This is a genomic window from Rhodococcus parequi, from assembly GCF_046042785.1.
GTDB classification, from domain to species: Bacteria; Actinomycetota; Actinomycetes; order Mycobacteriales; family Mycobacteriaceae; genus Prescottella; species Prescottella parequi.
Genome location: NZ_JBDLNV010000003.1, coordinates 335,612 through 393,282 on the forward strand (window position 1 = coordinate 335,612; position 57,671 = coordinate 393,282).

Sequence of the window (57,671 nt, forward strand, 5' to 3'; positions counted from 1 at the left end):
CGTAGCCTGAGCTTGGTTGCAGTCACTTGGCTCTGGCTGAGGAGGGCAGCATGGATGCCGTCACGCACGTCCCGGCGCCGTACAACGAGCCGGTCAACTCCTACGCGCCGGGCAGTCCCGAGCGCGAACGTTTGACCAGGGCACTGGCCGAGCATTCCTCCGCGGTGCTCGAGATCCCGCACGTCATCGGTGGCGAACACCGCCACGGCCGCGGGGAACCGATGGAAGTGGTTCAACCGCATCGGCATTCCGCCGTCCTCGGTACCTACACGAACGCGACGTACGACGACGCGTCGGCGGCGATCGAGGCCGCGACGGCGGCGGCACCCGGATGGCGGGAGCTGCCGTTCGACGAGCGCGCGGCGGTGCTGCTGCGGGCCGCCGATCTGCTGTCCGGGCCGTGGCGCGAGAAGCTGGCGGCGGCGACGATGCTGGGGCAGTCCAAGTCCGTCCAACAGGCCGAGATCGACGCGCCGTGCGAACTGGTCGACTTCTGGCGGTTCAACGTCCACTTCGCGCGCGGCGTCCTCGCCGAGCAGCCGACATCGTCGCCCGGGGTCTGGAATCGGCTCGAGTACCGCCCACTCGAGGGGTTCGTCTACGCGATCACGCCGTTCAACTTCACCGCGATCGCCGGGAACCTGCCGACGGCCCCCGCGCTGATGGGTAACACGGTGATCTGGAAGCCGTCGCCCACCCAGACGCTCGCCGCCTACTGGACGCTGCGCGTGCTCGAAGAGGCCGGCCTGCCTCCCGGGGTGATCAATCTGCTCACCGGAGACGGTCTCGCCGTTTCCGATGTGGCACTGCGGGATCCGCGGCTGGCCGGGATCCACTTCACCGGCTCGACGGCGACGTTCCAGCATCTGTGGCGTGAGGTCGGCGCGAACATCGCGGACTATCGGGGCTACCCGCGTCTGGTGGGCGAGACCGGCGGCAAGGACTTCGTCGTCGCGCACCCGTCCGCCGATCCTGCGGTGCTGTCGACCGCGCTGATCCGCGGCGCCTTCGAGTATCAGGGCCAGAAGTGTTCCGCGGCCTCGCGGGCCTACGTTCCGCGTTCGTTGTGGGAGGGAATGAAGGATCAGTTCCTCGCCGAGGTCGACGCCCTCTCGTACGGCGACGTCAGCGACCTGGAGAACTTCGGTGGCGCGCTCATCGACCGGCGGGCCTACGACAAGAGTGTCGCGGCGATCGAGCGGGCGCGCGGCGCCGCCGACGTGCAGATCGCGGTGGGCGGCAAGTACGACGACAGCGTCGGGTACTTCGTCCGGCCCACCGTGCTGCTGGTCGACGACCCTCGGGACGAGGCACTCGTGACGGAGTACTTCGGCCCGATCCTCTCGGTCCACGTGTACGACGACTCAGCCCCGGACGCGTTCGCCGACGTGCTCACCGCGGTGGACACGGCGGCGGCGTACGCGTTGACCGGCGCGGTGGTGGCCACCGACCGTGCCGCGATCGAACAGGCCTCCGCCGCACTGCGTTACACGGCGGGGAACTTCTACGTCAACGACAAACCGACCGGCGCGGTGGTGGGGCAGCAGCCGTTCGGTGGCGCGCGGGCGTCCGGCACCAACGACAAGGCGGGCTCACCGCTCAACCTGCTGCGCTGGGTGTCGGCCCGCACGATCAAGGAGACGTTCGTTCCGCCGACCGACCACCGCTACCCGCACATGGGGCCGGAGCACGATCGATGACGCCGGGTGTCCTGTCGAATCCGCTGCGGCCGGCGATCCTCGCCGCGGCACGCTCGTCGCGGGTGAAGAGCGCGGTGACGCGGGCGCCGGTCACCAAGTCGATCGTGCGTCGCTTCGTCGCGGGGGAGTCGCTGGCCGATGCCATGGCCGCGGCGTCGACCCTGCTGGTCGCCGGCCGGTCGGTCAGCATCGACCATCTCGGCGAGGACACGCTCGATGTCGAAGGGGCGCGGGACACCGTCGTCGCGTATCTCGAACTGCTCGCCGAGCTCGCGCGTCTGCCGCAGGCGGGGGCGAAGGGATTCCGCCCTCTCGAGGTGTCGATGAAACTGTCCGCGCTGGGGCAGGGCCTGCCGGGCGACGGCGACAAGATCGCACTCGATCACGCGCGGACGATCTGCGCGGCCGCGCACGAGCACGGGGTGTGGGTGACGGTCGACGCCGAGGACCACACCCGGACCGATTCGACACTGTCGATCGTGCGGGAGTTGCGCGCGGACTTTCCGTGGCTCGGCACGGTGCTGCAGGCATACCTGCGCCGCACGGAGGGCGACTGCCGGGACCTCGCGGGCGCGGGATCGCGGATCCGGCTGTGCAAGGGTGCGTACCGCGAACCGGAGTCGGCGGCCTACCGGTCCCGGTCCGATGTCGACGCGTCGTACCTGCGGTGCCTGCGCATCCTGATGGACGGCGACGGCTACCCCATGGTGGCCACCCACGATCCCGCGATGATCGATGCGGTGGACGGAATGCTTGCCCGCACCCACCGCGGAGCAGACGGGTTCGAGCATCAGATGCTGTTCGGTATCCGCGATCTCGAGCAGGCACGCCTGGTCGACGCGGGCCGCCGGGTACGGGTCTACGTGCCGTACGGGGTGCAATGGTACGGATACTTCATGCGGCGGTTGGCCGAGCGGCCGTCGAACCTCGGGTTCTTCTTGCGCTCGACGCTCTCTCGCGGCTGACGCGCGATGTGAGACAGTGAGCGTCGTGCTGCTCAGTTCGCTCAATCCCCTCGCCGTCGCGCGCGGCGACGACATGCCCGACGCCGTCCGGATCGGCGACACCACGCTCTCGCGCACCGACATCCTCGGCGCGGCCGGGGCGCTGGCCAAACGCATCGCCGGTGCCCGGGTGGTCGCGGTGTCGGCCGAGCCCACCCCGGCGACCGTGATCGCCGTCGTCGGCTGCCTGCTCGCGGGCGTCACGGTGGTGCCGGTGCCGCCGGACTCGGGACCGGCCGAACTCGAGCACATCCTGTCCGACTCCGGCGCGCAGGCGTGGCTCGGCCGGGCGCCGGAGGGATCCGCACTGCCGGTGGTGCCGGTGCGCGTGCACGCGCGGGACTGGCACGGCCACCCCGAACCGCACCCGTCGTCGACCGCGTTCGTGCTCTACACGTCCGGCACGACGGGCCCACCGAAGGGCGTGCTGCTGAGCCGCCGGGCGATCGCCGCCGGCATCGACGCGCTCGCCGAGGCGTGGGGGTGGACGTCGAAGGACGTTGTGGTGCAGGGCCTTCCGCTCTTCCATGTGCACGGCCTGATCCTCGGTGTGCTCGGCCCGCTGCGGGTGGGGAGCCGACTGATCCACACCGTCGAGCCGACGCCGCACGCGTACGCGGAGGCGGCCCGGGCCGGTGGCTCGCTGTTTTTCGGGGTGCCGACCGTGTGGTCGCGGATCGCCGACGACGCGGACTCGGCGCGAGCGCTGAGGGACGCCCGGCTGCTGGTGTCGGGCAGCGCCCCGCTCCCGGTCCCGGTGTTCGATCGGCTGCGCGAACTCACCGGGCTCACTCCGATCGAGCGCTACGGCATGAGCGAGACCATGCTGACCGTCAGCACTCGCGTCGACGGCGAGCGCCGTCCCGGCTGGGTGGGCCTCCCGGTCCGCGGTGTCGAGACCCGGCTGCGCGACGAGCACGGGGGAGAGGTACCGCACGACGGCGAGAGTATCGGCGGTCTGCAGGTCCGCGGGGCGACGCTGTTCGACGGCTACCTCAACCGGCCCGAGGCGACTGCCGAGTCGTGGACCGAGGACGGCTGGTTCAAGACCGGTGACGTCGCGGTGATCGACGCGGGCGGTTTCCACCGCATCGTCGGCCGCGAGTCCACCGACCTCATCAAGTCCGGTGGCTACCGCATCGGCGCCGGCGAGGTCGAGACCGCGCTGCTCGGGCACGCGGGCGTGAAGGAGGCCGCGGTCGTCGGTCTCCCCGACGCCGACCTCGGCCAGCGCGTCGTCGCGTTCGTCGTCGGCGACGGACTCGACGAGCAGGCGCTGATCGACCACGTGGCGTCGCAGTTGTCGGTCCACAAGCGGCCCCGCGAGGTCCGGCTCGTCGACTCGCTGCCGCGCAACGCGATGGGCAAGGTGCAGAAGAAGCTGCTCGCCTGACGCGGGACGGCCTCCTGCCCCGCTACAGCAGATACGTCGCGGTCGACTCGCCGAGGAAGTCCCCGGCGTGGGTGACCGGCGCGCCGAGCATGCCCGCGGCGGAGTCGATGAGGAAGTAGCCGAGTCCGGTCCAGTCCGCGGTGACGGACCCGGCCTGGACGCGCGATTCGTACTCCGCGCACGCATCGAGTATCACGTGTCCGAGTATCCGAGCGCGCCCGGCGAACACCCCGTCGGGAACCGCCGAGAAGTGTTGTCGGGTCCGGTGGATCAGTTGGTCGGTGAGCGGATCGGCCCGCACGTTCTCGGCGACCGACGCGGCCACGGACGGCACCGTGCGCAACTGCTGCAGAAACCGTGCCCGCCAGCTCGGTGCGGGACGCGCTGCCAGGAGATCGGTGAACGGCAGGATCATGCAGGCCAGTAGGTCGGTGATCGGGGCATCCTCGCCCAGTTCCGCGACGAGTTCGGCTCGTCGCGCCCGTGCGAACGCGGTGTGGCGATCGAGCAGTGCCCGCACCAGCTCCTCGCGCCCACCGAAGTGGTAGCTCACCGCCGAATGGTTGGAGTTGCCGGCGTGTTCGGCGATACGTCGGTTCGAGACGGCGTCGATGCCGTCGGTGGCGAACAGTTCCTCGGCCGCATCCAACAGCGCGTTTCGCACCCGGTCGCTGTGCTGTCCCAATGTGTTTCCCCTCGTGCCGGTCGTTCCGCGCTGCGCCGTGACCGTGGGTCGTGTCGCGGGCTTCGGCGTGCTGGTGGGACGAACGTCACCGCACCGACCAATTGTGCAATTTAAGTCAGGCGGCGTAATTTTGGGGTGTCGGTTCGGATCGACGCCTTCACCCACCCCCACCAGCGACCACCGGGAGCACGACTGTGACATCCACACCTACCGCTACCGGCGAGGGCCCTTCGGCGCACGACCCCGACTCCGAGGTCGAGGTCGATCCGGCCCGCGCCAGGAAGGAGCGGATCGGCCGCTACGTCGCGATGATCCTGCTGCCGTTCCTCATGGTCGGCATGATGATCACGGGCTACCTGGCGACGATGCACGCGCCCACCCCGCACGACATGCCCGTCGCCGTGGCGGGTCCGGCACCGCAGGCCGAGCGGTTCGCCGACGCGCTCGCCGCCGAGAATCCGTCCGCCGTCGACGTCCGGGTGGTCGCGACCGACGCCGACGCCCGGCAGTCGGTCCTGGACCGCGAGGTTGCGGGCGCGGTGGTGCTGTCGGAACAGGCGCAGGGCACCGCGACCGTGTACACCGCCACCGCGGCCGGTGCATCGCAGGTCGGCACGGTCACCGGACTCCTGGCACCCGAGGTGCTCGCGCAGGGTCTGACTCTGGAGGCCGAGGATCTCGCGCCGCTCCCGGCGAACGACTCCGCCGGACTCACCGCGATGTTCATGACGACGGCGCTGATGCTGGCCGGCTACATGCCGTTGAGCGTCATGCTGTCGAACTCGCCGGAACTGCTGCGCTTCCGCCGATTCGTGCCGCTCCTGGCCGGCTGGTCCGCGTTGATCGCCGGACTGGTGTGGCTCGTCGCCGGACCGATCCTCGGCGCTCTCGACGGGAACACCGCGGCGATCCTCGGAGTCAGCTGGCTCGCGGTGTTCGCGGTCGGCTCGGTGCAGTTGTTCCTCACCAGGATCCTCGGTCCGATGGCGGTCCTGGCGGGCATGCTGTTCCTGATGGTGCTCGGCGTTCCGGCATCCAACATGGGCATGTCGGTCTTCACCATGCCCTCGTTCTACGCGACGCTGCACACGTTCCTGCCCACGCCCGCGACCGGTGAAGCCTTGCGCTCGGTGCTCTACTTCGGTGGCAACGGAGTCGGCACCCACCTGGCGGTGCTCGGCGTCGGCGCGGTGCTGGCGCTGGCCGCCACCCTCGGGGTCGACGCGCTCAAACGCCGGCGCAACCCCGACGCCGGGACGCCCCAGGTGACGATGCCGTCGCTGACTGCGGGTCCGCGACCGACGAGCAACAAGGTCCGTTACGCCACGCTGGCGATCTTCCCGCTCGGCATGGTGGCCATGATGATCACGTTCATGCTCGGGGCGATGTATCAGCCTGCGCCGCAGGACATGCCGGTGGCCGTCGTCGCCGCGGACACCGAACAGGCCGAGCAGGCCGTGGGCGGTCTCGACCGGAACATGCCGGGTCTGTTCGACCTGCGTGCATCCGATTCGGTCGACGCGGCACGCCACCAGGTCGAGGATCGCACCGTGGTGGCGGCGTACGTGCTGCCGTCGGCGGACAACCCGTCCGCCACACTGATCACCAACCAGGCCGCGGGCGTCAGCCAGCACCAGGTGGTCACCCAGGTGTTCGGTCAGGTGGCCGCGGGCCAGCAGGTCCCGCTGTCCGGTGAGACCGTCACCTCGCTCGACACCGGTGACACGATGGGCACGGTCAGCCTGTACGTCGCGATGGGCTGGATCATGGCCGGCTTCATGATCGTCGTCGTCGCCTCCAACGCCGCGCCGATGGTGATGGGCCTGCGGACGCTGCTGCCGATCCTCGCCGGGTGGGCGGTGTTCATGTCCGTCGTGGTCTGGCTGATCGCGGGCCCGATCGTCGGAGCCGTCGACGGACACTTCCTGCCGCTGGTCGGCACCGGCATCGTGGCGATCATCGCGACGGCGCTGTTCGCCACCGTCTTCGTCCGGCTACTGGGTCTGCTGGCCGTGCTGCCCGTGGTCGCGATCCTGATGTTCCTCGGGGTCCCGGCCTCGGGCGGCGCGCTGTCGATCTACATGGAACCGGCGCTCTTCCGGTTCCTGCACGACATCCTGCCGATGCCGGCGGCCGTCGAGTCGGTGCGATCGATCCTGTACTTCGCCGGCGACACGGTCGGGTCACATGTGGTGACCTTCGTGATCTGGGGTGTGGTGTCGCTCCTGTGTGTCGTGATCATCGACAGGCTCCGGCCGTCGCCGCGGACGGACGCCGTCCACGAGGCGCCGCGGAGTGCGGCCGACGCGACGCTCTGACCACGTCGGGCGGGCGCACCGGTCGGGGAGACCCGGCGCGGGCGCCCGCCTCGTCCTCTGCTCCGTCAGTCGGACGTGTAGCGGTAGAAGCCCTCGCCGGACGCGACACCGAGCTTGCCCTTGTCGATGTAGTTCTCCTTGAGCCACACGGCCAGCTTCTGCGCGGCCTCGTCACCGTGCGCCATGATGTTGTACGGCGTGGTGAGGCCGATGATGTCGAAGATCTGGAAGGGGCCCATCGGCGCGCCGGTGGCGATCTTCCAGGTCTTGTCCACGTCCGCGGGTTCGGCGTAGCCGCCCGCGGCGAGGGCCGCGGCCGCGTTGAGGAACGGCACGAGCAACGAGTTCAGCACGTAACCGGACTTCTCCTTGTGCAGTTCGATCGGGACCATGCCGATCTCGGTCGCGAACTCGACGACCGTGCGGAACACCGCAGGGTCCGTCTCCTCGGTGCCCATGACCTCGGCGGTGTTGAACCGCCACACCCGGTTCGCGAAGTGCAGCGCGAGAAATCGGTCGGGACGGCCGGTGGCCTCGGCGAGGTCGCTCGGCAGCAAGGTCGACGAATTGGTTGCGAAGATCGTCTGCTCGGGGGCGACGGCGCCGATACGGCGGTACGTGTCCTGCTTGAGCGACAGGATCTCCGGGATCGCCTCGATCACCAGATCTGCGTCGGCCACCGCAGCGTCGAGGTCGGACGTCAGGGTGAGGCGGTCCAGAGTGGCGGCGGCGCTGCCGTCGTCGGCGCCGGGGACGTCCTGTCGATACGTTTCGACCAGGCCCGCGAAGCGGCCGCGCGCGGCGTCGAGTGCCTTGTCGTCGATGTCGTACGAAGTGACGTCGAATCCCTTGAACGCCGTCTGGAAGGCGATCTGGGAACCCAGAACTCCCGCGCCCAGTACGGTGACCTTCCGAATGTCCGTCATGAAACCTCCAGGCTCTCGTGCGGCCGAATCGGGCGCCGGCCGGTTCCCTTCGACCCTATCCCCGCCGAGTGGGGGCGGGCGTACCGTCGGGGTATGAGCGCTGTCACGAGCACCCGAATCGTCCTCGCCTCACGACCGCGCGGAGAGCCGACTGCGGACAACTTTCGTACGGAGACAGTCGAATTGCCCGAACTGTCCGATGGTCAGGTGCTGCTGCGCACGATCTACCTGTCGCTCGACCCGTACATGCGGGGCCGGATGAGCGCCGCCGAATCGTATGCCGACCCGGTGGAGGTGGGTGACGTCATGGTCGGTGGGACGGTCTCGCAGGTGACGGAGTCGCGCAACCCCCGCATTGCCGCCGGCTCCTACGTCGTCGGGTACACCGGATGGCAGACCCACGCCGTGGCCGACGGCGACGCGGTGCGCGTCCTCGATCCGTCCCGGGCGCCGTTGTCCACGGCAGTCGGCGTACTCGGGATGCCCGGCTTCACCGCCTATTCCGGTCTGCTGAGGATCGGCCGCCCGCAGGCGGGCGAGACCGTCGCGGTGGCGGCGGCGTCCGGTCCGGTCGGGTCCGCCGTCGGGCAGATCGCGAGGATCCACGGTGCCCGTGCCGTCGGCATCGCGGGCGGGCCCGACAAGTGTGCCTACGTGCGCGACGAACTCGGGTTCGACGCCGCGATCGACCATCGCGCACCGGATTTCGCGGACCAGTTGCGGGCTGCCGCCCCCGACGGCATCGACGTGTACTTCGAGAACGTGGGCGGACCCGTCACCGCGGCCGTGTTGCCCCTGCTCAACCCATACGCACGGATCCCGGTGTGCGGGTTGGTGTCCCAGTACAACGCGGCGACGACACCGGAGGGGCCGGACCGGCTGCCGGCGTTCATGGGACTCGTACTCACCAAGAGCTTGACCGTGCGCGGCTTCATCCAGTCCGAGTTCGTCGCGGACATGTATGCAGACTTCGAACGCGACGCCTCCCGGTGGATCGCCGAGGGCCGGCTGAAGTACCGGGAGGACGTCGTGCACGGACTGGACAACGCGCCGTCCGCGTTCCTGGGAATGCTGCACGGCAAGAACTTCGGCAAACTCGTGGTCCGCGTGGGTCCGGAGGAATGAGCGTCAGGACGTGACGCCCACGGGCTTGTCGCCCACGATCGAGATGCGGTCCATGACCCTGCGTGCCGGGAAGTAGTCACTCGACGCGTAGTGCTGGCAGGTGCGGTTGTCCCAGAAGGCGATGGTGTCGGGCTGCCACTGTAGTCGCACCTGGAATTCGGGACGCTGGACGTGCCGGTAGAGCGCGCGCAGGATCTCGTTCGACTCCTCCTCGGAGACACCGAGAATGCGCTGCGTGAAGACGGAGTTCACGAACAGCACGCGGCGTCCGGTCTCCGGGATCACCCGCACCACCGGATGCGTCACCGCGGGGAATGCGGGGCGGAGCATCTCGACGGTCTCGGCCGGCATGCCGCGGCCGAACGAGTTGATCCAGTCGTGCTCGGCCTCGAGGGGGTCGATGCGCGCCCGGAGGTCCTCCGGAAGAAGATCGTAGGCCGCACCGGTGTCGGTCCACAGCGTGTCGCCGCCCACTGCAGGGACCTCGACGCCGCGCAGAATCGCTGCGAAGGAGGGGAATTCGTGCCAGGTGACGTCGTTGTGCCACATGTTCTCGACACCGGCCGCCATGGCGTCCTTCGCGAGGGTCGCGACGTCCGCGTCGCTCTGCCCGGGCTGGGTGTACTTGAAGAACGGGTGCTGCTCGAGCTCGCCCCACCGGGCGGCGAACGCACGGTGATCGGCACGGTCGATGTCCTGGTCGCGGAAGAACAGGACCTTCCACTCCAGCAGTGCCCGACGCAGTTCCGCGAGCACGTCCTCGGGCAGGTCGCCGGTCAGCCGGATCCCGGAGATCTCGGCTCCGATGGTCGGGGTCTTGGGGGTGAGCGAGAAGAGTTCGTACGGGCGGTCGTCGGCGGACTCGGTGGTCCGTCGCGCGACGAGGGGGCCCACGGCGTAGAGCGGGTCCGTCGGACGCGGCTCGATGAAGGTCCGGAAGATGTCGGGGTTGGCGGACGTGGTCATAGCGAAACTCCTTGGGGATCGGTCTGTTCCGTCGGGTCGGGAGTGCTGCGTGGAACGGATGCGGGGGCCTCGAGTACGGCGACGCACGTGTCGACCAGGTCCGCGACGATCGCGGCGGTCTGTTGCCGCGTGCGGTCGCGGCCCTCGTGCGCTGCAAGGGTGGTCATGGCGAGCGTCGCCACCTTGTCGGCGCGCCATTTCGCGACGTCGCCCGGGATCGGGCAGAGACCGACCAGCATGCGATGCACGCGCCGGTAGGTCTCGGCCCGCAGATGCTTCTGGATCGTGTCCGCGAGCGCGGGATCGAACAGCCCTTGGACGAGGAAGCGCGCGTATCTGCTGCCGGGTCGGCCGAGCGTTTCGGCCGCCAGTGGACGGACCAGTGCCTCGACGGCCTGCCGAACCGTCGGCGGGGCGCCGAGACGCTCGATCTCGTCCAGTAGTTCCTGCCGCCGAGCGTTGACCGGCGCCATCCGGAGTTCGACGAGCGCCTCGATGAGCCCCTCGCGGGACCCGAAGTGGTACTTGGCCGCCGACTTGTTGGACTGGTTGGCCGCGATCTGCACGTCCTTGAGCGTGAGCGCGGGCATTCCCCGTTCGGCGATGATCTGCTCTGCTGCTTCGATCATCGCCACTCGGGACGTGTTCTGAGTCACACGAAGGACTTTAAGGCCGCAGCCTTAAAGATGTCAATGGGCAGGGGGAATCGCGTCTGGAACGATGGCGCCATGGTCTCAACGGTCGGCCGGCAACAGCTACGAGTCGATCCGTTTCTACGTGAACTGCGGCGTCTATTCGGCGGAGTTCGATCGCGTCATCGGGCGGGTTCCCCAGGAACGTCCGAAGGAGGTCGACTGCCAGTACCGGCGCAGGATCGAACACATCGCGCCCGGGATCGGACCGCACGTCACGGTGACGGCGGACACCGAGGTCCCCGCCGTCGCGGAGCGGATGCGGGTCGGAAGAGCGCTGGCCCCGCCTCGAGGCGCAGTTCCCGAAGGCGGAGGCCGACTGCGAGATCTCCGTGCCCTAGCGGGTGTCGCGGAAGGCCGGGTCGCGCTTCTCCTTGCGGGCGAGGGTCGCCTCTTCGAAATTGTCGGTCATCAGTCGAATCATCAACTGGCCGAGGCCTTCCTGGTTCATGTGCTGCGCCATCGACGACGCGTCCAGGCTCGACCACAGGGTGCGCTTGGTGAGTTCGACGCCCGGGCGCGAGAACATCGCGATCCGTTGCGCCATGTCGAACGCCTCGTCGAGGAGGTCGTCACCGGCGACGATCCTGGAGACGAGGCCGATCCGTGCGGCCTCGTCGGCGTCGACGCCCCGGCCGGTCAGCATGATCTCGAACGCCCGCGACGATCCGATCGCCCGCGGCAGCAGGTAGCTCAGGCCGAGTTCACTGGCGGTCAGGCCGTTGTTGATGCCGGCCGCGCGAAAGTAGGCCTCGGGGGCGGCGAGGCGGATGTCGGCGGCCAGCGACAGGCACAGTCCACCACCGATGGCGGCGCCGTTGACCGCTGCGATCACCGGCTGGTGCATCCGTCGCAGTGTCAGGACGACGTCGTCGAGCAGTTCCATGGAGCGCAGCGCGATCGACGGGCGGGTGAGCCCCTCGATGTGCGGGATCGGGCCAGCCGAACGCTGGTCGGCCCCCGAGCAGAAGCCCCGGCCCGCGCCGGTGATCACCACGGCCCGCACCGAGGTGTCGTTGCTGATGGCCTCGAGCGCTTCGCGGAACGGAATCATGACGTCGAACGCCATCGCGTTCATCCGTTCCGGCCGGTTGAGGGTCACCAGCGCGACGTTCTCGCGCGGCCGTTCGACGAGGACGAAGCTCACGGGAACTCCTACGTGCAGAGGGGCGATGTGCGCCGACCCTACGCGCCGGGGGTTCCGTGGGTGCCCGTTTCCCGTGTGGGCCCGCGTGTCCGGCGCCCGGCCGCGTCGAAAGTGAGTTCTACAGGGTGGATTCGACCGCGGCCTTGCGCGCCCGGCGCCGCGAGGTGAACAGCGCGAGGGAGAGGATCGCGAGGAAGAGCACCGCGGTCGAGATCAGCTGCTGCCGCGCGTCCTCGTCGAACGCCATCAGCACCACGAACCCCGCCAGCAGTGCCAGCGTGAGGTAGCTCAGGTAGGGGAACAGCCACATCCGGACCGACAGCTTGCCCTCGCGCTCGAGGCGCGGGCGCAACCGCAGGTGCGCGATCACGATGAACACCCAGATCACCAGCAGGGCCGCGCCGACGGCGTTGAGCAGGATGCCGAGCAGATCGTCGGGCAGCAACCAGTTCAGCAGCACGCTGACGAACCCGAAGAACACCGACAGCAGAACCGCGTTGGTCGGCACCCCCGTCCGGGACAGCTTCGCGAGGGGCTTGGGGCCGTCGTTGCGCCGGGCCAGCGAGAAGGCCATGCGGGACGTGCCGTAGACGTTGGCGTTGAACGCGGACAGCAGCGCGATGACGACGACCAGTTCCATCAGCCCGGAGACGTACGGAATGTTCGCCCTCTCCAACACCGCGACGAACGGGCCGTCCTGCAGTTCGGGATCGTTCCACGGCAGGACCAGGACCATGATGCCGATGGCGCCGATGTAGAAGACGCTGATCCGCCACATGACGGTGCGGACGGCGGTGGCGATCGAGCGCTCGGGATCCTCGGACTCGGCCGCGGCGATGGTGACGATCTCGATGCCGCCGAACGCGAACGCCACGACCAGCAGGCCCGCGGCGATACCGCTGAACCCGTTGGGCATGAAGCCGCCCTCGCCGAGCAGGTTCGTGAATCCCACGGGGTCGGTGTCCGGGAGGAGGCCGAAGACGAGTAGGACGCCCACCGCGAGGAATCCGATGATCGCGGCGACCTTGAGTGCCGCGAACCAGAACTCGAACTCGCCGAAGTTGCTGACCTTCGCGAGATTGACGACGGCGAAGAAGGTGACGAACACCAGCGCGATCACCCATTGGGGTACGCCGGGCAGCCAGTCGTTGACGATCGCGGAGGCGCCCGTGATCTCGGCGCCCAACACCATGATCAGCATGAACCAGTACAGCCAGCCCATGACGAAGCCGGCCCATTCGCCGATACCGATGCGCGCGTAGTGGGAGAAGGATCCGCTCGCGGGCAGGGCGGCGCCCATCTCGCCGAGCATGCGCATGACGCACACCACGACGAATCCGGCGATCACGTAGGAGATGAGGACCGCGGGGCCTGCCTTCGCGATCCCGACGCCGGTGCCGAGGAACAGACCGGCGCCGATGGCCGACCCCAGGCCCATCATCGTCAGATGACGGACCTTGAGGCCGTGGCCCAGTCGAACGGGAGTATCGGTGGAGCTCACAGAACCTGAAATCAGTCGTTGGCGTGCAGGGCAGCGTTCAGTTCGACACCGGTGCCCTTCCACGGCACCACCTCGACGGCACCGGAGACGGAGTTGCGGCGGAACAGGATGTTCGACTGGCCACTGAGATCGGCCGCCTTGACGACCGTGCCGTCCGGGCCGGTGACCTTGGTGCCGGCGGTGATGTACAGACCGGCCTCGACGACGCAGTCGTCGCCCAGCGAGATGCCCAGGCCGGCGTTGGCGCCGAGCAGGCAGCGCTCGCCGACGGAGATGACCTGCTTGCCGCCGCCGGACAGCGTGCCCATGATCGACGCGCCGCCTCCGACGTCGGAGCCGTCACCGACGACGACACCCGCCGAGATGCGGCCCTCGACCATCGAGGAGCCGAGCGTGCCGGCGTTGAAGTTGACGAAGCCCTCGTGCATGACGGTGGTGCCGCTCGCCAGGTGCGCGCCGAGGCGGGCACGGTCGGCGTCGGCGATGCGCACGCCCGACGGGACGACGTAGTCGACCATGCGGGGGAACTTGTCGACACCGAACACCGTCACGGCGCCGCGGATCCGCAGGCGCGAGCGGACCAGCTCGAAGCCGTCCACCGCGCACGGACCGAAGTTGGTCCACACGACGTTCGCGAGCAGACCGAACTGGCCGTCGAGGTTGACGCCGTGCGGCTGCACCAGGCGGTGCGACAGCAGGTGCAGGCGCAGGTAGACGTCGTGCGCGTCGACCGGCGGCGCGGACAGATCGGTGATCGTGGTGCGCACCACGACCTGCTTGACCTCGCGGGCCTCGTCGTGGCCGGCGAGCAACGCGAGGTCCGACGGAATGTCGGTGCCCTCGAGCGCGACGGTTCCGTTCTCCTGGTACTCGCCCAGTTCGGGGGCCGGGTACCAGGTGTCGAGAACCGTGCCCGACTCGGTCACGTTGGCGACGCCTACTGCAGATGCTCCCTGTGCACTCACGGGTGCACAGGTTACGCGAGTCACGGCGAAGCTTCCTGTCCGGTGAGTCCGATTGTGATCCTGTGCGCGTTCCGACCGGTCGGGGGGGCGCGAAGGCGGTAGCGCCTAACCTGGAGGCGTGAGTCTCCTCGATCTGCATGCCGACCCCATCGACCTCACCGCGGCGCTCGTGGACATCCCCAGTGTGTCGCACGACGAGCGCGCGATCGCCGACGCCGTCGAGCAGGCGTTGCGGGAGCAGACCACGGGGTTCGAGGTGATCCGCAACGGCGACGCCGTTCTCGCGCGCACCGATCGTGGCCTGCCCAGCCGGGTGATGCTCGCCGGGCATCTGGACACCGTCCCGATCGCCGACAACGTCCCGAGCCGGCGCACGGTCGACGAGCGCGGTGACCTGCTGCACGGCTGCGGCACCGTCGACATGAAGTCGGGTAACGCGGTGTTCCTGCACCTCGCGGCGACTGTCTCCGATCCGGCCCACGACCTGACGCTGGTGTTCTACGACTGCGAGGAGATCGCGGCCCGCTACAACGGCCTCGGCCGGATCGAGCGGGAACTGCCGGAGTGGCTGCGGGCCGACGTCGCGATCCTCGGCGAGCCCACCGGCGGCCTCATCGAGGCCGGTTGCCAGGGCACCCTCCGGGTCCGGCTCACCACGTCCGGCGTCCGGGCGCACTCGGCTCGATCGTGGCTCGGCGACAACGCGATTCACAAGTTCGCCCCCGTGCTCGAGCGGCTGTCGTCGTACGAGGCCCGATCCGTGGACATCGACGGCTGCGTCTACCGCGAGGGCCTGTCGGCCGTGCGGATCGCGGGTGGGGTGGCCGGCAACGTCGTGCCCGACGCAGCGGAGATGGACGTCAACTTCCGATTCGCGCCGGACCGGAGCGTCGAGCAGGCGGTAGCGCACGTGCGGGAGGTGTTCGATCCGGCGGCGCTGGGCGGTCTGGAACTGGGGTTCGAGGTCACCGACAGCTCGCCCGGCGCGCTCCCGGGACTGGCGAACCCCGCCGCGGCCGCACTGATCGCCGCTGCCGGCGGGCAGTTCCGGGCCAAGTACGGCTGGACCGACGTCTCGCGGTTCTCGGCGCTGGGCATCCCGGCGGTCAACTACGGCCCGGGCGACCCGAACCTGGCGCACAAGCGCGACGAGCACGTGCCGGTGCAGCAGATCACCGAAGTGGCCCGAGTGCTGCGTGGATACCTGAGCGCGTGAGCGCCTAGCCTGGCCGCATGGCACCTGACAGGAAGACCGGTTCCGCCCGGCAGAACAGTTCGTCGGTGAAGCACCGCGGTCCGGTCATGTTGCGCCGTGATCGCAAGACCGGGGTGACGACCGCCGACCGCAGGCTGCTCGATCAGCGCGGCCCCGCCGACTGGGTGCACACCGACCCGTGGCGGGTGCTGCGCATCCAGAGCGAGTTCATCGAGGGTTTCGGGGCGCTCGCGGAGGTGCCCCGTGCGGTCACGATGTTCGGCTCCGCCCGCACGCCCGACGAGTCGCCCGAGTACGCGATGGCGCACGACCTCGCTGCCGCACTGGTGGAGGCCGGCTTCGCGGTGATCACCGGCGGCGGCCCCGGCGTCATGGAGGCGGCCAACCGTGGTGCCAGCGAGAGCGGGGGCTACTCGATCGGACTCGGCATCGAGCTGCCGTTCGAGCAGCGACTGAACGACTGGGTCGACCTCGGTATCAACTTCCGGTACTTCTTCGCGCGCAAGACGATGTTCGTCAAGTATTCGCAGGCGTTCATCTGCCTGCCCGGCGGGTTCGGAACGCTCGACGAGCTGTTCGAGGCGCTCACCCTCGTCCAGACGCGCAAGATCACGCGGTTCCCGATCGTCCTGGTCGGCACGGAGTTCTGGTCCGGGCTGATGGACTGGCTGCGCGGCGTCCTCGAGAAGTCGGGCAAGATCTCGCCCGGCGACATCGATCTCATCCACGTCACCGACAGCATCGACGAGGTGGTCCGCATCGTCGTCGAGTCGCAGCAGGGCGTGGACGAGGCGGCACTTCTGGGAGACGAGGACGAATGGTGAACGAAGAGAAGGCTGCCGGGAAGTTCGCCGTGTGTGTGTACTGCGCGTCGGGACCCGTGGACGAGCAGTTCCTGCAGTTGGCGTCGCAGGTGGGCACGGCGATCGGTCGCCGCGGTTGGCAGCTGGTGTCCGGCGGCGGCAACGTCTCGATGATGGGTGCGGTCGCCACGGCGGCACGCGAGGCCGGGGCGTGGACCGTCGGCGTCATTCCGAAGGCGCTCGTGCACAAGGAGGTTGCCGACGTCGACGCCGACGAGCTGATCGTCACCGACACGATGCGCGAGCGCAAGAAGATCATGGAGGACCGGGCGGACGCGTTCGTCACGCTGCCCGGTGGCATCGGCACGCTCGAGGAACTGTTCGAGACGTGGACCGCCGGTTACCTGGGGATGCACGAGAAGCCGGTGGTGATGCTCGATCCCGTCGACCACTTCGGGGGTCTGCTGCACTGGCTCGACGGACTGAAGGCGCAGGGGTTCGTGGCGCAGCGCGCGCTGGACGGGCTGATCGTCACCGGTGACGTCGAGGCGGCTCTGGACGCGTGCGTGGGGTGAAAGCGGTTCCCCTCGAGGGGTTCCGGGGACGGGTCACAAAGGTTACTGTGGAGTAAGAAACGACCCGTCCCCTCCCGACAAGGATGCCGATGAGTTCAGACGCCGCTGCTTCGACGATCGGTCTCGTGCAGTTGGCGCTGCAACTGCCGCGCATGGCGACGGAGATCCCGAGCCTGGCCCGCGGAGCGCTCGGACTCGCCCGGAAGCCGGACGCGCGCGAGTCCATCGGCCGCGTCTTCCAGGAGTTGGCGCGGCGGCAGCCGGACCGGCCGTTCATCCGGTTCGAGGGCGCTTCGATCAGCTACCGGGACGCGAACGAGCAGGTGAACCGCTACGCGGACGTGCTCGCCCAGCAGGGCGTCCGGCGCGGCGACGTGGTCGGGATCCTCATGAAGAACCGGCCGGAGACGCTGCTGGTCACTCTGGCGACGGTCAAGCTCGGCGCGGTCGCCGGCATGCTCAACCACAATCAGCGCGGCGACGTGCTCGCGCACAGCCTGTCGCTGCTCGGCAGCCGCGTGCTGGTCGTGGGGGAGGAGTGCGACGAGGCGATCGAATCGCTGTCGGTCGCGCCGCACGCGGAGACGGTGCTGTCCGGGGCCGAGCTGGACGTGCTCGCCGCGACGGCGAGCACGTCGAATCCCGCTGTGTGCGAGCGTATCCAAGCCAAGGAGCGGGCGTTCTACATCTTCACGTCGGGCACGACCGGCATGCCGAAGGCGAGCCTGATGAGCCACTTCCGCTGGCTCAAGAGCATGTCGGGGCTCGGGGCGATGGGGGTCCGGCTGCGCCGCAACGACACCCTGTACTGTGCGCTGCCGCTCTATCACAACAACGCGTTGACGGTGTCGCTGTCGTCGGTGCTGTCGTCCGGGGCCGCGTTCGCGATCGCCCGCACCTTCTCCGCGTCGCGGTTCTGGGAGGATGCGAAGCGCAACGGTGCGACAGCCTTCGTCTACATCGGTGAGGTGTGCCGGTACCTGCTCAATCAGCCCGAGCGACCGTCCGACCGCGACAACGGGATTCGGCTCATGGTCGGCAACGGGCTGCGACCGGAGATCTGGACCGAGTTCACCGAGCGCTTCGGGATCGACCGCGTCGCCGAGTTCTACGGGGCCAGTGAGTGCAACATCGCGTTCGTCAATGCGCTCGGTGTCGAGCGCACCGCCGGCGTGTGTCCGCTGCCGTACGCGGTGGTGGAATACGACCAGGACACCGGGCGGGCCCGACGCGGGGCGGACGGGCGGCTGCGGCGGGTGGGTGTCGGCGGCGTCGGACTGCTGCTGTCCAAGGTCACCGACCGGGCGCCGTTCGACGGCTACACCGATCCCGAGGCCAGCGAAAACAAGCTCGTCCGAAACGGTTTCAAGGACGGCGATTGCTGGTTCGACACCGGTGACCTCGTCCGGGACCAGGGCTTCATGCACGTCGCGTTCGTCGACCGGCTGGGCGACACCTTCCGGTGGAAGGGCGAGAACGTCGCGACCACCGAGGTCGAGGGCGCGATGTCGGCGCACCCGGCGATCGAGCAATCGGTGGTCTACGGGGTCGCGGTACCCGGCACGGACGGCAAGGCGGGGATGGCGGCGGTGACGGTCCGGGACGGCCACGAGTTCGACGGCGCTCGGCTGGCCGCGGATCTGTTCGACCGACTGCCGTCGTACGCGGTGCCGCTGTTCGTGCGGATCGTCGACACGCTCGAGACCACGTCGACGTTCAAGAGCCGCAAGGTGGAACTACGGGAGGAGGCGTACTCGTCCGGACTCGATCGGCTGTACGTGCTCGCCGGTCGCGCGGACGGATATCGGCCCGCCTACGAGGGTTACGCGCGCGAGGTGGCCGACGGGACTGCTCCCGGGGCGTAGTGAGACGTCGGTCATGCGAATATGGGGGGCATGGCACCCCGCCCCGCCTCCGACGACACTTCGGCCGTTCCGCCCGTTTCGGCACCCGGTCGCGTCCTGCCCACCCTGTGTGGCAGGCCGGTGGCGACCGACCGTGCGCTCGTGATGGCGATCGTCAATCGCACTCCCGACTCCTTCTACGACCGGGGCGCGACCTTCTCCGACGAGGCCGCGATGGCCGCCGTCGATCGTGCGGTCGCCGAGGGTGCCGATCTCGTGGACATCGGTGGGGTGAAGGCGGGCCCGGGCACGCTCGTGGATGCCGCCGAGGAGACCCGCCGGGTGGTTCCGTTCGTCGAGGCGATCCGGGCGCGCTACCCGGATGTCGTCATCAGCGTCGACACGTGGCGCAGCGAGGTCGCTCGGCTCGCGTGCGCCGAGGGCGCCGACCTGATCAACGACACCTGGGCGGGCGCCGATCCGGGCCTCGTGGAGGTTGCGGCGGAGCTCGGTGCCGGAATCGTGTGCTCGCACACCGGAGGCGCGGTGCCGCGCACCCGACCGCACCGGGTCCGCTACACCGACGTGGTCGCCGACGTCGTCGACGAGGTGGTGCGGGCCGCCGAACGCGCGACCGCCCTGGGCGTGAAGCCCGACTCGATCCTCGTCGACCCGACCCACGATTTCGGGAAGAACACCTTCCACGGGCTCGAATTGTTGCGCCGTGTGGAAGATCTCGTTAACACCGGATGGCCTGTCCTGATGGCCCTGAGCAACAAGGATTTCGTCGGGGAGACTCTAGGTGTGGAACTGACGGACAGGTTGGAGGGAACTCTGGCGGCGACCGCACTCGCGGCCGCCGGGGGCGCCCGCGTCTTCCGCGTCCACGAGGTTGCCTCGACCCGTCGGGTGGTCGACATGGTCGCCGCGATCATGGGTACACGGCAGCCTGTCCGGACCGTACGGGGGTTGGCATGAGTATCACCGAGGCGTCACGCACCTGGACGGACGCGAACAGCTGGGATCATCCCGACTGGAGCATCGCCGAGCTCGAGCGCGCGAAGGCCGGACGCACCGTCTCCGTCGTGCTGCCCGCGCTCAACGAGGAGAAGACCGTCGCCGGCGTCGTCGACACCATCCACCCGCTGCTCGGGGGACTGGTCGACGAACTGATCGTGCTCGACTCCGGGTCGAGCGATGCCACCGCCGAGCGGGCGGCTGCGGCCGGGGCCACCGTGATCAGCCGCGAGGCTGCGGTGCCGGGGCTGGCGCCGGTCGCCGGGAAGGGTGAGGTGCTGTGGCGGTCGATCGCCGCGAGCACGGGCGACCTGATCGCGTTCGTCGACTCCGACCTCGTCGAACCGGACCCCGCCTTCGTGCCCAAGCTGCTGGGTCCGCTGCTCACCGTCGACGGCATCCACCTGGTCAAGGGCTACTACCGGCGGCCATTGCGGGTCAGCGGCACCGAGGACGCCAACGGCGGCGGACGCGTCACCGAACTCGTGGCGCGTCCCATGCTGGCGGCGCTACGGCCCGAACTGACCTGCGTCCTGCAACCTCTCGGCGGCGAGTACGCCGGCACCCGGGAGTTGCTGTCGTCGGTGCCGTTCGCCCCCGGCTACGGCGTCGAGATCGGGTTGCTGCTCGACACCTACGACCGCCTCGGTCTGGGAGCGATCGGCCAGGTCAACCTCGGGGTGCGCAAGCACCGCAACCGGCCGCTGTCCGAACTCGGGGTGATGAGCCGGCAGATCATCGGCACGATGTTGCGGCGCTGCGGCGTCGACGACACGGGCGCCGGACTGACCCAGTTCCTGGTGGACGGCGACTCCTTCGTGCCCGCGCACACCGATGTCTCGCTCGCGGACCGTCCGCCGATGAACACCGTCCGACCCTGACCGCCGGCGCCTGACGCCCGGTGTCGGAGGTTCGTGACAGGATCGGGGCATGCTGACGGTCCTGATCTACCTGTTGGTCATGGTGCTCGTCGGTGGCCTGCTGTTCCTCGGCGCGAGCGCCGTGTTCGGTCGTTCCGAGGAATTGCCGCCGCTGCCGCCGGGAACCACCGCGACGGTGCTGCCCGCCGCGGACGTCACCGGGGCGGATGTGAAGGCGTTGCGGTTCCAGCAGACGCTGCGTGGTTACAAGGCCGGCGAGGTCGACTGGGCCCTCGACCGTCTCGGCAAGGAGATCGACTCGCTGCGAGCGCAATTGGCGATTCGTGATGCCGGCACCGACGGCACCGGGGCCTCCGCGGATCCGGAGGCGTCGCGATGACGGTCGACGACCGGACGCGCTGCCCGTGGGCGGTCGATTCCGACGGCTCGCGGCTGTACACCGACTACCACGACCTCGAATGGGGGCAGCCGCTGCACGGCCGCGACGAACTGTTCGAGCGCCTGTGCCTCGAGGCGTTCCAGTCGGGGCTGTCGTGGATCACGATCCTGCGCAAGCGAGAAGCGTTCCGGAAGGCCTTCGACGGGTTCGCCACCGAGGCGGTGGCCGCCTACACGGACGCCGACATCGAACGTTTGCTGGGGGACGCCGGCATCGTCCGCAATCGAGCGAAGATCGAGGCCGTCATCGGGAACGCCCGCGCCGTCCTCGACCTGTCCGGGACCGACCTCGACACGCTGCTCTGGTCTTTCGCGCCGCCGCGGCGCGCCAGGCGCTTGGACCGAGTCGGCGACGTTCCGGCGGTCACACCCGAGTCCACGGCGATGGCCAGGGAACTGAAACGTCGTGGCTTCCGTTTCGTGGGTCCTACCACGGCATATGCGCTCATGCAGGCCACCGGGATGGTCGACGATCACCTCGCGTCCTGCTGGGTCGAACCGGGTCTCTGACGGCGCCGGGTTCGAGCGGTTTTGCGCCTCAGCTACCCGGCAACCCGCTCGATAGGGAAGAATGGACCAGGAGCCTCGCCAAGTGCTGGCGAGGCAAACGGGTAACCCGAGGCGCTAGCGGAGTCCGGCGCAGATTTGGAGGGAGCAGAGGATGGCGGCCATGAAGCCCCGGACCGGGGACGGTCCCCTCGAGGCAACCAAAGAGGGACGAGGAATCGTCATGAGGGTTCCACTCGAGGGCGGTGGACGTCTGGTCGTCGAACTCACCCCGGAAGAGGCTGCTGCGCTCGGGGAAGAACTCAAGGGCGTCACCAGCTGATCGGAGTATCCCTCCGCGGTGTCTCGGCCGGGTCGGCTCACGAATGTCAGTGAGACCACCCGGCCGATGCCTGTGTGCTGCTCGCCGCGGGTCCACCCGAACGACGACTTCTGCGGAAAGGGCACGGCGGTACCGGTGCTGGCGGATGTGAGTGCACTACTCGCGTGCCCTCAATGTGGCGACGGGCTCGATCTCGTCGATCGAACGCTCCTCTGCCCCCGGGGGCACAGCTTCGACGTCGCCCGCCAGGGCTACGTCACATTGCTGACCGGCGCGGCCACCAAGTTCACCGGCGACAGTCCCGAGATGATCGCGGACCGCTGCGAATTCCTCGACGCCGGTCACTTCGACGCTCTCATGGCGGCCGTGGCCGACGCGGTCGTGCAGTCCACGCCCGACGACGTCGATCCCCGGATTCTCGAAGTAGGGGCGGGAACCGGCCACTATCTGGCCCGCGTCCTCGACGCGGCCCCCTCCGCCCAGGGCATCGGACTGGACGTCTCCAAGCCGGCCGCCCGCCGGCTCGCGCGCTCGCACCCGCGGGCCGCCGCCGTCGTCGCCGACGTGTGGCGGCAACTGCCCGTCCGTGACGGCGTGCTCACCCATGTGCTCTCGATCTTCGCGCCGCGCAACGCCGCCGAGATCGACCGGGTCCTCGCCGACGACGGAACCCTCGTCGTTCTGACCCCGACCGACCGGCACCTGCACGAGCTGGTCGACCTGCTCGGCATGGTGCGTGTCGACGACCGCAAGGTCGAGCGACTCGGGGAGACGATGGCGGGCCGGTTCGACCGTGTCCACCGCGCGCCCGTCGAGATCACCATGTCGCTGTCGCATCGCGACGTCGACCACCTCGTGGGGATGGGGCCCTCCGCGCGGCACCTGCCGCCCGACCGCCGAGCCGAGGCGATCGGCGCACTGCCCGAACCGTTCCCGGTGACGGCGTCGGTCGTGGTGTCCACCTATCGGCGGGCCAGTACGTCCCGGTAGACGTCCAGCGTCTGCTGTGCCACCCGGGCCCACGAGAACTCCGCGGTCGCGCGTGCGCGCCCCGCGCGGCCCATCTCCGCCGCGACGGTGGCGTCGGCGGCCACGGCGTTGACGGCGTCGGCCAGGGCGTGCTCGAAGGCGTCCGTCTCGTACGAGTTGTAGTGGACCAGGCGGCCGGTGACGCCGTCCTGCACCACCTCGGGAATGCCGCCGACGTCCGACGCGACCACCGCGGTCGCGCACGCCATGGCCTCGAGATTCACGATTCCCAGCGGTTCGTACACCGAGGGACAGACGAAAACCGTAGCTGCGGAAAGTATTTCGCGAACCTGGGTGGTGGGCAGCATGTCCCGAATCCAGAACACGCCGTCCCGGGCCGCGGCGAGACGGGCGACCTCCCGCTCCGTTTCCTCCGCGAGTTCCGCCGTGTCGGGCGCGCCCGCGCACAGCACCAGCTGGATGGAAGGATCGAATCGGTGTGCCGCCGCCACGAGGTGCGCGAGCCCCTTCTGCCGAGTGATGCGCCCGACGAAGACCGCGATCGGCCGATCGTGGGAGATACCGTGCGCGGCGAGGATCGAGGGCGTACCCGGATCGGCCGGTCCCGGATACCACACGCTCGTGTCGATCCCGTTGTGCACCACGTGCACTCGGGCGGGATCGATCGCCGGGTAGGTGTCGAGGACGTCGGCGCGCATTCCCGCGCTGACCGCGATGACCGCGTCGGCGTGCTCCATCGCGTTGCGCTCGGACCACGACGAGATGCGGTACCCGCCGCCCAGCTGCTCGGCCTTCCACGGCCGCCGCGGCTCGAGCGAGTGCGCGGTGACGATGTGCGGGATGTCGTACAGGGCTCCGGCCAGGTGCCCGGCGAGGCCGGTGTACCACGTGTGCGAGTGCGCGACGTCGGCGTCGCCCGCGGCGTTCGCCATCCGCAGCTCCGCCGACAGGGTGCGCAGGGCCGGATTGGCGGCGGACAGGTCGGCGTCCGGGACGTGGACGACGGCGCCTGCGCGAGGCGCACCCATGCAGTGGACGTCCACGTCGCACAGCGCGCGCAGGTGCGAGACCAGTTCGGTCACGTGGACACCGGCGCCGCCGTAGATCTCCGGGGGGTATTCCTTCGTCATCATCGCGACCCGCACCGGCTAAACGTAACCGCCGAAACCCGTTTCCGGCCAGCGGCGCCGGGCGTGTTCCCTGCAACGCTGGCGGCGGTCGGGGGGCGCCCGATAGGTTGACTGGTGTGAGGAGTCAGCCCCATGTGCTCGGGATCGTGCTCGCCGGTGGCGAGGGTAAACGCCTGTACCCGCTCACGGCTGACCGCGCCAAGCCCGCCGTCCCGTTCGGCGGCGCGTACCGGCTCATCGATTTCGTGCTGAGCAACCTCGTCAATGCCGGTTATCTGCGCATCTGCGTGCTCACCCAGTACAAGTCACACTCGCTGGACCGGCACATCTCGCAGACCTGGCGATTGTCCGGGTTCGCCGGCGAGTACATCACGCCGGTGCCGGCGCAGCAGCGACTCGGGCCACGCTGGTACACCGGCAGTGCCGACGCCATCTTCCAGTCGCTCAACCTCGTGTACGACGAGGACCCCGAGTACATCGTGGTGTTCGGCGCCGACCACGTGTACCGGATGGACCCCGAGCAGATGGTCCAGCACCACATCGACTCCGGCGCCGGCGTCACCGTGGCCGGCATCCGGGTGCCGCGCAGCGAGGCGTACGCGTTCGGATGCATCGACAGCGACGAGTCCGGCCGGATCACCCAGTTCCTGGAGAAGCCCGCGCATCCGCCCGGTACCCCGGACGATCCCAACGTCACGTTCGCGTCGATGGGTAACTACGTGTTCACCACGAAGGTTCTGGTCGACGCCATCCGGGCCGACTCCGAGAACTCCGACTCCGACCACGACATGGGCGGCGACATCATTCCCGCGCTCGTCGACGCGGGCCTGGCGTCGGTGTACGACTTCAAGAACAACGTGGTGCCGGGCGCGACGGACCGCGACCGCGGGTACTGGCGCGACGTCGGAACCATCGACGCGTTCTACGACGCGCACATGGACCTCGTGTCGGTGCACCCCGTGTTCAACCTCTACAACCGGCGCTGGCCCATCCGCGGCGGAGCCGAGAACCTCGCGCCGGCCAAGTTCGTCAAGGGCGGGCTCGCGCAGGAGTCCGTCGTCGGCGCGGGTTCGATCCTGTCCGCGGCGACGGTCCGCAACTCGGTGCTCAGCTCCAACGTGATGGTCGAGGACGGCGCCACCGTCGAGGGCAGCGTCCTGATGCCGGGCGTCCGCGTGGGCAAGGGTGCGGTGGTGCGCCGCGCCATCCTCGACAAGAACGTCGTGGTGGGGGAGGGCGAGATCATCGGGGTCGATCTCGAGCGCGACCGTCAGCGCTTCGCGGTCAGCAACGGCGGCGTCGTGACGATCGGCAAGGGCGTCTGGATCTAGCCGTCAGAGGCGCGCGGCGCACAGCAGGCCGTCGCCGATGGGAAACAGCACACGGGTGAGGCGCTCGTCGTCCGCGATCGCGCGTGCGGCCTCGCGGACCGCGACCGTCGCCGCGTCGCGCTGGCCGGGGTCGGCGACCCGGCCCCCGAGCAGCGCATTGTGCAGCACGATCACCCCGCCGGGACGCAGCAGGCGCACGCCCTCGCGGACGAAGTGCGGGTGATCCGCGGGCGCGTTGTCCACGAAGACGAGGTCGTATGCCGAATCGGCGAGCCGCGGCAGGACGTCGAGCGCGCGGCCGTTGATCAGTCGGGTGCGAGACGGCGCGACGCCCGCGACGCGGAAGGTCTGCTTGGCGGCGCGCTGGTGCTCGGGTTCGCTGTCGATCGTGGTCAGGACGCCGTCCTCGCGCATGCCCCGCAGCAGCCACAGCCCGCTCACACCCGCACCGGTCCCCACCTCGACAACCGTCTTGGCATCGAGCATCTTCGTGAAGAGCGCGAGGGCCGCACCGACGGGCGGGGGCACGGGCGCAGCGCCGAGTTCCACGGCGCGATCGCGCGCGGTGGCGAGCATCTCGTCCTCGAGGATCGTGTCCTCGGTGTGAGTGAGAATTCGTTCGGCGTTGGTGAGCACGCAATAGAGGCTAGCCGGGCACTCCCGGCGCGGTGTCGAGGCTCGCGCGTGCCCCGGCTCGGCAGAATTCTCAGGCCCCACTCAGCTTGCTCATATTCGGCACATATCCAGGTGCGAGAGGGTGATCCCATCGCCGGACGACTAGACCGCACGGCGTGAAGATCATGCGACAGCGGATCGGCGGGAACAATTCCTCGTTCTCGGGAGTTGAACCGGCAGAATCCCGTGTCTCGTGATCAGCGGTCCTGAGTAGGAGGATCCACCCATCCACATGATCAATGCCGAACGCACCATCACCGACACCGCCGACCGTACGCTCGCGGCGGGCACAGATTCAGGTGTGTCCGCGCTCGGCATCGAATCAGGACTGACCGAACCCACCGGCACGGCCGCTTTCGACGCGACCGGTGACAAGTCGGCGATGCCGTCGTGGGACGAACTCGTCCGCGAACACGGCGACCGGGTCTATCGCCTGGCGTACCGCCTGTCGGGAAACGCGCAGGACGCCGAGGATCTGACGCAGGACACCTTCATCCGCGTGTTCCGGTCGCTGCAGAACTACCAGCCCGGCACGTTCGAGGGTTGGCTGCACCGCATCACGACCAATCTGTTCCTGGACATGGTCCGGCGCCGCAACCGCATCCGTATGGAAGCCCTGCCCGAGGACTACGACCGCGTTCCTTCCGACTCGCCCAATCCGGAGCAGATCTACCACGACGCCCGACTGGCGCCCGACCTGCAGTCCGCGCTCGACTCACTCGCCCCGGAGTTCCGCGCCGCCGTGGTCCTCTGTGACATCGAAGGTCTGTCGTACGAGGAGATCGGTGCGACACTGGGCGTCAAGCTGGGTACTGTTCGCAGCAGGATCCATCGTGGACGACAGGCTCTGCGTGAGCACCTCGCCGCGAATGGAAAGGTTGATGCCGACCAGATCGGTGTCCGGTAGGCAATGCAGGAGGGTTTGATGACGCAGGCGCGCAGACCTCGTCAGTTCGGCTCTACCGAGCACCTTGCGAGTGAGGCGATCGCGTCGTACGTGGACGGCGAATTGCGCATGAACGCCTATCTGCGGGCCTCCCAGCACCTGGCGATGTGCCCGGAGTGCGCCGCCGAGGTCGAGGCGCAGCAGCAGGCACGCATCGCGTTGCGTCGCGCCGCCGAGGTGTCGATGCCGAGTTCGCTGCTCGGCCTCCTCAGTCAGATTCCGCGGTGCCACCCGGCCGAGCCCGATCCCTCGCCCCGCCAGGACTCCGTGCCCGGCATCATCTCCTTCGAGCGCGACAGCGACATCGCGCGGCGCTGGCCGTTCCGCCGTCGTCGCTGACGTGCCGCGACCCGCGCGGTCGCCCGAATCGGCGATACTGGCATCCGTGATCGACGCACACGAGGGGATACACGCGCGTGACCGCTGACTCGAGGACGCCCGGAGCGGCGGACGCCGGATCGGATCCCGAGCGGCCACGGCTGGCCCCGCGTCCGGTGTACCGCCCCGATGTGGACCCCGCCGCGGCCCACGCGTTCGGGCGCCCGGCCGACGTCTCCGGTTCGTTCGTGCGCGCATCCGATCCCCGTTCCGCCGGGCCGTCCGACATCCGGGTGGCTCGGCCCGATCCCGTGTTGGCCGAGGCGTTCGGACGCCCCGACGGTGAGGCGGAGTCGATCCAGCGTGCCCCCGAGTCCCCGGTCGAGGTCGCCGCAGACGACGTTCCGGCCGATCCGTGGCGCGATCCCGATGCCCCCGTCCGACTGGGCGCACCCGCCGAGGCGGCGTCCGGTCCGGCCCGCACGCCCGACGCCCCGAAGCTGGGTGTCCGGGACGTCCTGCTCGGCGATCACGTGGAGGGAAAGGCGCTCGCGGCGCTGGCGGCCCTCGCACTCGCGATCGGGCTGGTCGGCGGACTCGTCGGAATCGCGGCGACGTCGGATCGTGACAGCCTCACCAGCCGGAGCGTCACTCTGGCCCAGTCCGGCGACGACGGCGACGAGCCCGTGGGGCAGATCGCCGCAGTCGCCGATGCCGTCCTGCCGTCGGTCGTGTCCATCCAGGTCGCGCAGGGCGATCAGTCCGGTACCGGATCGGGAGTGGTCGTCGACGGTGCCGGCTACATCGTCACCAACAATCACGTGATCTCGATGGCCGCGACGGCCCCCGAGGGCGCGACGATCCGGGTGACCTTCTCCGACGGAACCAAGGTGCCGGCCCAGATCGTCGGCCGCGACACCAAGACCGACCTCGCGGTGCTCAAGACCGACGCGAACAACCTCACCGTCGCCGATCTCGGCAAGTCCTCGGACGTGCAGGTCGGCCAGGACGTCGTGGCCGTCGGGTCGCCGCTGGGCCTGAACAAGACCGTGACCCGGGGCATCGTGAGCGCGCTCAATCGGCCCGTCCGGCTCAACGGCGCCGGCACCGACACCGATGCCGTGATCGACGCCGTGCAGACCGATGCCGCGATCAACCCCGGCAATTCGGGTGGCCCGCTCATCGACATGGATGGACGGGTCATCGGGATCAACTCGGCGATCCGCTCGGAGAGCGGTGGATCGGTGGGCCTCGGTTTCGCGATCCCGATCGACGACGTCACGGCCGTCGCGCAGGAACTGATCCGCAACGGCGTCGTCCACCACCCGGAGATCGGCGTCAACGCCCGGACCGTCATCAACGACGCGACCAGCGGTGCCGAGGTCGCGAACGTGCAGGCAGACAGCCCGGCACAGAAGGCCGGCATCGTGGAGGGCGACGTGATCGTCAAGGTCGGCGACCGGTCCGTGTCCGGCGCCGACGAACTGATCGTCGCGGTGCACGACCAGGAAGTCGGGAAGCCCGTCACGGTGCAGTTGTTCCGGTCCGGTCGGCTCGTGGACGTCGAGGTGACCCCGACCTCGGACTGACGTCGGGTGTCGCGGATGTGAAATTTGCGTATCGCACGAGCGTTTCCACGTGCGGACACGTACTCTGAACCCGTGTTTGGCAACATCGGCTGGGGCGAGTTCATGGTGCTCCTCATCGCAGCGCTCGTCATCCTCGGTCCCGAGCGGCTGCCCGGTGCCGTCAGCTGGGTCACCAAGTCGCTCCGCCAGGTCCGGGACTACGCCAGCGGCGCCAGCCAGCAGCTGAAGGACGAGCTGGGCCCGGAGTTCGACGACCTCCGCAAGCCGCTCGCCGACCTCAACGAACTGCGCGGCATGACCCCGCGCGCCGTCATCACCAAGCACCTTTTGGACGGCGACGACTCGGTGCTCAAGGGAACCTTCGACGGCAAGCCGTTCGACAAGGGGCTCGGCGGCTCGAACGGTTCGGGTGCCGCGCCGACCGCCCCCGAATCGAAGCCGCTCGCAGCGGGTGAGCGACCGCCGGTCGATCCCGACGCCACCTGATCTCCACCCCGAGACGACCGAAGGGCCGGAAAGCATCCAGCGATGCTCTCCGGCCCTTCGGCTACGTCGGGTCCGAGGCCCGTCTCAGAGGTGCCGGACGGTGTCGATCCCGAGCGACATGCCGGCCAGGCCGCGCGAACGGACCGACAGCTTGTCGGCGATGTCGCGCAGCGCGGTGCCCGCGGGGGAATCGGGAGCGCCGAGGACGATCGGGAGGCCGGCGTCGCCGCCCTCACGAACCGCCTGCTCGAGCGGGATCTGACCCAGCAGCGGCACCGTGGCGCCGACGGCCTTCGTGAGCCGGTCGGCCACGGCCTGGCCGCCGCCCGAGCCGAACACCTCCATGCGGGTGCCGTCCGGCAGTTCCATCCACGACATGTTCTCGACGACGCCCGCGATGCGCTGACGCGTCTGCAGGGCGATCGCGCCGGCCCGCTCGGCCACCTCGGCGGCCGCCTGCTGCGGGGTCGTGACGACGAGGATCTCGGCGCCCGGAATGAGCTGGGCGACCGAGATCGCGACGTCGCCGGTGCCGGGCGGAAGGTCCAGCAGCAGCACGTCGAGATCGCCCCAGAACACGTCGGCGAGGAACTGCTGCAGTGCCCGGTGCAGCATCGGTCCGCGCCACACGACGGGGGTGTTGCCCTGTGTGAACTGGGCGATGGAGATCAGTTTCACGTCGTGTGACTGCGGCGGCATGATCATCCGCTCCACCTGCGTGGGCTTGGCGTCGGTGCCGAGCATGCGGGGGACCGAGTGACCGTAGATGTCGGCGTCGAGCACACCGACCGAGAGGCCCTTCGCGGCCATCGCGGCCGCGAGGTTGACCGTGACGCTCGATTTGCCGACGCCGCCCTTGCCCGACGCGACCGCGTACACCCGGGTGAGGTTGCCGGGCTGCGCGAACGGGATCACGGGTTCGGCGGAGTCGCCCCGCAGCGAGCGGCGCAGTTCGGTGCGCTGCTCGTCGTTCATGACGTCGAGTTCGACGCGGACCGCCCCGGCGCCCTCGACGTCGGCGATGGCCTTGGTGACCCGCTCGGTGATCTCGGTGCGCAGGGGGCATCCCGCCGTGGTCAGGTAGATACCGACGTCGACGCTGCCGTCGTCGCCGATGTCGATGCTCTTGACCATGCCGAGTTCCGTGATGGGTTTACGGATTTCGGGGTCCTGCACCTTCGACAATGCGGTGCGGACGGCGGTCTCGGTCAGGGCTGCCATGCCCCCATGTTAGGCGGCACCGACTACGCGGCGGGCCCCGGCGTCGGTGCAGGCGCCGGTGGTGGGCAGAAGATGAGGCAGGGCAGCTGCGGCAGACCCGGGACGGTCGGCAGCGGCGGGGGAGCGGGAACCGTCGCCGCGGCCTGGTCGGCGGGCGGTGCGGCAGGGGTCGTCGTGGGCTCGGTCGGCGACGGCGACGGCGTCGGCGTCGGCGCGGCCTCGGCCACCGCCTCCGTGTCCGGGGTCCGCTCGGGCGGTGCCGGGGCGACCGGAACCGCGGGGGCCGGCGTGCCACCGGTCCGGTAGGCGGCCGACCACGACAGGACGTTCGCCATGTAGGTCGAGGAGTTGTTGTAGCGGAGTACGGCGCGCGTGAGCTGGGCCGGATCGTCGAGGTTCAGCCCGCCCGCACACAGGTACCGCGCGGCCGACAGCGTCGCGTCGAAGACGTTGTTGGGGTCGGCGATGCCGTCCCCGTTGCCGTCGGACGCGTAGCGCACCCAGGTACTCGGGATGAACTGCATCGGACCCACCGCGCGATCGTGCACCGGGTCGCCGTCGAGCGCACCGCGGTCGGTGTCGGTGATGATCTCGTTGCCGGCCAGGTGGCCGTTGAGTGTGGGGCCGAGGATCGGCGTCACGGTGGTGCCCGCGGCATCGGTCTGGCCGCCGCCGGCATGTCCCGACTCGATCTTGCCGATGCCGGCGAGAAGGTTCCACTGCAGGCCACACCCCGGCTGCGCGCCCGCCATCGCCAGTTCCGCGGAGCGGTAGGCGTTGAGGACGATCTCCGGGATGCCGAGCGGCCCGACGACCACCGGAACCGGCACCGACCTCGGCGCCGCACCCGGTGCCGGCGCCGTCGCGTCCGGGAGAACCGGGGCCGCTGCGGGCCTGGCGGTGCGCAGCTGGCGCTCGGGACGGGGCGCGGCGGGCACGAGTCCGACGGTCGGGACCATCGCGGCCTGCGCCGCCGGCGCCTCGGTCGTCGTCACGAGCGGATACGTCGCCGCGGTGGACGCGGACTCGGGCGACGAGGTGTCGAAGACGCCTCCGAACGATGCCGCTGCGGTCACGACTCCGGCGAGGACGAGGGACGACGTACCGAGGATTCCACGCACACGCACTCTTCAGACCCCTCCTTGCGGGAAACCCGCATCCACTCGCATTGCACGACCGAGCGTCGCCGTCCGGTAGATCTCGATCGATGTGACACACGTTACATATCGGTGACCGGTCGTGTCGGAGAACGGAGCCGAGCGTTCGGAACGTCCGGCGAGGGAGGTTCGGGTCGCTACTTGCGCGAGCGCGGCTTGGAGACCGGCGGAGTCGACTCGTCGTCGACCCGACCCGAGTCCCGCTCGCCGAGCTCCGTCAGCATCTGCCGGATGTCGTCGAGTTCGCGCCGCAGGTAGTCGCGGGTCGCAACCTCGCCGACCGCGAGGCGCAGCGCCGCGAGCTCGCGGGCCAGGAACTCGGTGTCGGCTTTCGTCTGTGCGGCGCGCGCCCGGTCCTCCTCGAGGGACACCCGGTCGCGGTTCTCCTGCCGGTTCTGTGCCAGCAGGATCAGCGGCGCGGCGTACGCGGCCTGCGTCGAGAACGCCAGATTCAGCAGGATGAACGGGTAGGGGTCCCACTGCAGACTCACCGCGAAGATGTTGAGCGCGACCCACACGATCACGATCACCGTCTGGATCAGCAGGTAACGGCCGGTACCGAGGAAGCGGGCGATGTTCTCGCTCACCCGGCCCACGGCCTCGACGTCGATGTGGAATCGCAGTCCCCGCGTCCCGCGCGGGGTCTCGAGCCGCTGTCGTCCGCTCGGTTCACTCATGGTCGTGGTCCTCCTCGCGCCAGTCGGTCGGGAGGAGGTGGTCGAGGACGTCGTCGACGGTCACGGCACCGAGCAGGTGGTGCTCGTCGTCGACGACGGGCGCGCACACCAGGTTGTAGGTCGCGAAGTACCGGGTGACGGTCGCGAGCGAGTCCTCGGGGTCGAGTCGCGGCAGGTCGTCGTCGAGGACACCGCCGACCAGGTTGGCGGGTGGCTCCCGGAGTAACCGTTGCAGATGGACGCAGCCGAGGTAGCGGCCGGTGGGTGTCGCGGTGGGCGGGCGCACCACGAACACCATGCTCGCGAGGGCCGGCGTGAGATCGGCGTTGCGGGCGCGGGCGAGGGCCTCGGCGACCGTCGTCGACGGCGTCAGCACCACCGGCTCGGGGGTCATGAGTCCGCCCGCGGTGTCGGGGGAGTGCTCGAGCAGTCGCCGGACCGGTTCGGAGTCCTCGGGATCCATCAACTGCAGCAGCGACTCGGCGTCGGTCTCGGGCAGCTCGCCCAGCAGGTCGGCCGCGTCGTCGGGGTCCATCGCCTCGAGCACGTCGGCCGCGCGTTCGACCTCGAGGTGCAGCAGCAGGTCGGTCTGGTCGTCGGCGGGCAACTCCTGCACGACGTCCGCGAGGCGTTCGTCGTCGAGCGCGAGGGCCACCTCGTGCCGGCGCTTCTCGGGCAGCTCGCGCATCGCGTGCGCGACGTCGGCGGCGCGCATGCCGTCGAACTGCATCAGCAACTGCGAGACACCCTGTCCGGGCATCGACAGTGCGGTCGGGGTCAGCCCGTGTACGTGTTGCCAGTCGACGACATGGATCGCCGAGCGTCGGCCCAGCCGGCCGCGCTGCGCACGCACCGCGACGCGGGACACCACCCAGTCTCGGGTGCGGGTCAGTTCGATACCCAGGTCGACGATGACGGCCTCGGAGCCGATCGCGTCGGTGACCTCCGGATCGTCGATGCGGACCCGGGAATCGAGCACCTGGGCGAGCGCGAGGATTTCGGTGGGGCGCTGGTCGAAACGGCGCAGACTGACGTTGCCGGTCTTGAGGGTCACCGACGCCGGCTCGATCGCGGTGACGCGCAGCATGGGCACGAAAATGCGTTTGCGCGTGAACATCTCGATGACCAGGCCCAGCACCCGCGGCGGCTGTCTGCCTATTCGGATGGTGAGCACCACGTCGCGCACACGACCGATCGACTCACCGTCGGGTCCGAGAACGACCAGGCCGGCGAGCCTGGCTGCGAAGACCTTGCTCACAGCTGCCATGATGAAAAGGCTAAATCCTCATGGGGATATCCACTGAATTCGGAGGCCGCCGGTCATGACTTCTCGCTTCGGACCGCGTCGGTCGGTTCTCGCAGTTCCGGGCTCGAGTCGCAAGATGATCGACAAGGCGAAGGGGCTTGCTGCGGACGCGATCTTCCTCGATCTGGAGGACGCGGTGGCACCGATCGCGAAGGCCGAGGCGCGGGGCCGGATCGTGGATGCGCTGTGCGAGGACGGGTGGGGCGACCAGCTCAAGGTGGTGCGGGTCAACGACTGGACCACCGAGTGGACGCACGCCGACGTCGCGACCGTCGTCGGCGGTGCGGGAGCCAACCTCGACGCGGTGCTGCTGCCGAAGGTGCCCGATGCCAGTCACGTTCAGGCGCTCGACCTCCTGCTCACCCAGATCGAGAAGGCCAACGGCCTCGAGGTGGGACGGATCGGGATCGAGCCGCAGATCGAGAACGCGATCGGCCTCACGAACATCGACGCGATCGCGGCCGCGAGCCCGCGCGTGCAGACGCTCGTGTTCGGGCCCGCGGACTTCATGGCCAGCATCAACATGCGCACCTTGGTCGTCGGCGAACAGCCCGACGGCTACGACCGCGGCGACGCCTACCACCACATCCTGATGACCATCCTGATGGCGGCCCGCGCGCACGACCTGCAGGCGATCGACGGCCCCTACCTCGCGATCCGCGACGTCGAGGCGTTCCGGCGGTCGGCCCAGCGCACCGCCGCGCTCGGTTTCGACGGCAAGTGGGTACTGCACCCCTCCCAGATCGACGCGGCCAACGAGGTGTTCAGCCCGCGCCAGGCGGACTTCGACCGGGCCGAACTGATCCTCGACGCGTACGAGTTCCACACCTCGGCGGCGGGGGGCGGCCGCGGTGCGGTGATGCTCGACGACGAGATGATCGACGAGGCGAGTCGCAAGATGGCCTTGGTCATCTCGGCGAAGGGGCGTGCCGCGGGAATGATGCGGACGTCGTCGTTCACGCCGCCCGCGGAGTAGCCCGAGCCGGGGGCACCGCGTCGGCCGGGCGGGCACAATTGATATCAAGGACCGGCCACCGCTAGAAACCGGACATATCGCACGCCGCCGAGCAGGAGACGAAGACGATGACGAATCCACTCTCACAGCCGAACCGACAGGGGCGCGGATTGCCGACGCCACCGACCGGCTGGCCCATCGGTTCGTACCCCACCTACGCCGAGGCGCAGCGGGCGGTGGACTACCTCTCGGATCAACAGTTCTCGGTCGAGGACGTCACCATCGTCGGTGTCGACCTCATGCAGGTCGAGCGCGTACTCGGGCGCCTCACCTGGGCGAAAGTCATTGGTGGCGGTATTATTTCGGGTGCCTGGTTGGGCGTCTTCTTCGGTCTCCTGCTCGGGATCTTCACCGGCGGCTTCCTCGGGCCGCTGCTCGTCGGCATCCTCGGCGGCATCGTCTTCGGCCTGATCTCGACCACCATTCCGTACGCGGCCGCCCGTGGCACCCGTGACTTCTCGTCGACGATGCAGTTGGTGGCCGGACGCTACGACGTGCTGTGCGACCCCAAGACTGCCGAGTCGGCCCGCGACATGCTGGCCAAGCTCGCACTCTGATCCGACGCGGTGACGGCGGCCCACGCGTCCGTGGTGCGACGGCCTCCGCCGCCGGCGAAGACCAGCACGGTCGACACGATCGCGCACACCACGCCGAACCCGAACGCGATCAGATAGGCGTCGACCCGGGCGAAGCCGGTGTCCGCGATGGTGAGGCTCGCCAGCAGCGTCGCGAGCAGTGCGCTCGCGACGGAACTGCCCGCGGTGCGTGCGATGGAGTTGACGCTGTTCGCGACGCCGGTGTTGTCGCTGCTCACCTCCGCGACCAGGAGCGCCGGCATCGCGGCGTAGGCCAGGCTCGTGAAGGCCGACGCCACCATCGAGCCGGCGACGACCTGCCACGACGCGTCGTGCGCGACGATCAGTGAGCCGAATCCGAGGACTCCCAGCACCCCGGAGGCCGTCATGACGGCGCGCGCCCCGAAGCGGGTGATGAGCGTGCCCGAGCAGATCGACGCGACGACCCCGACCGTCGCCCCCGGGAGGATGTAGACCAGTCCGGACTCCATCGGGTTCGCCCCGAACCCGTAGCCGGTGTCCTCCCGGGACGTCTGGACGAAGTACGTGAGGGTCGTGATGTTCACGAACATGCCGGCGCCCACCAGCAGTCCGGCGAGATGTGTGAAGACCACGGGGCGATGCGTCAGCATCTCGATCGGCACCAGCGGATGGGTGATGCGGCGCTCCAGGACGAACCACGCCACGAGCACGACGACGCCGGCGAGCGCACAGCCGAGCGTGCGGGCGGACGCCCATCCCCACGTGTTGCCCTCCGAGAGCGGGAGCAGGATCAGCACCAGCCCGACGCCGAGGAGCGCCGCGCCGGCCCAGTCCACCCGGCCGCTGACCGGAGTCTCGCGCCGGGGCACGACGGCGACGACCAGGACGATCGCCACGACGGTCAGGGCGGTCGCGAGCCAGAACGCGTGTCGGTAGTCCGCGCCGTCGGGCACGACGAGTCCCGTCAGGACCATGCCGACGGCGCCACCGAATCCGAGGGTTCCGGACAGCAGTCCCATCGCCGACGTCAGTTTGCCCGGGGCCAGTTCCTCCCGGACGATCGCCAGGCTCACCGGGAAGGCCGCGAACGACACGCCCTGCAGGATGCGGGCGACGATCAGCAGCGGCAGCGATTCGGTCACCGCCGCGACGATCGACCCCGCGAGCACGATGCCGAGCACCGCGAGCAGCACCGTCTTCTTGCTGCGCAGGTCGGCCATCCGCCCGGCGACGGGGGTCATGACGGCAGCCGCGAGGAACCCGGACGTGAGTGTCCAGCCGACCGCGGTGGTGCCGATGTCCAGCTGGCGGCTGATGACGCCGGACAGGGGGAGGACGACGGTCTGCTGGACGGAAACGACGAGGATGACGAAGCAGAGCGCCGCGGTGAGCAGCGTTCCGGGCGTGCCCGCGCGGGGCGCGCGCCTATCGGGGCGAGACAAGAGGGCTCCTGGGTGAAGACGTGCGAAGTCGAGCCGAATCGAAGCGAGGGCGTCGGCCATCGAGTGCGTCGGCGAGAAGAATTGCAAATTGTTTATCTCATTTAACTAGTGGGTTCGCGCCGAGAAGTACAGTCGCCTTCCCTGTGGTTGGGAGACGGGGCCGAAAGGCCTCGCGCGCAGGGCTGTTCGAGGCGTCGACGGGGCGGGTCGAACGCCGGTGTTAGATGGGTGTGTGACTGACAGCGTTGTCTCGGCCGTGCGTTCCCATCTCGACCAGCACATCGGCGGTCCCGAGCCCACCGCGGCGTCGGTGACCTTCCTGGGCCTGGAACCCGTGGACGTCCTGCGCTACCCGGGCGACGGCGACGCGCCCGTCCGGTACGCGAGCCTGGGCTGTTCCAGACACCCGATGGGTGATCCGAGCGACATGATCGCCGACCCGACCCGGGGTCCGCGCGCGGAACTCGTCCTGAGCCTGATCGGTGGCGCCGGTGTCGCGTCGGGCGTGCATCGGACGCTGGCCGTGCTCGCGGCCGCGCCGTCCGTCGAGGGAGTCGTGCTGCGCCCCGATGGGCTGATCGACCTCGGGGAACCGCTGTGGAAGGGCGTGCCGTTCACGGCGGTGCTGCTCGGCGAGAGCGACATCCCGGACCTCGTCCTGCCCGACCCACTCGACCCGGTGCAGTTCCTCGAGGTGGTGCCCCTCACCGGAACCGAGGCGGCATGGGTCCGGTTGAAGGGTGCCGCCGCGCTGCGCGAGGCGTGGGCGGAGGCCGGCATCGACGTCCGCGACCCGAATCGCGGAGCCGCCACGCTGTGATCCGGCCGCGCTGGGCGTCCGTCCACCGGAATGTCCGATTCGGTTGTGGTGCAGAAGGAATCGATCGCCCGGGCCGGCGGTGAGGGGCGGGTGCTCGGCGCCTGCGCGGTGCACCTGACACACTGTTCGGGTGCGCATCGATCTCCACACCCACTCGACCGTTTCGGACGGCACCGACTCCCCGGCGGAGTTGGTGCGGAAGGCCGCGGCGTCCGGGGTCGACGTGCTCGCGATCACCGACCACGACTCCACGGCGGGATGGAAGGAAGCCGCCGCGGCCCTGCCGTCCGGACTGCGACTGGTGCGCGGAATGGAGATGTCGTGCGAGGGTCGCGGTGAGGACGGTCGACCCGTCGCCGTGCACCTGCTGGCCTACCTGTTCGATCCCGAATCGCGGGAGTTCGCCGTCGAGCGAGAGCGACTGCGGGGCGAGCGAGTGACCCGGCTGACGGCGATGGCCACTCGCATGGCCGACGCCGGACTGCCGATCGATCCGGACGCCGTCCTGGCGGACGCCGGGCCCGCCGTGGGGCGTCCGCACCTGGCGCGCGCGCTCGTCCGGGCGGGCGTCGTGGAGAGCGTCGGAGACGCGTTCACGGATCTGCTGTCGACGCGCAGCCCCTACTACGTGGCGAAGTCCGACACCCCACTCGAGCGTGCCGTCGAGATGGTCGCCGAGGCGGGCGGTGTCAGCGTGATCGCGCACGCGCGAGCCCGCGCCCGCGGAAGGCTCCTCGATCTCGGCCACATCCGTGAGCTCGCCGAGCACGGTCTCGGCGGGCTCGAAGTCGATCACCCCGACCACAGCGCGGCCGACACGGCCCTGCTGCGCTCGCTGGCCGCGGAACTGGACCTCGTCGTGACCGGATCGTCGGACTACCACGGATCGAACAAGACGATCGCCCTGGGACAGCACACCACGGCGCCGGAGGCCTACGAGCGGATCGTCGACCGTGCGACCGGTGTCCCGGTCCTGAGCGGTACCGCTGCTCTCGACGTCCCCGCGGCCGGGGGAGCGGGTCGATGACGTACGAGAACGCCGGTTCCGTCCGGCGCCGCCCGCGCGATTCGTGGGCGGCGAGGATGCTGCGCGGGCTGTCCGGTGTGGTCGCCGGCGGCGTCGTCGTGCTCACCGTCGTGGTGGTCGTCGCGGCGTACCTCTCGTCGAGTCGGGACTTTCCGGGCCCGGGCGCGGAGTCGATCGCCGCGCACATCGTCGCCGGTGTGGTCGTCGTCGGATTGCAGGTCTTCTCCGACCGTCGTCGCGGAGGTGCGTCGGTCGTGGCCTCCGGTGTGATCCTCGGGATTATCGGTGTGTTGCTGTGGACCCAGTGGTGGTCCTGAGTCTTCGCGGCGGCTCGAGGCATCCTCACAGGTAGAGGCCGGTTTATGTGAGGCCGTGACCGTTCTGGCGGATTTGATTCCTGCCTTCCGATGGTGCAAAATCATTCCACTCCGCGTGGGTGCTACCGCCCTTCGTCGGAGTTCTTCAGGTGGCAGAACTTGTGCCAGGGCCCACCCCGCCCGGCGCCATCACGCTCCGGCAAGCAGTGCAACGATCGCGCGTCCCGGTAGCTGCAACCGATCAATCCTGTGTTCGTCGAGTGCCGCATCGTTTTCACCTCCCACGATTCGGTTACTTCTCAGTAACCAGGACCCGAGTGAGTCTGGCCTCAAGAGGAGTGTCATCGTGTCCACTGTGTCTGAAGCTTCCGTTACGCCAAAGGTCGAAATAACCGACGAGGAAATTTTCGCGGGCCACATCGGTGGCAAGCTCTCGGTCGAGACCACCGCCCCGCTCGATTCCCAGCGTGCGCTGTCGATCGCGTACACGCCCGGTGTTGCGCAGGTCAGCCGCGCAATCCACGCCGACGAGACGCTGGCCGATCGCTACACGTGGACCAACCGTCTCGTCGTGGTCGTGAGCGACGGCTCCGCGGTCCTCGGCCTCGGAGACATCGGTCCCCGCGCGTCGCTGCCGGTCATGGAAGGCAAGTCGGCGCTGTTCAAGAACTTCGCGGGTCTCAACTCGATCCCGCTCGTTCTCGACACCAAGGACCCCGACGAGATCGTCGAGACGCTCGTGCGACTGCGCCCGAGTTTCGGCGCAGTGAACCTCGAGGACATCTCGGCGCCGCGCTGCTTCGAGATCGAGCGCCGCGTCATCGAGGCCCTGGACTGCCCGGTCATGCACGACGACCAGCACGGCACCGCGATCGTCGCGCTTGCCGCGCTGCGGGGTGCGGCGAAGGTCCAGAACCGCGACATCACCGCGCTGCGCGTCGTGATCTCCGGCGCCGGTGCCGCCGGTGTCGCGTGCGCCAACATCCTGCTCGCCGCGGGCATCGCCGACGTGACCGTTCTCGACTCCAAGGGCATCGTGTCCTCCGACCGCGAGGATCTCAACGAGATCAAGGCCGATCTCGCGGCCCGCACCAACCCGGCCGGCCGCAGCGGTGGCCTGGTCGAGGCGCTCGACGGGGCGGACGTGTTCCTGGGCGTCTCCGCGGGCACGGTGCCCGAGGAGATCATCGCGACGATGGCGCCCGAGTCGATCATCTTCGCGATGTCGAACCCGGACCCGGAGATCCACCCCGACATCGCCGCCAAGTACGCGGCGATCGTCGCGACGGGTCGCAGCGACTTCCCGAACCAGATCAACAACGTGCTCGCGTTCCCCGGTGTGTTCAAGGGTGCACTGGACGCCGGTGCCCGCCGGATCACCGAGGGCATGAAGCTCGCGGCCGCCGAGGCGATCCTGTCGGTGCTCGGCGACGAGCTCGCGGTCGACAAGATCGTGCCGAGCCCGCTCGACCCGCGGGTCGCTCCCGCCGTGGCCGCCGCTGTCGCGCAGGCCGCCAAGGACGAGGGCGTCGCCTGACGACTCGCCACAATCCGTGAGTGGGGCCCCGTCGCAGTTGCGACGGGGCCCCTTTCTGCTCGCCGCGGGCGATGTCGGCGATAACGCGCCGCGGTCGGGCGCGCTCGTCCAGGATCGTCCGTATGCGTGAGATCACCCTGGAGCTCGACGCGGTTCGGCTGCGGGCACTGACCTGGGGTCCCGACACGGGCCCGCTCGCGGTTCTGCTGCACGGTTTTCCGGATACGGCCCGCACCTGGCGACACCTGGGCCCGGCGCTCGCGGACGCGGGCTGGCGGGTGGTCGCACCGTTCATGCGCGGCTACGCGCCGTCCGCGGTGCCCGAGGACGGCAGCAGCCACGTCGCCGCGCTGATGGACGATGCCGTCGCGATCCACACCCGCCTGGACGGGGGAGCGGACGCGGTTCTGATCGGGCACGACTGGGGTGCGATCACCGCGAACGCACTCGCTGCCCACCCCGAGAACCCGTTCGTCGCGGTCGCGGCGCTCTCGGTGCCGCCCTTCCCGACGCTCCGTACTCCGGCGGCGCTCCCCGCATTGCCCCGGCAACTGCGCAACAGTTGGTACATCCTCTTCAACCAACTGCCCGTCCTGCCCGAGCGGTGGGCGAACCGGATCGTCCCGCGGCTGTGGTCGGACTGGTCCCCCGGATACGACGCCGCGGACGACCTGCCCGCCGTGACGGCCGCGATGGCCGATCCGGAGCACCGGCACGCGGTGATCGGTTACTACCGCGACATGGCTCGGCCTTTTCCCCGGCCCCCGGCTCGCTACCGGCGGTGGGCGGGGGCGGAGATGCGTGCGCCGATCACCCCGACGCTCTATCTCCACGGCGACCGGGACGGGTGCCTGGATCCGCGTCTCGCGGCGTCCGCGGCATCCGGGCTGCCACCGGGAAGCGCGGCGCACGTCGTCGCGGGCGCGGGTCACTTCCTGCAGTTGGAGCGACCGGACGAGGTCAACGCGCGGATTCTGACGTTTCTCGCGACGGTGTGATCGCGACCCGGCGCCGCAGGCGCCCGGTGCCGGGCACGGACGCCCATACCGCGGCCGCGAGCAGGCCGTCGACGATCAGGGCCAGAGCCGCGACCAGCAACGCGCCGACGAGGACGCGGTCGTAGCTGCGCAGTGCGAGGCCGTCGAAGATGTAGCGGCCGAGGCCACCGAGATTGACGTACGCGGCGACGGTTGCGGTCGCGATCACCTGCAGCGTCGCGCTGCGCAACCCACCGAGGATCAGCGGCAGCGCGTTCGGGACCTCCACGCGCAGCAACACCTGCAGTGGCGTCATCCCCATCGCCTCCGCAGCATCGACCACCCGCCGGTCCACGTTGGCGACGCCCGCGTACGCGCCGGCGAGCAGGGGCGGGATGCCGAGCAGCACCAGCGCGAGGATCGGCGGGACCAGACCCAGTCCGAGCAGCAGCACCAGCAGCGTCAGCACGCCGAGGGTCGGCAGGGACCGCAGCGCGTTCACGACGCCCACGACGGCGATCTCGCCGCGGCGGAAATGTCCGATCGCCAACCCGATCGGCACCGCGATCACGGCCGCACCCGCGACCGCGAGCACGCTGTACCAGAGGTGTTGGAGGATCCGGGCGCCGATGCCGGTCGGCCCCTGCCAGTTCGCCGGGTCCACGATGAAGTCCCACGCGCTCGTCAGCATCAGGCCGGACCCTCCGACAGCGCGACCGTCGAACGCCGCGCCCCGACCCGGCGGCTACCGGTTCGCTGCCAGGGCGTCAGGAACCGGCCGACGAGGTACAACGCGGCGTCGAAGAGCAGCGCGAGCGCGACGATCGCGATGATGCCGGCGACGATCTGTTCCGGATAGTCGCGCTGGTATCCCTTCGTGAACAGTTCGCCGAGTCCGCCGACGCCGATGAGCGCGCCCACCGAGACGAGCGAGATGTTGGTGACCGCGACCACGCGGATGTTCGCGACGAGGACCGGAAGTGCCAGCGGCAGTTCGACCGTCAGCGCCCGGCGCAGCGAGGTGAACCCCATCGCGGTGGCGGAGTCCACGACGTCGTCAGGTACCGCGTCGAGCGCCTCCGGTACCGCGCGTACCAGCAGTGCCGCCGAGTACACCGTCAGTGCGATCACCACGTTCGCGGGATCGAGGATTCCCAGCCCGAACACGGTGGGCACCGTGACGAACAGCGCGAGCGAGGGAATCGTGAACGCGATGCTCGCCACGACCAGCGTCGTGCGGCGCAGCCACGGCACCCGCCGGACCGCGGTGCCGAGCGGAATCGCGATCACCAGTCCCAGCAGCAACGGGAGCAGCGCCAGGTACAGGTGCTCGCGCGTCAGTTCCAGCACGTACGAGAAGTTCTCGGTCAGGTAGCGCACACCGTCACCGGCCGTTCCGGAGACGATCCTCCGTGCGCCGCTGCTCGGCGAGCAGTGCCACGACGTCGGCCGCATCGATGCCGCCGGCGACCGTGCCGGACGCGTCGACCGCCACCCCGATGCCCGACGGCGACGAGATCGCCGCGTCGAGCGCTTGCCGCAGATCGGTCCCGACCGTGAACAGCGACCCACCCGCCGCCGACGCCTCCGCGACGGGTCGTCCCGCCCGCACCGACTCCAGGCCTGCCGCGTCGATCCAGCCCTGCGGGTGCCCGGCACCGGTGACGACCAGCGCCCACTCTTCCGGCGCGAGTGTCGCGGTGGGGATCTCGGATTCGCGGAGGCGACGGATGTCGTGCAGCGGGACGGAATCGGCGCTGCGAAAGGACAATCCGCGGTAGCCGCGGTCGCGGCCGACGAAGTCGGCGACGAAATCGGTTGCGGGAGCGGACAGCACGGTGTTCGGGGCATCGAACTGCTGCAGCCGGCCGTGCGGGCCGAACACCGCGAGCCGGTCGCCGAGCCGGACGGCCTCGTCGATGTCGTGGGTGACGAACACGATCGTCTTGCGCAGTTCGGCCTGCAGACGCTGCATCTCGGACTGCAGCTCGGCCCGCACCACCGGGTCGACCGCGCTGAACGGTTCATCCATCAAGAGGATCGGAGGATCGGCCGCGAGCGCTCGCGCGACACCCACCCGCTGCTGCTGACCGCCCGACAACTGCGCCGGATATCGGCCCGCCAGCACCGGATCGAGTCCCACGCGGTCGAGCACGTCCAGGGCCGCGCGTCGGGCCGCACGACGGGACTGCCCCCGCAGGACGGGCACCGTTGCGATGTTGTCGACGACGGTGCGGTGCGGGAGCAGGCCGCCGCCCTGGATGACGTACCCGATCGAACGGCGCAGTTCGACGGCGTCGGTTGCGGCGACGTCGCGCCCATCGACGGTCACGGAGCCCGCGGTGGGTAGCACCATCCGGTTGATCATCCGCATCGACGTGGTCTTGCCGCAGCCGGACGGGCCGACGAAGACGGTGAACGATCCGGCGTCGATCTTCAGGTCGAGCCCGTCGACGGCGACCGTGCCGTCCGGGAATCGTTTGGAGACAGCGGAGAAGGAGATCACGAGACGGGAGTGTCCAGGCCCTGACGCGCGACCCACTGCTTCGCCGCGTCCTGAGGCTCGGTCTTGCTGTCGCCGGACACCGCGTCGTTGAGGCCGACGAGTTCCTCGGTGGTGAGCTTGGCCGACACGGTGTCGAGGACGCGCGTCAGCTGGTCGGTCCTCGCCGACGCCCGCATCAGCGGAACGACGTTCTGGGCCGGGAAGTTGCTCTTGGGATCGGTGAGAACCACGAGGTCGTTCGCCTCGATCGCGGGGGAGGTGGTGAAGATGTTCGCGGCCGTCACCTGCCCCGACGTGAGTGCCTTGACGGTCGCGGGCCCGCCGCCGTCACCGATCGGCACGAAGTTGGCCGGTGCGATGTCGAGCCCGTAGTTCTCGCGCAGGCCGGGCAGTCCCACCGACCGCTCCTGGAACTCGGCCGGCGCCCCGAACGTCACCTCCGCGGAGTGCGCCGCCAGGTCGGCGATGGAGGTCAGGTTCCACTTCTCGGCCGTCTCCCGGGTGACCACCACGGCATCCTTGTCCTCGGCGGGCGCGGGCGTCGTGATCGCGAGATCCGGTGCCAGCGCGGCCGGTAGCGCCGCGTCGATCTCCGCGGCGGTGGTGGCCGCCGACGCGGGATCGAGGTACTCGAGCAGATTCCCGGTGTAATCGGGGATGAGCGTGAGCGACCCGTCGCGCAGCGCCGGGACGTACACCTCGCGGGTGCCGATGTTCATCCTGGTCTGCACGTCGAACCCGTTGGCCTGCAGCGCCTCGGCGTAGACGAAGGCGACGGTCTCCGATTCCGGGAAGTTCGCCGAGCCGACGACGATCGCGTCACCGTCACTGTTCGATCCGCCCCCGTCGAGCGGGTCGCCGCCACAGGCGGCGAGGGACAGCGCGAGCACGGCGATCAGCCCCGTGCCCAAGCGGCGGCGCATGCGAATCCGGGAAACCTTCATGTCGTCCTTCCATCGGATCCGGCGTGACGCCGCCCCCGCAACTCCGGAGAATGGTCGTCGCGCGGTGGCAAGCCGGATCTCTCGACCGCTCGTGATGGTGCGCGAACTCAGTGTAACGATAGGTACGACAAACGCACGGCACGACGATGCCGGGGGTCGCACGATACGTCGATCGGAGAGGGACACGGTGGCACCGAACGGAAATGGGCGCATCCGCATACTCGCGGCCTGCCTGACGGCGATTCCCGTGGTCGCCCTCACGGCGGCGTGCGGGGTCGACACGAGCAGTCGCACCGGTGGGTCCGTCGGCTCCGGACCGGTCGTCGTCGGCGCGGCCGACACGATCGAGAGCGAACTCGTCGCCCGCCTGTACGCGGGCGCGCTCGGCGCGAACGGCACCGCCACGGAACTCGTCCTCGGGCTGGGCGACCAGGCGGACCGCTTGGCCGCGCTCGACGGCAACCGTGTCTCCCTCGTGCCCGAGCACACCGGGCGACTGTTGCACCGCTTCGACTCCGCGGCGGAGGTCACCGAGGAGGAGGACGTGTACGACGCGCTCAGCAGGTCTCTGCCGGAGGGGCTTTCGGTGTCGGAATACGCACCCGCCGACGACCGCTCCGCGCTCGTGCTGACCGAGGAGCAGGCCGACGTACTCGGTGCGAGCTCCGTCGCCGACCTCGCGCCCCGGTGCTCCACGCTCACGCTCTACGCGTCCGAGGACTTCGCAGCGGACGCAGGTGCTCTCGACCGGCTCCAGTCGCTGTACGGGTGCACGTTCGCCGAGGTGGTGCCGGCCGGATCACCGGCCGCCGGCACGCGCGAACTGGCCGCCGGTGCGTCCCCGGTGCACGGGACGACGGCGGCCGATTCGGTGGTAGCGCAGGACGAGCTGGTCGTGCTCACCGACGAGGAGGGCGCCTTCACGGCGCAGAACGTGGTGCCGCTCTTCCGCAGCGGCGTGCTGACCGCCGACGACATCCGGAGCCTCAGCGTGATCCTGCAGCTGAGCACAGCGGACCTGACGGCGATGGCGGCTCGGGTGCGCGACGGCGAGCTCTCGTCAGCCGACGCCGCCGCGGCGTGGCTCGAAGAGCACGTCTGACGCGAACGCGGCGCGGAGGAAGGCACCGAGGTCGGCGACGGCGTCGGCGGCCTCCCCGAGCACCGACGCCTGGAGGTGGGCGACATGCCACAGGCGCGGATACTCCACGAAGTGGAGGCTGTTCCCCGCGGCGCGTAGGCGTGCCGCCAGGTCGACGATCTGCGGGTACAGGACCTCGGCCGTGCCGACGTGGACGGCCGTCGGTGGCAGGCCCGCCGGATCCCCGTGCAGTGGAGCGTAGCCCGCGTCGGCCGGGTCGCCGGCGCCCAGGTAGGCCCCGGCAGAGGTGTAGGCCCACGCGGTGTTCACCACCGTGTCGCGGGCGAACGGAGCCTCCCGCGAACCGGGATCGACCCAGGGTGAGATGAGCGCCAACGCGGCCGGGGACAGACCGCTCGTGTCGATCAACCGGCGGGCCGTCGCGAGCGCCAGCCCGCCGCCGGCCGAATCGCCGGCGGCCGCAACCCGGTCGGCCGTGAAGTCGTGCTCGGTCACCAACTCGGTGAACGCGGCCACGGCGTCGTCGAGCGCCGCCGGATACGGGTGCTCGGGTGCCAGGCGGTAGTCGAGCGTGTAGACGGCACTGGCGGAGTCGCGCGCCAGATGTGCCGCGAGGGAGCGGTGCGTTGCGAGCGACCCGATGGTATACGCCCCGCCGTGCAGGTACAGCACCGCGTTCCGGCGCTCGGTGGCCCCGACGGTGATCCGTTCGGCCGAACGGCCGGCGAGAGTGGTCCTCTCGACGACCGTCCCGTCGGGCAGCGTCTGGATCGGTGCGGCGAGGTCCAACAGTGCGCGCTGCACCCGGAACGGGAGACGAGCATTGAGCGCGAGTCGATAGAACGGCTTGACGCTCGCCTCGACGAGGGACAGGGGAAGACGAACCGAACGCACTGTCGAACCCTTCGCTACGCGGACTTGGGCATCACGCGGGAGGTGACGATCGCGACCACCCGCTGGTAGCTCGGGCCGACGATCCTCACCCACGCGTCGAGGAACTTCGCGTCCGCACCGATCAACACGCGCGGCTTGCCCTTGCGGACGCCGTTCGCGATCGTCTTCGCGGCATCCTCGGGTGTCGTGCGGGCCAGGCGCTTGTCGAAGAACTGCGCGAACGTCACCTGGTCGTCGCCGTCGGGCATCGTCGCGTTCCGCGCGATCGCGGTCTTGATCCCGCCGGGATGGACGCACGTGACCTTCACCGGATGCTTGGCGATCAGCATCTCCTGACGGAGCGATTCGGTGAATCCGCGCACCGCGAACTTCGCTGCGTTGTAGGCACTCTGGCCCGGGATCGACAACAGGCCGAACAGGCTCGAGACGTTCACGATGTGCCCGTCACCCGACGCGATGATGTGCGGCAGGAACGCCTTGGTGCCGTTGACGACACCCCAGAAGTCGACGTCCATGATCCGCTCGATGTCCTTGAACTCCGAGCGCTCCACCTCGCCGTGGAAGGCGATACCGGCGTTGTTGTAGACCTGGTTCACCTTGCCGAAGTGGGCCACCACGGCGTCGGCGTACGAGAGCACCGCCTCGCGCTGGGTGACGTCGAGATGGTCGGACTTGACGTCCGCGCCGAGGGCCTCCACCTGCCGGACGGTCTCTGCCAGCCCCACCGAATCCATATCGGACAGAGCCAGTTTCGCGCCCTGTCCCGCCAGATTCAGGGCCAGGGCCCGGCCGATTCCCGAGCCCGCGCCGGTGATGACGCAGACCTTTCCTGCGAACTCGCTCACTGTGCCGCCACCTTGTCGTCGTCGAGATCGGTCAGTTCGGTGTCGATCGGGTCCCCGTGGACGGCCGGCGTCTGCGCCGTCACCGCCGGCAGGTCGCCGGTCGTCACGCTGCGGTAGGCCCCCAGATCGAACTGCTTGGTCATGTTGCGGAATTCGAACGTGAAGCCCGGCCACAGCGTCGTGTTGTTGCCGTGCTTGTCGAGATACCAACTGGCGCAGCCGCCGTTGTTCCACACGCTCTTCGAGATCTTGGCCTGCAGCTCGCGGTTGTAGGCGTCCTGCGCATCCTTGCGTACCTCGACGGTGGCGATGTCGTAGCGCTCGATCGCCTTGATCGCGTCGACGACGTAGTTGACCTGCGACTCGATCATGAACACCATCGAACTGTGGCCCAACCCGGTGTTGGGGCCGACCAGGAAGAACATGTTGGGGAAGTTCGCGATGGCCGAACCCTTGTACCCCTGCTGACCGCCGTCGTCGAAGGTCTGCGCGAGCGAGCGCCCGTCCTTGCCGAAGATGCCGGCGAACGTGGGGGAGTCGGTGACGTGGAATCCGGTGGCGACGACGATCGCGTCGACCTTGCGCTCCACTCCGTTACGGTCGACGACCGAATCCTTGCGGACCTCGGCAATGCCGTCGGTGACGACGTCGACGTTCGGCTGCGCGAGCGCGGGGTAGTAGTTGTTGGAGATCAGCATGCGCTTGCAGCCGATCTGGAAGTTGGGAGTGACCTTGCGCCGCAACTCCCGATCCTTGATCTGGCGGCGCAGGTGCCGCTCGGCGGCGAACTGCAGCGGCTTCATGAAGATCGGCGCCTTCGCGAGACCGACGACCTGCGTCTCCCGCATCCAGTAGATGCCCGTGCGGCACAGCTTCTGGAAGCCGGGGATGTACTTGAACGCCAGGTGTTCGGCCCTGGTGTACTCGCGGTCGGCGCGTGGCAGGATCCACGGCGCCGTGCGCTGGTAGACGTCGAGCTGGGCCGCCTTCGCCGCCAGCTGCGGGACGATCTGGATGGCCGAGGCGCCAGTACCGATCACTGCGATCCGCTTGCCGTTCAGGTCGGCGTCGTGGTTCCACTGCGCGGAGTGGAAGATCTCGCCCTCGAAACCCTCGATGCCCTTGATGTCGGGCAGCGACGGCTCGCACAGCGCGCCGACTGCGGCGACGACGATCTTCGCGACGAAGTCGCCCTTCGACGTCCGCACCTCCCAGTGGGCGGACGCGTCGTTCCAGTGCGCCGACTGCACCTCGCACCCGAAGATGTGCTTGTCGAGCACGTTGAACTTGCGGGACACCGAGGAGATGTAGTTCTGGATCTCCGGCTGCGGTGAGAACGATCGCGTCCACTCCGGATTGAGCGCGAACGAGTACGAGTACAGGTGGGACGGGACGTCGCACGCGGCCCCGGGGTACGTGTTGTCGCGCCACGTGCCGCCGACGTCGTTGCCGCGCTCGAGCACCAGGAAGTCGTGCTTGCCCTCCTGTACCAGTTTGATAGCAGCGCCCAGGCCCGCGAAGCCGCTGCCGATGATCAGGGTGTCGACCTGGCGCGGGGACGCGGCCCGGGCGGAAGTATCTGTGACTGGAAGACTCATGTATGGGAGCGTAGGAGCTTGTTGATCAGCAGTCAATAGCTTACTGACTGCAATTCAGTAAGGTGTGGTCCATGGATGCCGTCAAACGAGTACGCCTGAGCCCGGAGGAGCGGCGCGCCCAGCTCATCGACCTCGGCGTCCGGATGCTGGCCGAGCGGCCGCTCGAACAGATCTCCGTCGAGGACATCGCCGACCAGGCCGGTGTGTCCCGTGGCCTGCTGTTCCACTACTTCGCGTCCAAGCACGACTTCCACGTCGCGATCGTGCGCCACACGAGCACCGAGATGCTCGCCCGAACCGCGCCCGACCTCGAGCTCCCCGCCATCGACATGCTGCGGGACGTCATGGCGTCGTACGTCGACTACGTGACCGAGAACCGCGACACCTACGTGTCACTGCTGCGGGGGACCGCGAGCGGCGACCCGGCCATGCGCGAGGTATTCGAGAGCACCCGGGCCGAGATGGCCCGACGCGTCGTCGAGCAGCTGCCGAACCTCGGAATCGAACCCGACGCCCGCATCGCCCTGTCGGTGCGAGGGTGGATCGCGTTCGTCGAGGAGGCCACCATCACGTGGCTCCGGACACCCGAGATCCCCCGCGACGAACTGATCGAACTGTTGGTCGCCGCGCTACCCGCGGTCGCGCTCAGCGCCGGCGCCGCGGAGGCCCTGCTCCGCGGCTGACCGTCCCCCCGCGTTTTGCGCACTTGTCGCGACTCCCGGGCCCTCTGACTCGCGTTTTGCGCACTTATCGCGAGAAGCCGGGGCCAGATTCTCGCGCTTTGCGCACGTGTCGCGGACAGGCGACACGAGACCGGCCCGCCCACTCCTCGGAGTGGACGGGCCGGTCTCGTGTCTCAGCCTCTCAGCCGATCAGCGACATCACTTCGTGGGCGAGAACGCCGCATCGATGATCTCCTGCTGCTCGACGGCGTGGACCTTGCTCGAGCCCGACGAGGGGGCCGACATCGCACGACGCGAGACGCGCTTGATGCCCGCGAGCTTCTCGGGCAGCAGCTCCGGCAGGGCCAGGCCGAGGAACGGCCAGGCACCCTGGTTCGCCGGCTCCTCCTGGACCCAGAAGAACTCGTCGACGTTCGGGTAGCGGTCCAGCGTCTCCGCGATGCGGCGGCGCGGGATCGGGTACAGCTGCTCGATCCGGACGATCGCGACGTCGTCGCGGTTCTCCTTCTGCTTCTTGGCGAGCAGCTCCCAGTAGATCTTGCCCGCGGTCAGCAGCACGCGCTTGACCTTGGTGCGGTCGCCACCGTCGGACTCGTACGACGGCTCCTCGAACACCGAGCGGAACTTGCCGGTCGTGAAGTCCTCGAGGTTGCTGACCGCGGCCTTGTTGCGCAGCATCGACTTCGGCGTGAACACCACCAGCGGGCGGCGGATGCCGTCCAGGTGGTGACGACGCAGCAGATGGAAGTAGCTGGCCGGGGTCGACGGCATCGACACCGTCATCGAGCCCTCGGCGCACAGCTGCAGGAAGCGCTCGATGCGGCCCGACGTGTGGTCCGGGCCCTGGCCCTCGTGGCCGTGCGGCAGCAGCAGCACGACGTCGGACAGCTGGCCCCACTTGGCCTCACCGGACGAGATGAACTCGTCGATGATGGTCTGCGCGCCGTTGACGAAGTCACCGAACTGCGCTTCCCACAGCACCAGGGCGTCGGGGTTGCCGACCGAGTAGCCGTACTCGAAGCCCAGGCCCGCGAACTCGGTGAGTGCCGAGTCGTACACCATGAACTTGCCGCCGTTGTCGGCGGCCGTCGCGAGGTCGGCGATCGGGTTGTACTCGTTGCCGTTCTTGCGGTCGATCAGGACCGAGTGCCGCTGCGTGAACGTGCCGCGACGCGAGTCCTGGCCCGCCAGGCGCACCAGGGCGCCCTGTTCGGCCAGCGAACCGAACGCGAGAAGCTCGGCGAACGCCCAGTCGATGTGACCCTCGCGGGACATCTCACGACGCTTCTCGATGACCGGCTTGACGCGCGGGTGCACCGTGAAGCCGTCGGGGACGTTGACGAACGCGTCGCCGATACGGGCGAGGGTGGCGGCGTCGACCGAGGTCTCCAGGCGGGCCGGCGGGGTCTGGTCGAGCTCGACCGACTCCGACGGTTCCGGCTTGAACTTCTCGAGCTCGCGGACCTCGTTGAACACCCGCTCCAGCTGGCCCTGGTAGTCGCGCAGGGCGTCCTCGGCCTCCTTGAGCGAGATGTCGCCGCGGCCGATCAGGGCCTCGGTGTAGCTCTTGCGGACGCTGCGCTTGGTGTCGATCAGGTCGTACATTGCCGGCTGCGTCATCGACGGGTCGTCGCCCTCGTTGTGACCGCGACGGCGGTAGCAGATGAGGTCGATGATGACGTCCTTGCCGAACTTCTCGCGGAAGTCGACTGCCAGCTGGGCGACCCAGACACAGGCCTCGGGGTCGTCGCCGTTGACGTGGAAGATCGGCGCGCCGATCATCTTCGCGACGTCGGTGCAGTACTCGGACGAACGCGAGTGCTCCGGGGCGGTGGTGAAGCCGACCTGGTTGTTGACGACGACGTGCACGGTGCCGCCGGTGCGGTAGCCGCGCAGCAGCGCCAGGTTCAGGGTCTCGGCCACGACACCCTGGCCGGCGAACGCCGCGTCACCGTGCAGCATCAGCGGCATGACGGTGAAGCCGTCCTGGCCCTTGTCCAGGAGGTCCTGCTTGGCGCGGACCAGGCCCTCGAGGACCGGATCGACCGCCTCGAGATGCGACGGGTTCGCGGTGAGCGAGACCTTGATGTCGTTCTCGCCGAACATCTGGATGTAGGTGCCCTCGGCGCCCAGGTGGTACTTCACGTCGCCGGAGCCGTGGGCGGCCGCCGGGTTCATGTTGCCCTCGAACTCGGTGAAGATCTTCGAGTAGGGCTTGCCCACGATGTTCGCCAGGACGTTCAGGCGGCCGCGGTGCGGCATGCCGATGACGACCTCGTCGAGGCTGTGCTCGGCGGCCTGGTCGATGATCGCGTCCATCATCGGGATGACGGACTCGGCGCCCTCGAGCGAGAACCGCTTCTGACCGACGTACTTGGTCTGCAGGAACGTCTCGAACGCCTCGGCGGCATTGAGCTTGCTCAGGATGTACTTCTGCTGAGCGACCGTCGGCTTGACGTGCGGGGCCTCGACGCGCTCCTGCAGCCAGGCCTGCTGCTCGGGCTCGAGGATGTGCGTGTACTCGACGCCGATGTGGCGGGCGTACGCGTCGCGCAGGATCGACAGGACGTCGCGCAGCTTCATCCGGGACTTGCCGTGGAAGCCGCCGACGTTGAACTCGCGATCGAGGTCCCACAGGGTCAGACCGTGGCTCGTGACGTCGAGGTCGGGGTGGCTGCGGAACTTGTCCTTGACGAACTGCAGCGGATCCGTGTCGGCCATCAGGTGGCCGCGGTTGCGGTACGCCGCGATCATCTCGAGCACGCGGGTGCTCTTGTCGACGGCGCCCTCCGGCACGTCCTTGCGCCAGCGGACCGGCTCGTAAGGAATGTGCAGCGAGTGGAAGACCTCGTCGTAGAACTCGTCGCTGATCAGCAGGTTGTGGATCGTGCGCAGGAAGTCGCCGGACTCGGCGCCCTGGATGATCCGGTGATCGTAGGTGGAGGTCAGCGTCATGAGCTTGCCGACGCCCATATCCGCGATGCGCTCGTCGCTCGCACCCTGGAACTCGGCCGGGTACTCCATCGCACCGGCGCCGATGATGGCGCCCTGGCCCTGCATCAGGCGCGGCACGGAGTGCACGGTGCCGATGCCGCCCGGGTTGGTCAGCGAGATCGTGACACCGGAGAAGTCCTCGGCAGTGAGCTTGCCGTCACGCGCACGACGGACGATGTCCTCGTAGGCGCCGTAGAACTGCACGAAGTTCATCGACTCCGTGCCCTTGATGGCGGCGACGACCAGCGAGCGGCTGCCGTTCTTGCCCGGCAGGTCGATGGCCAGACCCAGGTTGGTGCTCGCCGGGGTGACGACGTTCGGCTTGCCGTCGATCTCGGCGAAGTGCCGGTTCATGTTCGGGAACGCCTTGACCGCCTGCACGATCGCGTAGCCGAGGATGTGGGTGAACGAGACCTTGCCGCCGCGGGTACGGGCGAGGTGGTTGTTGATGACGATGCGGTTGTCGAACATCAACTTGGCCGGGATGGCGCGAACACTGGTAGCCGTCGGAATGGTGAGCGAGGCAGACATGTTGCGGGCCACGGTGGCGGCCGCACCGCGCAGGACCTGGTTGGTGTCCTGCGTCGAGGTCTCCGCGGGAGCAGCCGCGGGCTTGGGTGCCGGGGCGGCAGCCTTCGGTGCCGGAGCGGCAGCCTTGGGGGCCGGAGCGGCGGCCTTGGGGGCCGGAGCGGCGGCCTTCGGTGCCGGAGCGGCAGCCTTGGGCGCCGGAGCGGCGGATGGGGCCGGGGGCGCAGCAGGTGCCGGTGCGGCAGGAGCTGCAGCGGCCGGTGCCGAGGCGGTGGCCCCGTTCGCGGCCTTGGTGGCGACATCACCGGCGCCGTTCAGCGCCTCACCGTTCCCGGCGGCATTCGCCGCATCGGGCGAGTAATCCGTCAGAAACTCGTGCCAACTCGCGTCCACGGATGAGGGATCATCCTGGAAGCGTTGGTACATCTCGTCAACCAACCACTGGTTCTGTCCGAACTGGGAAGTAGAGCTGCTGCTCACGGCAGGTGTTCGCCTCGTTTCTTTCTTCGGTACCCGATCAGAGCGCCTATACACATGAGGCTAGCCTCCGCGCGTCGGGCTCGGCCATCCGGTCCGCCGCGTGTCGGCTGTCTCACACTGTTGCGATGGGGTCACCATCGAAGACGGTTCTCGCCGACGAATTATTCCCCTGTTCACGTGCCGCCGCATCACAGAGTTGCGAGTAGTGACCACCCGCGTGACGAAGTGTGCTGTGAGCACCGCTTTCGACGATTCGGCCACCGTCGACGACCACGACGAGATCGGCGCGGGCGGCGGTCGCCAGCCGGTGCGCCACCACGACTGACGTGCGTTTCCGGGTGACCATGCGGTTCGATTCGAGGACGAGTCGTTCGGTCGCCGGGTCGAGCGTCGCGGTCGCCTCGTCGAGCAACAACAGGTCCGGATCGACCATCTCGGCGCGGGCGAGCGCGATCAGCTGACGCTGCCCGGCGGACAATCCCTGGCCGCGTTCACCGATCGGTTGGTTCATGCCGCCGCGCAGTGCCGCGATCGTCGGGAGGGCGCCCACCGCTCGGGCGGCGGCCTCGATCTCCGCCCGGCTCGCGTCCGGCCGCCCGTACGCGATGTTGCTCGCGACGGTCCCGGTGAACAGGTGGGCCTCCTGCGGCACGACGCCGAGCCGACGCCGGTAGTCGTGCAGGGGATAGCGGCGCAGATCCTCGGAGTCCACCCGCACCGATCCCGTCGTCGGGTCGTAGAAGCGGGCGAGGAGCTTGACGACGGTCGACTTGCCCGCGCCGGTCCGCCCGACGAGCGCGACGGTGGTGCCGGACGGGATGTGCAGCGAGATGTCGCTGAGCGCGTCGGACTCGGCGCCCTGGTAGCGGAAGGTGACGTCGTCGAAGGTGACGTCCCCGCGCAGGTGGCCGGTGATCGGCACGGTTCGCGCGTCGTCGGCGGTCTCGATCGAACTGGGGGTGGCCAGGAGATCGCCGATGCGCCGCAATCCGACGTCGGCCTGCTGATAGCCGTCGAACACCTGCGACAACTGCTGGATCGGTCCGAACAGCAGGCCGAGGTACAGCACGAACGCAACGAGCGTGCCGGCCGTCGCGGACCCGTCGGCCACTCGCTGCGCGCCGACGAACACGACCGCCGCGAGCGCCAGGTCGGACAGCAGCGTGATGAACGGGAAGTACACCGAGATCGCCCGCTGCGACCGCATGCGGCTGCGGCGGTAGCTGTCCGCGCGTTCGGCGAAGCGCTGCGCGGTGAACTCTTCCCGGCGGTACGCCTGCGCGGCGCGCAGGCCGGCGACGTTCTCCTGGAACTCGGCGTTCACCAGCGAGATCCGCTCCCGCGACACCGAGTACGCGGTGCTCGACACGCGCCGGAAGACGACGGTCGCGACGGTCAGCGGGACGAGCGCGGCCAGCGCGACGAGGGCGAGCGTGACGTCGGTGAACATGAGCGCCACGGCGATCCCGACGAGCGTCAGCAGCGACACCACCGCCGTCGACAGGCCCGTCTGGATGAACGACGACAGGGCGTCGACGTCGGTCGTCATGCGGGTCATGATCCGGCCGGACAGTTCGCGCTCGTAGTAGTCCAGGCCCAGTCGTTGCAGGTGGGCGTAACTGCGCACGCGCAGCCCGAACAGCACCCGCTCGCCCGCGCGGGCCGTGATCACCGTGAGGATCGCGACGACGAGCCAGCCGACCAGTGCCAGTACCGTGCCGACGCCGGCGGCCGCCCACAACGGTCCGGCGTCGCCCGGCACGACGCCGTGGTCGATCGCGTATCGGACGATCGCGGGGAACGCGATCCCGATCAGCGAGTCCAGGGCCAGGCACACCACGACGCCGGCGAGGATCCACCGCACCGGGCGCAGCAGTCGGCTCAACCGGAACTCGGAATCGTCGCGCCGCAGTCGGCGGGTGTCGGTCTCGGGATCCTCGTCGGCCGCGGGCAGGGCGTCGACGGCGCGCCGCAACTCCGGCGTCGCGGCCACGCCGCCCAGTGCGCCGCTCATGTGCCCGCCGCCGCCGTGCCCGCCGCCGTGTCCGTGACTCGGGGTACCGTCGCCCGACGCGTGTTCGTCCTCGTCGCTCTCGACGTGGGGCCACAGCTGCGCCTCGGTGGGGTCGGGCGCCACGGCGACGGGTTCGGCGTCGTCGGCGGCCGAGTCGGACGGGTCGGGCGACGCGAGCAGCGCGCGGAACAGGGGGCAGCGCCCGTCGAGCTCGTCGACGGTGCCGATGTCGACGATGCGGCCCTCGTCGAGGACCGCCACACGGTCCGCGAGGGTGAGCGTGGATCGCCGGTGCGCCAGGATGAGCGTCGTCCGTTCTCGGCCCGACCGGATCGCGTCGAAGATGACGGCCTCGGTGGTGGCGTCGACGGCGGACGTCGCGTCGTCGAGGATCAGCACCCGCGGGTCGACGAGCAGCGCGCGGGCGAGCGCGACCCGCTGGCGCTGACCACCCGAGAGCGTGAGGCCGCGCTCGCCCACGACGGTGTCGTACCCGTCGGCGAGCGCGGTGATGAACTCGTCGGCCTGCGCGAGTTGCGCGGCGGTCCGGATCTCCTCGGCGCTCGCGTCGGGGCGGCCGAGCGCGATGTTGGCCGCGACGGTGTCCGAGAACAGGAACGGTTCGTCGAAGACCAGGCCGATGGCCTCGCGGAGTTGGTCCGCGCGCACGTCGGCGACGTCGAACTCGCGGCCGTCGGCAGTGAGCGCGACGGTGCCGGTATCCGGTGCGTAGAAGCGGGGCAACAGGAGCGACAGCGCGGTCTTGCCGGACCCGGCCGGGCCCACGACGGCGACGGATTCGCCCGGCGCGATGGTCAGGTCGAGCCCGGACAGCACGGCGCGGTCGTCGTCGAAGCCGAACCCGACGTCCCGGAGCCGGACGCCGAGCGGGCCGGCCGGGAGGTCGATCGGGTGCGGCGGATCGGACACCTCGGGCTCGGTGTCGATCACCTCGTACACGCGCTCGACCGCGGCGCGCGACAGCTGCGCCATGATCACGACCTGGGACAGCGTGCGGGTGGCGGCCGTCATCGTCGTGACGTATGCGGCGAACGCGAGGAACGTGCCGACGGTGATCCGGTCGTGCAGGGCGAGGTAGCCGCCGAGTGCCACCACGCCGACCAGTCCGAGCTGGGGGATCGCGGCCATCGACGGTGCGAACCGCGCATTGATCCGGGCGGCTCGCAGCCGCTCGGCGTACAGGGTGCGCCCGAGGCCCTCGAGCTGGTCGACCGCCCGCGACTCCTGCCCGAAGCCCTTGACCACGCGCACACCCGTGACCGTCTCCTCGACGTGCTGAGCGAGGTCGGCGGCGCGCTGCTGGGCCGACCACGTCGCCGCGAACAGGGTGGGCCGCACCAGATACACGACGAGCGCGACGGCGGGCACCACGACGAGCGCGACCACGGTCAGCAGCGGCGAGAGCCAGGCCATGATCACCAGCGCCAGAACGAACTGCAGCACCACGCCCGCCGACATCGGCACCATCGCGAGCAGCCCCTGGACGAGCTGCAGGTCGGTGATCGACCGCGACACGACC

General features: G+C 69.3%; 52 protein-coding genes and 1 pseudogene (1 of these 53 cut by a window edge). 30 read left to right on the forward strand and 23 right to left on the reverse strand.

From position 1 onward, the window contains the following. Positions 1-50 precede the first annotated feature (50 nt). The 3 genes from pruA to ABEU20_RS09875 are packed head-to-tail and all read left to right on the forward strand — an operon-like array spanning position 51 to position 4,097. Complete coding sequence (gene pruA, locus ABEU20_RS09865; protein ID WP_420164233.1) at positions 51-1,700, forward strand: L-glutamate gamma-semialdehyde dehydrogenase; 1,650 nt, start codon at positions 51-53, stop codon at positions 1,698-1,700. Then, on the forward strand, positions 1,697-2,665 hold the full coding sequence (locus ABEU20_RS09870; protein ID WP_420164234.1) for a proline dehydrogenase family protein: 969 nt from the start codon (positions 1,697-1,699) through the stop codon (positions 2,663-2,665). Before pruA ends, ABEU20_RS09870 begins: the two co-directional genes overlap by 4 nt. 25 nt (positions 2,666-2,690) lie before the next feature. Next, on the forward strand, positions 2,691-4,097 hold the full coding sequence (locus tag ABEU20_RS09875) for an acyl-CoA synthetase (protein WP_420164569.1): 1,407 nt from the start codon (positions 2,691-2,693) through the stop codon (positions 4,095-4,097). Between the two features lie 22 nt (positions 4,098-4,119). On the opposite strand, the gene ABEU20_RS09880 is transcribed toward ABEU20_RS09875, so the two are convergent. After that, positions 4,120-4,782, reverse strand: a complete 663-nt coding sequence (locus tag ABEU20_RS09880) for a TetR/AcrR family transcriptional regulator (protein WP_420164235.1) — start codon at positions 4,780-4,782, stop codon at positions 4,120-4,122. 194 nt (positions 4,783-4,976) lie between these two features. Here ABEU20_RS09880 and ABEU20_RS09885 point away from each other — a divergent pair, with 194 nt between their 5' ends. Further along, on the forward strand, positions 4,977-7,100 hold the full coding sequence (locus ABEU20_RS09885; protein WP_420164236.1) for an ABC transporter permease: 2,124 nt from the start codon (positions 4,977-4,979) through the stop codon (positions 7,098-7,100). Between the two features lie 65 nt (positions 7,101-7,165). Here ABEU20_RS09885 and ABEU20_RS09890 read toward each other — a convergent pair whose 3' ends face one another. Then, on the reverse strand, positions 7,166-8,026 hold the full coding sequence (locus ABEU20_RS09890) for a 3-hydroxyacyl-CoA dehydrogenase (protein WP_420164237.1): 861 nt from the start codon (positions 8,024-8,026) through the stop codon (positions 7,166-7,168). Between the two features lie 93 nt (positions 8,027-8,119). Here ABEU20_RS09890 and ABEU20_RS09895 point away from each other — a divergent pair, with 93 nt between their 5' ends. Beyond that, positions 8,120-9,151, forward strand: a complete 1,032-nt coding sequence (locus ABEU20_RS09895; RefSeq protein WP_420164238.1) for an NADP-dependent oxidoreductase — start codon at positions 8,120-8,122, stop codon at positions 9,149-9,151. 3 nt (positions 9,152-9,154) lie between these two features. Here ABEU20_RS09895 and ABEU20_RS09900 read toward each other — a convergent pair whose 3' ends face one another. Together ABEU20_RS09900 and ABEU20_RS09905 are read right to left on the reverse strand one after the other, a co-directional pair. Beyond that, positions 9,155-10,117 carry a TauD/TfdA dioxygenase family protein gene (locus tag ABEU20_RS09900; RefSeq protein ID WP_420164239.1) on the reverse strand — a complete coding sequence of 321 codons (963 nt, stop codon included), beginning with the start codon at positions 10,115-10,117 and terminating at the stop codon, positions 9,155-9,157. Further along, positions 10,114-10,746 carry a TetR/AcrR family transcriptional regulator gene (locus ABEU20_RS09905; RefSeq protein ID WP_420164570.1) on the reverse strand — a complete coding sequence of 211 codons (633 nt, stop codon included), beginning with the start codon at positions 10,744-10,746 and terminating at the stop codon, positions 10,114-10,116. The genes ABEU20_RS09900 and ABEU20_RS09905 overlap by 4 nt, the downstream gene beginning before the upstream one ends. A gap of 91 nt (positions 10,747-10,837) precedes the next feature. On the opposite strand from ABEU20_RS09905, the pseudogene ABEU20_RS09910 reads away from it, so the two are divergent. Next, positions 10,838-11,011 (forward strand): annotated as a pseudogene (locus tag ABEU20_RS09910) (DUF4304 domain-containing protein); the annotation flags it as partial. 135 nt (positions 11,012-11,146) lie between these two features. Here the strand turns inward: ABEU20_RS09910 and ABEU20_RS09915 are convergent. The 3 genes from ABEU20_RS09915 to dapD form a co-directional block, all read right to left on the reverse strand. Then, a complete protein-coding gene (locus ABEU20_RS09915) occupies positions 11,147-11,956 on the reverse strand; it encodes an enoyl-CoA hydratase (RefSeq protein WP_420164240.1) in 810 nt (269 codons plus the stop codon). Positions 11,957-12,074: 118 nt separating this feature from the next. After that, positions 12,075-13,397: an amino acid permease gene (locus ABEU20_RS09920; protein ID WP_420164571.1), complete on the reverse strand. Its 1,323-nt coding sequence runs from the start codon at positions 13,395-13,397 to the stop codon at positions 12,075-12,077. A gap of 71 nt (positions 13,398-13,468) precedes the next feature. Further along, complete coding sequence (gene dapD, locus ABEU20_RS09925) at positions 13,469-14,422, reverse strand: 2,3,4,5-tetrahydropyridine-2,6-dicarboxylate N-succinyltransferase (protein WP_420164241.1); 954 nt, start codon at positions 14,420-14,422, stop codon at positions 13,469-13,471. Between the two features lie 118 nt (positions 14,423-14,540). On the opposite strand from dapD, the gene dapE reads away from it, so the two are divergent. From dapE to ABEU20_RS09975, 10 genes are all read left to right on the forward strand, one after another. Beyond that, positions 14,541-15,638 (forward strand): succinyl-diaminopimelate desuccinylase, encoded by a 1,098-nt coding sequence (gene dapE / locus ABEU20_RS09930; protein ID WP_420164242.1) that lies wholly within the window; start codon positions 14,541-14,543, stop codon positions 15,636-15,638. A gap of 17 nt (positions 15,639-15,655) precedes the next feature. Further along, on the forward strand, positions 15,656-16,462 hold the full coding sequence (locus ABEU20_RS09935) for an LOG family protein (RefSeq protein WP_420164243.1): 807 nt from the start codon (positions 15,656-15,658) through the stop codon (positions 16,460-16,462). After that, positions 16,456-17,016, forward strand: a complete 561-nt coding sequence (locus ABEU20_RS09940) for an LOG family protein (protein WP_420164244.1) — start codon at positions 16,456-16,458, stop codon at positions 17,014-17,016. Before ABEU20_RS09935 ends, ABEU20_RS09940 begins: the two co-directional genes overlap by 7 nt. Positions 17,017-17,099: 83 nt before the next feature. Beyond that, entirely contained in the window at positions 17,100-18,881 is a 1,782-nt protein-coding gene (locus tag ABEU20_RS09945; RefSeq protein ID WP_420164245.1) for a long-chain-acyl-CoA synthetase, read from the forward strand. A gap of 30 nt (positions 18,882-18,911) precedes the next feature. Further along, positions 18,912-19,838, forward strand: a complete 927-nt coding sequence (gene folP / locus ABEU20_RS09950; RefSeq protein ID WP_420164246.1) for a dihydropteroate synthase — start codon at positions 18,912-18,914, stop codon at positions 19,836-19,838. Continuing rightward, a complete protein-coding gene (locus ABEU20_RS09955) occupies positions 19,835-20,758 on the forward strand; it encodes a glucosyl-3-phosphoglycerate synthase (protein WP_420164247.1) in 924 nt (307 codons plus the stop codon). Before folP ends, ABEU20_RS09955 begins: the two co-directional genes overlap by 4 nt. Positions 20,759-20,807: 49 nt before the next feature. Beyond that, entirely contained in the window at positions 20,808-21,137 is a 330-nt protein-coding gene (locus ABEU20_RS09960) for a DivIVA domain-containing protein (RefSeq protein WP_420164248.1), read from the forward strand. Next, positions 21,134-21,706 (forward strand): DNA-3-methyladenine glycosylase I, encoded by a 573-nt coding sequence (locus ABEU20_RS09965; RefSeq protein ID WP_420164249.1) that lies wholly within the window; start codon positions 21,134-21,136, stop codon positions 21,704-21,706. Before ABEU20_RS09960 ends, ABEU20_RS09965 begins: the two co-directional genes overlap by 4 nt. 151 nt (positions 21,707-21,857) lie before the next feature. After that, a complete protein-coding gene (locus ABEU20_RS09970) occupies positions 21,858-22,025 on the forward strand; it encodes a DUF3117 domain-containing protein (RefSeq protein WP_003936084.1) in 168 nt (55 codons plus the stop codon). Between the two features lie 135 nt (positions 22,026-22,160). Then, positions 22,161-23,015: a putative RNA methyltransferase gene (locus ABEU20_RS09975; RefSeq protein ID WP_420164572.1), complete on the forward strand. Its 855-nt coding sequence runs from the start codon at positions 22,161-22,163 to the stop codon at positions 23,013-23,015. On the opposite strand, the gene glgA is transcribed toward ABEU20_RS09975, so the two are convergent. Beyond that, positions 22,988-24,160: a glycogen synthase gene (gene glgA, locus ABEU20_RS09980; protein ID WP_420164250.1), complete on the reverse strand. Its 1,173-nt coding sequence runs from the start codon at positions 24,158-24,160 to the stop codon at positions 22,988-22,990. The two genes, ABEU20_RS09975 and glgA, sit on opposite strands and share 28 nt — an antisense overlap. A gap of 101 nt (positions 24,161-24,261) precedes the next feature. Between glgA and glgC the strand changes: the two genes are divergently transcribed. Continuing rightward, the gene (gene glgC, locus ABEU20_RS09985) at positions 24,262-25,476 is read left to right on the forward strand and encodes a glucose-1-phosphate adenylyltransferase (RefSeq protein ID WP_137725306.1); all 1,215 of its coding nucleotides are present in this window, start codon (positions 24,262-24,264) and stop codon (positions 25,474-25,476) included. A gap of 3 nt (positions 25,477-25,479) precedes the next feature. Here glgC and ABEU20_RS09990 read toward each other — a convergent pair whose 3' ends face one another. After that, the gene (locus ABEU20_RS09990; protein WP_005514457.1) at positions 25,480-26,112 is read right to left on the reverse strand and encodes an O-methyltransferase; all 633 of its coding nucleotides are present in this window, start codon (positions 26,110-26,112) and stop codon (positions 25,480-25,482) included. A gap of 271 nt (positions 26,113-26,383) precedes the next feature. Between ABEU20_RS09990 and sigE the strand changes: the two genes are divergently transcribed. The 4 genes from sigE to tatB all read left to right on the forward strand — a co-directional run bounded on the left by sigE (position 26,384) and on the right by tatB (position 29,490). Next, positions 26,384-27,058: an RNA polymerase sigma factor SigE gene (gene sigE, locus ABEU20_RS09995; RefSeq protein ID WP_420164251.1), complete on the forward strand. Its 675-nt coding sequence runs from the start codon at positions 26,384-26,386 to the stop codon at positions 27,056-27,058. 18 nt (positions 27,059-27,076) lie between these two features. Next, positions 27,077-27,436, forward strand: coding sequence for a zf-HC2 domain-containing protein (locus tag ABEU20_RS10000; RefSeq protein ID WP_420164252.1), 360 nt, complete (start codon positions 27,077-27,079; stop codon positions 27,434-27,436). 77 nt (positions 27,437-27,513) lie between these two features. After that, the gene (locus ABEU20_RS10005) at positions 27,514-29,004 is read left to right on the forward strand and encodes a S1C family serine protease (protein WP_420164253.1); all 1,491 of its coding nucleotides are present in this window, start codon (positions 27,514-27,516) and stop codon (positions 29,002-29,004) included. A 72-nt stretch (positions 29,005-29,076) separates the two neighbouring features. Continuing rightward, entirely contained in the window at positions 29,077-29,490 is a 414-nt protein-coding gene (gene tatB / locus ABEU20_RS10010) for a Sec-independent protein translocase protein TatB (protein WP_420164254.1), read from the forward strand. An 84-nt stretch (positions 29,491-29,574) separates the two neighbouring features. Here the strand turns inward: tatB and ABEU20_RS10015 are convergent, their stop codons facing one another. From ABEU20_RS10015 to ABEU20_RS10030, 4 genes are all read right to left on the reverse strand, one after another. Continuing rightward, entirely contained in the window at positions 29,575-30,711 is a 1,137-nt protein-coding gene (locus ABEU20_RS10015; protein WP_420164255.1) for an Mrp/NBP35 family ATP-binding protein, read from the reverse strand. Between the two features lie 23 nt (positions 30,712-30,734). Continuing rightward, positions 30,735-31,838 (reverse strand): lytic transglycosylase domain-containing protein, encoded by a 1,104-nt coding sequence (locus tag ABEU20_RS10020; RefSeq protein WP_420164256.1) that lies wholly within the window; start codon positions 31,836-31,838, stop codon positions 30,735-30,737. A 167-nt stretch (positions 31,839-32,005) separates the two neighbouring features. Then, positions 32,006-32,545 (reverse strand): DUF1003 domain-containing protein, encoded by a 540-nt coding sequence (locus ABEU20_RS10025; protein ID WP_420164257.1) that lies wholly within the window; start codon positions 32,543-32,545, stop codon positions 32,006-32,008. Then, entirely contained in the window at positions 32,538-33,812 is a 1,275-nt protein-coding gene (locus ABEU20_RS10030; protein ID WP_420164258.1) for a magnesium transporter MgtE N-terminal domain-containing protein, read from the reverse strand. Before ABEU20_RS10030 ends, ABEU20_RS10025 begins: the two co-directional genes overlap by 8 nt. 55 nt (positions 33,813-33,867) lie before the next feature. Here ABEU20_RS10030 and ABEU20_RS10035 point away from each other — a divergent pair, with 55 nt between their 5' ends. Together ABEU20_RS10035 and ABEU20_RS10040 are read left to right on the forward strand one after the other, a co-directional pair. Then, entirely contained in the window at positions 33,868-34,827 is a 960-nt protein-coding gene (locus tag ABEU20_RS10035; RefSeq protein ID WP_420164259.1) for an HpcH/HpaI aldolase/citrate lyase family protein, read from the forward strand. 107 nt (positions 34,828-34,934) lie between these two features. Further along, positions 34,935-35,423 (forward strand): general stress protein, encoded by a 489-nt coding sequence (locus ABEU20_RS10040; RefSeq protein ID WP_420164260.1) that lies wholly within the window; start codon positions 34,935-34,937, stop codon positions 35,421-35,423. Here ABEU20_RS10040 and ABEU20_RS10045 read toward each other — a convergent pair. After that, positions 35,354-36,865 (reverse strand): MFS transporter, encoded by a 1,512-nt coding sequence (locus ABEU20_RS10045; RefSeq protein ID WP_420164261.1) that lies wholly within the window; start codon positions 36,863-36,865, stop codon positions 35,354-35,356. The two genes, ABEU20_RS10040 and ABEU20_RS10045, sit on opposite strands and share 70 nt — an antisense overlap. Before the next feature lie 232 nt (positions 36,866-37,097). Between ABEU20_RS10045 and ABEU20_RS10050 the strand changes: the two genes are divergently transcribed. The 5 genes from ABEU20_RS10050 (at position 37,098) to ABEU20_RS10070 (ending at position 41,564) form a co-directional block, all read left to right on the forward strand. Beyond that, positions 37,098-37,685 (forward strand): suppressor of fused domain protein, encoded by a 588-nt coding sequence (locus tag ABEU20_RS10050; RefSeq protein WP_420164262.1) that lies wholly within the window; start codon positions 37,098-37,100, stop codon positions 37,683-37,685. Between the two features lie 130 nt (positions 37,686-37,815). After that, complete coding sequence (locus ABEU20_RS10055; RefSeq protein WP_420164263.1) at positions 37,816-38,712, forward strand: PHP domain-containing protein; 897 nt, start codon at positions 37,816-37,818, stop codon at positions 38,710-38,712. Further along, a complete protein-coding gene (locus tag ABEU20_RS10060) occupies positions 38,709-39,029 on the forward strand; it encodes a hypothetical protein (protein ID WP_420164264.1) in 321 nt (106 codons plus the stop codon). Before ABEU20_RS10055 ends, ABEU20_RS10060 begins: the two co-directional genes overlap by 4 nt. Positions 39,030-39,375: 346 nt before the next feature. Next, positions 39,376-40,566 (forward strand): NAD(P)-dependent malic enzyme, encoded by a 1,191-nt coding sequence (locus tag ABEU20_RS10065; protein ID WP_420164265.1) that lies wholly within the window; start codon positions 39,376-39,378, stop codon positions 40,564-40,566. Between the two features lie 122 nt (positions 40,567-40,688). Next, positions 40,689-41,564 (forward strand): alpha/beta fold hydrolase, encoded by an 876-nt coding sequence (locus ABEU20_RS10070; protein ID WP_420164266.1) that lies wholly within the window; start codon positions 40,689-40,691, stop codon positions 41,562-41,564. Here ABEU20_RS10070 and ABEU20_RS10075 read toward each other — a convergent pair. From ABEU20_RS10075 to ABEU20_RS10090, 4 genes are read right to left on the reverse strand one after another with little or no spacing between them, the layout of a single operon-like run. Beyond that, positions 41,527-42,234, reverse strand: coding sequence for an ABC transporter permease (locus ABEU20_RS10075; protein ID WP_420164267.1), 708 nt, complete (start codon positions 42,232-42,234; stop codon positions 41,527-41,529). The genes ABEU20_RS10070 and ABEU20_RS10075 overlap by 38 nt on opposite strands. After that, positions 42,234-42,923 carry an ABC transporter permease gene (locus ABEU20_RS10080; protein WP_420164268.1) on the reverse strand — a complete coding sequence of 230 codons (690 nt, stop codon included), beginning with the start codon at positions 42,921-42,923 and terminating at the stop codon, positions 42,234-42,236. Before ABEU20_RS10080 ends, ABEU20_RS10075 begins: the two co-directional genes overlap by 1 nt. A gap of 4 nt (positions 42,924-42,927) precedes the next feature. Beyond that, positions 42,928-44,049: an ABC transporter ATP-binding protein gene (locus ABEU20_RS10085; protein WP_420164269.1), complete on the reverse strand. Its 1,122-nt coding sequence runs from the start codon at positions 44,047-44,049 to the stop codon at positions 42,928-42,930. After that, positions 44,046-44,993: a glycine betaine ABC transporter substrate-binding protein gene (locus tag ABEU20_RS10090; protein WP_420164270.1), complete on the reverse strand. Its 948-nt coding sequence runs from the start codon at positions 44,991-44,993 to the stop codon at positions 44,046-44,048. The genes ABEU20_RS10085 and ABEU20_RS10090 overlap by 4 nt, the downstream gene beginning before the upstream one ends. 187 nt (positions 44,994-45,180) lie before the next feature. Here ABEU20_RS10090 and ABEU20_RS10095 point away from each other — a divergent pair, with 187 nt between their 5' ends. Continuing rightward, positions 45,181-46,095 carry an ABC transporter substrate-binding protein gene (locus ABEU20_RS10095; protein WP_420164271.1) on the forward strand — a complete coding sequence of 305 codons (915 nt, stop codon included), beginning with the start codon at positions 45,181-45,183 and terminating at the stop codon, positions 46,093-46,095. Here ABEU20_RS10095 and ABEU20_RS10100 read toward each other — a convergent pair. The 3 genes from ABEU20_RS10100 to ABEU20_RS10110 are packed head-to-tail and all read right to left on the reverse strand — an operon-like array spanning position 46,054 to position 49,432. Next, on the reverse strand, positions 46,054-46,989 hold the full coding sequence (locus ABEU20_RS10100; RefSeq protein ID WP_420164272.1) for an alpha/beta hydrolase fold domain-containing protein: 936 nt from the start codon (positions 46,987-46,989) through the stop codon (positions 46,054-46,056). The two genes, ABEU20_RS10095 and ABEU20_RS10100, sit on opposite strands and share 42 nt — an antisense overlap. Positions 46,990-47,003: 14 nt before the next feature. Beyond that, complete coding sequence (locus tag ABEU20_RS10105) at positions 47,004-47,834, reverse strand: SDR family NAD(P)-dependent oxidoreductase (RefSeq protein ID WP_420164273.1); 831 nt, start codon at positions 47,832-47,834, stop codon at positions 47,004-47,006. Then, on the reverse strand, positions 47,831-49,432 hold the full coding sequence (locus ABEU20_RS10110) for a flavin-containing monooxygenase (RefSeq protein ID WP_420164274.1): 1,602 nt from the start codon (positions 49,430-49,432) through the stop codon (positions 47,831-47,833). Before ABEU20_RS10110 ends, ABEU20_RS10105 begins: the two co-directional genes overlap by 4 nt. Before the next feature lie 71 nt (positions 49,433-49,503). Here ABEU20_RS10110 and ABEU20_RS10115 point away from each other — a divergent pair, with 71 nt between their 5' ends. After that, the gene (locus ABEU20_RS10115; protein WP_420164275.1) at positions 49,504-50,115 is read left to right on the forward strand and encodes a TetR/AcrR family transcriptional regulator; all 612 of its coding nucleotides are present in this window, start codon (positions 49,504-49,506) and stop codon (positions 50,113-50,115) included. A gap of 198 nt (positions 50,116-50,313) precedes the next feature. Here the strand turns inward: ABEU20_RS10115 and ABEU20_RS10120 are convergent, their stop codons facing one another. Both ABEU20_RS10120 and ABEU20_RS10125 read right to left on the reverse strand, forming a co-directional pair. Beyond that, entirely contained in the window at positions 50,314-54,117 is a 3,804-nt protein-coding gene (locus ABEU20_RS10120) for a multifunctional oxoglutarate decarboxylase/oxoglutarate dehydrogenase thiamine pyrophosphate-binding subunit/dihydrolipoyllysine-residue succinyltransferase subunit (protein WP_420164276.1), read from the reverse strand. Positions 54,118-54,229: 112 nt separating this feature from the next. Beyond that, a protein-coding gene (locus ABEU20_RS10125; RefSeq protein ID WP_420164277.1) for an ABC transporter ATP-binding protein crosses the window boundary here: on the reverse strand, positions 54,230-57,671 show its 3' portion. The gene runs 386 nt beyond the window's last position; the window shows 3,442 of its 3,828 coding nt (coding positions 387-3,828); its start codon lies off the right edge, out of view — the gene reads right to left on this strand; the stop codon is at positions 54,230-54,232.

Excerpts from the sequence above, each read along its gene's own strand:
- pruA (WP_420164233.1), top strand. The coding sequence starts at position 51 with ATGGATGCCGTCACGCACGTCCCGGCGCCGTACAACGAGCCGGTCAAC.
- ABEU20_RS09870 (WP_420164234.1), top strand. The coding sequence starts at position 1,697 with ATGACGCCGGGTGTCCTGTCGAATCCGCTGCGGCCGGCGATCCTCGCC.
- ABEU20_RS09890 (WP_420164237.1), bottom strand. The coding sequence starts at position 8,026 with ATGACGGACATTCGGAAGGTCACCGTACTGGGCGCGGGAGTTCTGGGT.
- ABEU20_RS09895 (WP_420164238.1), top strand. The coding sequence starts at position 8,120 with ATGAGCGCTGTCACGAGCACCCGAATCGTCCTCGCCTCACGACCGCGC.
- ABEU20_RS09900 (WP_420164239.1), bottom strand. The coding sequence starts at position 10,117 with ATGACCACGTCCGCCAACCCCGACATCTTCCGGACCTTCATCGAGCCG.
- ABEU20_RS09905 (WP_420164570.1), bottom strand. The coding sequence starts at position 10,746 with ATGATCGAAGCAGCAGAGCAGATCATCGCCGAACGGGGAATGCCCGCG.
- ABEU20_RS09920 (WP_420164571.1), bottom strand. The coding sequence starts at position 13,397 with ATGATGGGCCTGGGGTCGGCCATCGGCGCCGGTCTGTTCCTCGGCACC.
- ABEU20_RS09935 (WP_420164243.1), top strand. The coding sequence starts at position 15,656 with ATGGCACCTGACAGGAAGACCGGTTCCGCCCGGCAGAACAGTTCGTCG.
- ABEU20_RS09940 (WP_420164244.1), top strand. The coding sequence starts at position 16,456 with ATGGTGAACGAAGAGAAGGCTGCCGGGAAGTTCGCCGTGTGTGTGTAC.
- ABEU20_RS09945 (WP_420164245.1), top strand. The coding sequence starts at position 17,100 with ATGCCGATGAGTTCAGACGCCGCTGCTTCGACGATCGGTCTCGTGCAG.
- folP (WP_420164246.1), top strand. The coding sequence starts at position 18,912 with ATGGCACCCCGCCCCGCCTCCGACGACACTTCGGCCGTTCCGCCCGTT.
- ABEU20_RS09955 (WP_420164247.1), top strand. The coding sequence starts at position 19,835 with ATGAGTATCACCGAGGCGTCACGCACCTGGACGGACGCGAACAGCTGG.
- ABEU20_RS09960 (WP_420164248.1), top strand. The coding sequence starts at position 20,808 with ATGCTGACGGTCCTGATCTACCTGTTGGTCATGGTGCTCGTCGGTGGC.
- ABEU20_RS09965 (WP_420164249.1), top strand. The coding sequence starts at position 21,134 with ATGACGGTCGACGACCGGACGCGCTGCCCGTGGGCGGTCGATTCCGAC.
- ABEU20_RS09970 (WP_003936084.1), top strand. The coding sequence starts at position 21,858 with ATGGCGGCCATGAAGCCCCGGACCGGGGACGGTCCCCTCGAGGCAACC.
- sigE (WP_420164251.1), top strand. The coding sequence starts at position 26,384 with ATGATCAATGCCGAACGCACCATCACCGACACCGCCGACCGTACGCTC.
- ABEU20_RS10000 (WP_420164252.1), top strand. The coding sequence starts at position 27,077 with ATGACGCAGGCGCGCAGACCTCGTCAGTTCGGCTCTACCGAGCACCTT.
- ABEU20_RS10015 (WP_420164255.1), bottom strand. The coding sequence starts at position 30,711 with ATGGCAGCCCTGACCGAGACCGCCGTCCGCACCGCATTGTCGAAGGTG.
- ABEU20_RS10025 (WP_420164257.1), bottom strand. The coding sequence starts at position 32,545 with ATGAGTGAACCGAGCGGACGACAGCGGCTCGAGACCCCGCGCGGGACG.
- ABEU20_RS10030 (WP_420164258.1), bottom strand. The coding sequence starts at position 33,812 with ATGGCAGCTGTGAGCAAGGTCTTCGCAGCCAGGCTCGCCGGCCTGGTC.
- ABEU20_RS10035 (WP_420164259.1), top strand. The coding sequence starts at position 33,868 with ATGACTTCTCGCTTCGGACCGCGTCGGTCGGTTCTCGCAGTTCCGGGC.
- ABEU20_RS10040 (WP_420164260.1), top strand. The coding sequence starts at position 34,935 with ATGACGAATCCACTCTCACAGCCGAACCGACAGGGGCGCGGATTGCCG.
- ABEU20_RS10060 (WP_420164264.1), top strand. The coding sequence starts at position 38,709 with ATGACGTACGAGAACGCCGGTTCCGTCCGGCGCCGCCCGCGCGATTCG.
- ABEU20_RS10070 (WP_420164266.1), top strand. The coding sequence starts at position 40,689 with ATGCGTGAGATCACCCTGGAGCTCGACGCGGTTCGGCTGCGGGCACTG.
- ABEU20_RS10075 (WP_420164267.1), bottom strand. The coding sequence starts at position 42,234 with ATGCTGACGAGCGCGTGGGACTTCATCGTGGACCCGGCGAACTGGCAG.
- ABEU20_RS10090 (WP_420164270.1), bottom strand. The coding sequence starts at position 44,993 with ATGAAGGTTTCCCGGATTCGCATGCGCCGCCGCTTGGGCACGGGGCTG.
- ABEU20_RS10110 (WP_420164274.1), bottom strand. The coding sequence starts at position 49,432 with ATGAGTCTTCCAGTCACAGATACTTCCGCCCGGGCCGCGTCCCCGCGC.
- ABEU20_RS10115 (WP_420164275.1), top strand. The coding sequence starts at position 49,504 with ATGGATGCCGTCAAACGAGTACGCCTGAGCCCGGAGGAGCGGCGCGCC.